The organism is Treponema bryantii (assembly GCF_036492245.1).
In the GTDB taxonomy this organism is placed as follows: domain Bacteria; phylum Spirochaetota; class Spirochaetia; order Treponematales; family Treponemataceae; genus Treponema_D; species Treponema_D bryantii_C.
Map to the genome: position 1 here is coordinate 685,309 of NZ_AP025286.1, position 57,671 is coordinate 742,979.

Consider the following 57,671-nt stretch of genomic DNA (forward strand, 5'->3'; position numbering starts at 1 on the left):
GAATGTCGCCCATGTCCATAATAACCCTCCGAGTTTATTTCAGAATAATTTATTTGATTATAATTATTTTATCTGATGTGCACCATCCGCCAGTTTCACCAACTTCAATGTAATACCACTTTCCTGTGTGTTCAAGAATACGTACACGGTTACCTCTTCCAACCTCAGAAACTGATTCAGCATTTTCCTGAGGAATAGAATAGATTTTACAGCCAGCAGAAATTCCATAGCGTTCACTACGTCTCACAGCACAGTAAAATAAAACTGCAGCGCCAAGAATTAAAAGAACTATATACATCAGCATTCTGATTTTGTGCTTTCTGCGTATTGAAATTATGATAAACACAATAGAGATTAAAATTATGATAATTGAGATATAAAGATAAATAGTCGGAAAAATTGGATTTTCAGAAATCACAATTCCACAGGACTCTTCAAAATTGATGCGGTCTCTTCGAGCCTTTGGATACAATAAAAACTCGTTGTGTTCTTTGGAATAATAATCCGCAAGCCGCATACAGTCTTCATAGCTTAATTCTGAATCAATTACTACAGAAGTTTCAGCAGTCTCCTGATAAAAGGCAGCAGAGAAAATATCTGTATCATCAGTAGCAGCTGCTGCTTCATCTGCTTCGGTAAAATCAATACAAATTTCAGGCATTAAGAGTTCGCTTCTGTAGCCGTTGTAACCAGTGGCACTTAAACGGATTGTCGGCAGTTTAATTGTTTCTGCAACGAGCCCCGTCCATTCAAAAGAAGCAACAGGAAGCAGAATGTGAGAATAAACTCTTTCCCGGTAACGGTTTTCTGTAAATTCAAATTGTTTTGTACAGGTAAAAATAGAATCCTTAGGAATTTCCCAGTTGAATTGTACAAGCTGAGTTGCGTACTGAAGGTTTACAGTAAAGCCAAGCTTTTTACCAGTTGGTACTGTAAGCAGCGGCTTTGGAAAATTCAATTCATCAGAATACACTCTTGTACCATCATCAAAAACAAGTACAATACGCGGAGTCAAGGTTGCCGGATCATCTGTGATTGAAACCGGTTCAAAATAAATCGAGCGACGGCGGTTCTGAATCATAACCGAAAGGGGAGCAAGAGAGTAATCTCCTTTATTTGCAAAGTTGTACCAGATTTCAATGAGAGTTCCCTGTTCTTCATAGTTTTCAGCCTTGCGCAAAGTTCGGAACGTTATATCATCCTTTTGATTTGCAGCAAGCACCTGAACCTGTGATGGCTGAACATACGGTATAGTGACGATAAATTTAATATCAGTTTTTGTATAAAGATTCTGACTTTCTTCCGGAACAAGTCTTAGCTGCTTAATCTTTTCAAGAGTGAGAGTCTGTGAAAAGACAGGGGCAGCAGCAAAAATCAGGAGAGCTGTGATTAGAAATCTTCTGCCAGATCTGATGAGTCTTTTGATTCGCTGTTTTTCCATTGTTTCTGATCATTCTCCTTTATATGTTCGAATACTGCTTTTTCAAGATTTTGTGGTGAAGCTTCTTCCTGAGAAGCCTGAATCTGATTACTCTGATTCTGTTTTCCCTTTGCCTCACTCTGCTGAACTGAAAGTTCAAAATTGATTTTTGCGTCTATCTTAGAACTGTCTATTTCGAGCGCCTTTCTGAAATAATCCTTTGCTTCATCAAAATCAGAATTGCGCCAGGCAAGTATACCCGCATTATAAAAAGCTGAATAGCGCACCGCATCAGGTGCATCATCTGGAATCGCCTTGAATTGTTCGAGAGCTGCAGAATCTTCTCCAATCATAATGTATGCAGTTCCAAGGTCATAAAGAGCATAACTTTGATTCTGTCGGTTTGCTTCAGCTGCTGCATTTTCAGAAGCCTGCATAAAACGGGAAACTGCATGTCTGTATTTTTTCTGATGATAAGAAACCGTTCCGTTAAGAATATCTGCAGTCTGAGAAGAACAGCCGGAAAGGAAAATTGTTATCAGAGAAACAAAAGCTGCTGCCTGTGCACGCGAAGTCTTTGCTCCAAAAAATCTTGCAAAATTAAATTCCACAGTTATATAGCTCAAAATCAAAAAAAGAGCTGCCAGCGAAAGGAAAAGCTTATAGCGTGGAACTGGCTTTACCTCATAAGAAGTAATCAGATTTTCAGTAGTACCAAAACGCAGTTGAGAAAGCAGCTGAACTGCAGAACCTTTTTCCAGAGAATTGATGTATAAAAGATTTTCATGATTATTGAAAAATCGGAAACGGTTAGAGGCATCTGCAATAGCAGCTTCAAGCCGGTCACGTCGAAGAGCACTCATAACCTGAGTTTTTCCATCTCCAGTTAAAACTGCAGATTCAGTTTCTGAACCAAAGCCAATTAAAGTAACAGGAATGCCAGCTTTCTGACATTCGAGCAAAGCAGAAGAAAGCTGGCCGTCTGTTTCTTCACCATCTGTAAATACCCAGATTTTTCCGGCAGAAGAAAAGTTTGCCGGGAAAGTTTCTTTTGCCTTTAAAATTCCTTTACCAATGCTTGAACCTGGAACAGTCATTAAAGAAGGTGACATAACTTCAAGCAGTGATTCAACCATAGCAGTATCATCAGTAATTGGAATAGCTGCAATGCCGTCTCCCTTTGCAATTACAACAGAAACAGGAACTCCCTCCATTTTAGAAAGAAGTTTCTTTGCATAGATTGAGGCTGCCTTAAGACGTGTTGTATCTCCAGGACAATCCTTTGCGAGCATACTGTTAGAGATATCAAAAACCATTGCAACAGAATGCCCGCTCTTCTGAACAGGAACAAGATAAGTTCCCCATGTAAGACCTGCATGTGCCAGCAGAAGGAAAACAAAGGAAAGTGCTAGACATGCAGAACGAATAAATAGAGTTTTTTTATATCGGAAACAGATCATTTCTTTTAGAATGATTCTGCGTATAACCCATGCAAGTACAAAAAGAATTATTGCAATGGAAATAAACTTCTGATAGAAAAGTTTGTTGACAGTTCTGTAAGTAAAAGTCTGCGAAACAGCTTCCGTTTTAGAAACAGCACTCAGAATTTCTGAAAGTTCATTTACAGTTACTGCTTCAAAATATCTTCCACCTGCAATATCAGAAATCTTCTTTAAGGAAGCCGGATTGAAGTTTGAATCAAGATATCCAGAGTAAAGCCGTTTAGTTACCGGGTCTGTGTATTCAATTGGAACCTTTCCTTTTGAACCAATTCCGACAACATAAATTGTAATGCTGTTATCTGCTGCAAGTTGAGCTGCAGTTTCCGGATGAATTTCTCCAGCATTATTTTCACCATCTGTAAGAAGAACAATACATTTTTTCTGAGCAGAAGAAGAAACAAGATGGCATACTGCAGTGCTTAAGCCATCACCAATTGCAGAACCGTTTCCAAAAGAACCCGCAGAAATCTGAGAAAGTCTTTCAGAAAAGAAAGTCAGATCACTAGTAGGTGGAACTAGAACTGCAGCATTACTTCCAAGTCCGACAAGACCATAACGGCTTCCGTCGTTTTTATTTGTAAGCAGATAGATAGCATTCTTTGCTGCATCAAGACGCTGTCCTCCGTCCATATCTTTTGCAGACATAGAAGGGCTTGTATCCAGAACAAAAACAATATCAGTTCCAAGAGAAGTATAAACCTTTTCCTGATTTGAGATTACAGGCGCTGCAAGTGCACCTACAGAAATTAAAAAGCCCGCAGTAAAGAAAATTGACGCAAGGACAGAAAGAAATTTCTGAGGATGACCTTTCCATTCAAAATGGTGACCTTCCCAATCTGCAAGAACAGCAGGAAAAGATATACGGTTAAAAATTTTAAAATGTCGTAAAATAAAAAGTGCTGGAATCAGCAGAAGAAGAAAAAAGGCTGCAGGGTTTTCAAAGTTAGTCATTATTTTCCTCCTTTACCGGAGCTTCAAATATTTCAATGCAGGAAATCAGTTTATCAATAAGCTGCTTAAGCTCTCCAGATTCAAAACTGGCATTCTTGCTGTAGCGGATAAAATCTGTGCGGATAAAGCCTGCAACAATTTCACCAAAGGCTTCTTCTTTGTTATCCGAAAGTAAACCTCCAGTTGCAGTCTGCCAGCCCTTCATCATTTCTGAAGTAACTGTATGTGTAAAAGGATAATCAAAACGCACCTCAAGATAGCGGCGCATAATATTCTGAATCTTTTCTGCATTGTCTGCCTGAAGAAGCTGTTTAAGAGTCTGTTTTTTATTTTTCTTATATTTTTTCAAAAGCTTTTTTTGATTTATATAAAATAAAAGAGTTTTTCTTTTTACAATTATTCTGATGATTATGATGATTGCAATTACAAAAGCAGCCAGAGTTCCATAAAGCTTATAGGCAGTTCCTGGAAGAAGCAGAGGAGCTGCAGAGTCATGAAGGGTAGTTGCATTAGCCGAGTCAGTAGAAATAAGTGAAACAATCTGAACCGGCTGAAATTCAAGAATGAGCTCAGTGCTTTCAATTTCCATTGGCGGTAAGTGAAGTTCTCCCGTTTTCCATGGAACAAAGGTTATAGTAAACTGATAGAAATCAACACCCGCAGGAGAGAGTGTGATTCTGCTGATTTCATAATCAGTGTGTGGTGTCGCAAAGTTTGAAGTACTCTTTTCTGAAGTACTGTTAGCAGCATTGGTGAGTTGGCTAACTAACGTTAGTTCGGCAGTACCGTTGCTTGTAAGTTGTTTTAATACCGGACTTGGATTATTAAAAGTACAGCGAAGTTCTGCTGTATCTCCAATGTAAACCTTTTTAGGAACGAGAATCTGCTGTGGTGAAATAATCTGCATATTCTTTCTCCCCGTTACCTTACTTTTGCCTTACGTGCAAAAATCTGATTCAGCACCTGAACAGGTTCTGTTTTTGTATCGAGTACCACAGGCATAATTCCGTGCTTAATGCAGAAATCCTGCCAGCGGTTCTGATTCATTTCGTTGAAACTTCGCCATTCCTTTTTAAAGGCCGGTGAAGAAGAAGGAAGCGACATCTGAAGACTGCTTTCTGTATCTTTAAAAACAACAGTACCGAGAGAAGGCAGTTCTTCGTCGCTTGCGTCGTGAATATTTATAGCAATTACATCGTTTTTCTGAGCAAGAGAAATTAAAGGCTTTTCCCAGCCGCCGCAGCGGAAGTCCGAAAGGACGAATACGAGGGTTCGTTTGCGGAGTACTTTAGCCGCTGCAGAAATTGCATTCGGGAGCACTGAGCCGGGCGTTGGAGTAGCCGGCAGTCGATCAAGGTGGTTCAGAATCTGCATTGTAGTTTCTTTACCGAGTGAAGGCTCGCACGAGAAATGAATTGCCCCGTCGAAGAATACTGCACCTGTCGGGCAGGCATTTATTTCAGCGGCAATTGCAACGAGGGCAGCGGTTTCGGCTGCAGAGGCGTATTTAGTGCGGCGGTCAGAGTTTGTTTCAAGCTGCATGGAAAGCGACGAATCTGTAATAAGGAAAAGTTGAAGTTCGCGTTCCTCTTCGAATACTTTTATGTACGGCCGCCCCATGCGTGCAGTAACGTTCCAGTCTATAGTGCGGATGTCGTCTCCGCGTATATAATCACGGACGCCTGCAAACTCAATTCCCTGGCCTCGGTAAAGAGAACGGAAATTACCGCTCTTCATACCGTCGGCAATATCTTCTGCCATCAGCCGCAGGTAGAGTGCTTTTTTTATGAGAGATTCATTATTTGCAAGGTAACGTTTTGGCATTTACGGAACCGGAATAAAATCAAGAATCCTTGTGATAATGTCATCCGCAGTAACATTGTCAGCTGCAGCTTCGTAAGAAAGTACAAGACGATGACGCAGAACATTAAGAGCCACGGCCTTAATATCTTCTGGAAGAACAAAATCACGACCAGCAAAAAGAGCCTTAACCTTAGCACACTGAAGCATAGCAATACCCGCACGAGGCGAAGCGCCAAAATGAATGTAGCGGGTAATATCGTTAGAGTTTGCTGTATTTACAAGAGTACGGCCAGCCTGCTGTTTCTTAGAGTTCTCAGGACGAGTAACAGTAAGAATAGAAACAATGTATTCAACAAGCTTTTCATCACAGGTAACAGAAGCAGCCGCCTCACGCAGAGCCTTAATATCATCAGCTTTAACAATCTGCTTTACAGGTACATACGGAGCCTGACCACAAGTCTGAACAATTTTAATTTCATTGTCAGCAGCAGGGTAAGTGATAACCAGCTTCATCAAAAAGCGGTCCAGCTCAGCCTCAGGCAGATTGTAAGTTCCTTCCTGTTCAACCGGGTTCTGAGTAGCAAGTACAAAGAACGGCTCCGGCAGCTTGTAAGTTTCTTCGCCAATAGTAATCTGGCGCTCTTCCATAGCCTCAAGCATAGCCGACTGAACCTTAGCAGGTGCACGGTTAATTTCATCCGCAAGAATCACATTTGCAAAAACCGGTCCCTTTCGTACACTGAAAGTACCCTTGTTCTGTTCATAAATAAGAGTACCGGTAACATCTGCCGGCAGCAAATCCGGAGTAAACTGAATTCGCTTAAAATCCAGCCCCAGAATCTCCGCAGTAGTTTTTATAGCAAGAGTCTTTGCAAGTCCTGGTACACCTTCAAGCAGAACATGTCCACCTGCAATAAAAGCAGTCATAATATCATCAATCAGATTTTCCTGCCCAACAAGCCTTTTAGCAGCTTCTGTACGGCAGTTCTCAAGAATTTTTACGATTTCTTTATTCATATTTATCATTATATCAAAAAAAATATAGGGAATGGAACACCTAAAACAATATTCTATATAAATGAATAAAATTGTGAGGAATTGATATATAACTTTCAAAATCTTATTGAAAGCGTGAAAAATATATTCAATTCAATGAAATTAAACAGTATAATGTTGTAAAAATTTAAATAATTAAGAAATTATGAAAAAAATATCAATCACATTATTATTTTTATCTCTATGTTTTTTATTCATTTCTTGTCCAACCATAATAAAAGGTGAAGAAGGTGTCATTATAGGAAATTATCCAGATTGGGTTGCTATACCTGGAAATGAAGGGTGCAGTTGTGCTGGAACTTCAGAGTGGATGGATTGGGAATCAGAAAATGGAAAAAAACTTCTATGTTTTATTCCAGATGAAGAAATAAATAAAACAAAATCAGGAAAGTTTAGATTAATAATATTTGACCAATATATAGCTGTTATGCTGAATGATATTGATAGTACTGTTATAAAAGCGGCCTATAATTACATTGGTGATAAAAGTGACGGCATGGGGATTATTGAGGTATATCCAGAGCAGAAAGATGCAGAAACTGCATATGAATATGATTGTTATTGTAAAAAAAATATGTCTGATCCTGTTTCTGAAGATAATAAAGCCCATGTTTTAATGACAAGAATTCGAAGCAATGGTTATGATATTGGTTTTAATTATCAGCTTACTGTTGCAGATGAACTGATTATTGATGTTGATTTAAAAAATACTAAAAACAATGAGGCGGTTGTATTAGACAAAGTATATCCATGGCTTAATTTCTCTTTAATTAAACAAGATCCATATACATGTTATGGCTTCTCTTGTGATTGTGAAAATAAAAGTGTACAGATTCCTGCATACTGGAGATTATGGGGGATAGATGTATATCCTGGAAATACTCCTGTTGATGGGAATTCAAATATTGAAAAATATATATATTATTGCTTTGAAGGCTTTTCTTTACGTTCCATAAATGAAGAAACACAGACAATTCAAATTAATTTACTTGATGCAAAAGAAAGTGATTTTGCTGATTATATGGAAGTTGTAAGAAGTGGTGATGTCGGAACTCTTACATATTATAAGTTAAATAATGGTATTTCTGTTGTCGTAAAAAAATATACTGACTTATATTGTGAAGAAAATTAATTTAAAAATATATATTCTAAACTGTATAAATATGCATTTAACTACCATTTTTCTGCATAATCATTGACTAAGCAAGTGTAAATTCGCATAATTAGGGCATTATGATTAATCCATTAGCAAAAGATTTGAATGATACCTTATCAGGTACAGTAGTAGACGCCCTCATGTCAGACATGGGCCGCCGCCTTTATTTTCCAAACGGAATTATTTCTCAGGGTGGAGAAGCTGCAAAAGACGCTCACTTCGCAAACGGTACAATCGGAATGGCAGTTGCTGCCGGAACTCCGATAGAGCTCGATTCTTACAAAAAGAATATGCCTTCACTTACACCTCGCGAAACAGTTGCTTATGCAAAAACAGCCGGTAATCCAGACCTCCGTGCTTTATGGAAAGAAAAAATCATTGCTAAAAATCCGTCACTCAAAAATAAACAGTTTTCACTTCCAATTCTTGTACCTGGACTTACTGCAGTTCTCTCTTATGTAAGCGACCTTTTTGTTGATGTAGACAAGCCGCTTCTTGCTGCAGATCCTTGCTGGGATAACTACGAACTGATTGCAGCAGCCCGCCGTGGTGCAGAGTTCCATCAGTTCAAGTGTTTCGAAAACGGAAAGTTCAACATTGCAGATCTCGAAGCAAAGATGAAGGCAGATGCAGAAAAATACGGTTCAGTTCGTGTAATTCTCAACTTCCCTCAGAATCCTTCAGGCTACAGCCCAACTGTTTCAGAAGCAAAGGAAATCGTTCGCATCGTTCGCGAACTTGCAGAAGCTGGAAAGAAGGTTCTTGTACTTTCTGATGATGCTTACTTCGGACTCAATTACGAAGATGATATCGAACCACAGTCACTTTTTGCTTACATGGCAGACCTTCACGAAAATGTACTTGCAATTAAGGCTGATGGTCCTACAAAAGAAGACTTTGCATGGGGCTTCCGTGCAGGTTTCGTAACATTCGCATCAAAAGGACTCACAGACGCTCAGTATATAGCACTTGTAACAAAGTTCATGGCTGCAATCCGTTCTTCAGTTTCTTGTTCTTCAACACCTTCACAGAGCCTTGTAATGCATGCTCTTAAGGATGAAGCTCACGAAAAGCAGAAGCTCGAATGCCGCAATATGCTTAAGCGCCGTTATGACCTTGTTCGCGCATTTGTAAATAATCATAAATCTGATGTTCTTGAACCACTTCCTTTCAACTCTGGTTACTTCATGAGTTTCCACGTGAAATCTGGAAAGGCAGAGGAAATCCGTAAGGAACTTCTTAAGTCAGAAGGAATCGGAATCATTCAGATTGACCCATATACTCTTCGCGTTGCTTTCTCAAGCATTGATGAAGATAAGATTGATTCAGTTTACACAAGCATTTATAATGTAGCTAAGAATTTTTAATTCATAAGGAATAAAATTTGAAGCATACATCTGTACTTTCTACTCTTATACTCTGCGCAGGTATGATGTTCTGCGGCTGTTCAAAAGGCAGTCCGCAGAATAGCCGAACCGTTTATCAGCAGGATAGAATTGTAATCTGGACAAGCTGCCGCGAGTTCGCGCAGTACATAGAACTTTTTAACCGTCAGCACAAGGATAATTGTGCAATTCTTGTTTACAAGGATAATCCTGCTCTTTCTTTACCACCTGCAAAAGATGAAAACCCGCCTGATATAATTGTTGGTTCCTGGCTTCGTACAGATTCTCCGCACAAAAGCTTTAAATCTCTTGATTATCTTTTTGATACCAAGAAACTCACTTCAGAAGTTTTTTATCCGCAGCTGCTCAATTCCGGAAAAAGAAAAGCTGTTCAGTATCTTCTTCCGGTGAGCTTTAATCTTCCTGCAATAATTTTTGCAACAGAAAATAAAGATCAGATTCCAGACAGTTATGTACTTTCTCTGGATCAGATTCGAAGCACAGCTTCTGCCTATAATGCAAAAAACACTAAAGAAGCGTATACAAAAATCGGTTTTACCCCACTTGGAAATGATGATTTTCTTTATCTTGTTTCAAAAATGATGGGAACTGATTTTCGGGAAGAAAAGGGTGAAATCGCCTGGGATGGTCAGGCTCTTCTGGATTCTGTTGCCTTCCTTCGCGACTGGGTTTACAAAGAAAATACTTCCCCGCAGATTGAAGAAGATTTCACTTTTAAATATCTGTTCATGCCTTATTATCGCCAGGTTTCTTCCGGACGAACGCTGTATGCCTATACTACAAGCGACAGTCTTTTCAAGATTCTAAAAGAACAGGATCTTGCTGTAGACTATCGATGGGTAGTTGAAAATAATTCAATCTACATTGAAGACTCTGTAACCATGATGGGAATTTATAAAGATGCCAGAAATCAGGTGGGCGCTACAGATTTTATTTCATGGTTCTTCCAGTCTGAAAATCAGAAACACATTCTCGAAACAAAAGAAAACATGCATCTTGAAACGGATATGTTTGGAATTGCCGGAGGATTCTCATCTCTGCGTGATGTAACTGAACATATTCTGCCGATTTATTACAATCAGCTTTTGACAAATCTTCCGCCGTCTCAAATGCTCACAGCTCCGCAGAAACTTCCTGCACGATGGGAGAGTTATCGAACTTTGGTTATTGAGCCTTATATTAAGAATGCGGTAACGGTAGGGGATGGTGAATCTGCGCAGACGCTGCATGATTATGAGAAAGAGTGGCGGAAGAAAGTCTTCGACTAATAAATCAATGACATCTTATGATATTTGAGCGCTCCCGTGGGAAAACACATCAGGCTGCGGGCGAGCCAGTTTTTTGTGTTAAAAAATAAAGAGATTTTCACAAGTGAAAATCTCTTTATTTTTTTTCGATGGCTAAGCGCCAAAACTTCTCGATGCAGCCTGATGTGTCTTCCCACTCCGCACTCAAATATCACAATATACAGTTAATATTATTATCTCTTCTTGCTTACAAATTCTCTCAACAATATGAATCCCAGAATTATCACACCACCGACGATACACTTTACCGTCGGGATCTCGTGGACAAACAGGAATACCCATACCGGGTTCATCAGTGGCTCAATCATTGTAATAAGTGATGCTGACAATGCTGTGACTTTCTTGATTCCAATTGAGTACATGATATTCGGAATGCCCATTTGTAAGAGGCCGAGTAACAGCAGGAAGGTCAGTGAACGTAAATCCGGCACTCCGCGTTCCATCAGGAAAATGAATGGAAGTCCGAACGAAGCGGTAATAATCTGTGCGAGCATGAAGGCGTCTTTTGAAGTGTTGTGAGACGGGATTTTACCAGTTTCTCGAATCTTTTCTGCAATCAGAAGCTGCTGCTTTCTCTGGAAGAGGGTAGTGGCAGCCCAGGTAACGCCTGAGAGGGCTGCGATTGTGTTTCCTAAAAGTGCAGTCTCTGCAAACTCGCCGCTCTGATTTTCCATCAGGCTGTCTGCAAAGAAAAGCACCATACCCACTGCAATTCCTGCAAAGGTGATGTAATCGATTTTTCTGTTTTTCTCGCCGAGGATAATTGCGCTGAAAAGAATTACCCAAACCGGGCTTGTGTACTGCAGAAAAATTACGTTTGCTGCATAAGTGAGCTTGTTTGATATAACGTACATTATCATTGTGGCCGCATAACTCAAAGCAGATAGCCACAGGTAAATTGTCTGAGCCCGGTCAATCTTTCCGCTGACTTCGTCTTTTACATAAAAGTGCGGCAGCTGGCGTGTAAAAACAGCCATTACTAAAAAGGCGAAAGTACTTCGCAAACCCGCAATCGCAAAAGAATTTACGTTTACATATTTTAAGAAAACACCGCCGAGACTCCAGCCCAGCGCACAGATTACAAGAGCCGATGCTCCTTCCGGCTTTTTCATTTGAAGAGCTCCAGAGCAAATCGAACTGTATCCATTGCGTCCTTGCCGTAGAAGTCTGCACCAATCTGGTCGGCATATTCCTGCGTCATAACAGCGCCGCCAACGCAGGTTTTTGCCCACGGACATTCCTTGCGCAGCAGTTTAATCGTCTCTTCCATTGCAGCAACCGTCGTAGTCATAAGAGCTGAAAGTCCAACAAGCATTACGTGATCTTTTTTGCACGCCTCAACAACTACCTCAGGCGGTACATCCTTTCCAAGGTCAATTACGTCAAAGTCATAATTTTCCAGCAGAACCTTTACAATGTTTTTTCCGATATCGTGAATATCGCCCTTTACCGTAGCGATAATAATTTTTCCTTTCGGCGCTCCCTTCTTTCCCGATTTTTCCATGTACTCGCGGATCTCACCAAACGCCGCTTTAGCCGCCTCTGCCGCCATCAAAAGTTGAGGAAGATACATCGTCTTTTTTTCAAAGCGCTTACCCACGTAGTCCAGTCCAGGAATCAGGTACTCGTTAATAATCGTGAGTGACTCCGTAGTTTTCAAAAGTTCTCGGGTAGCCGCCGCTGCATCAGTTTTGAGTCCATGGATTATTGCATTTGAAAGGGGGGAAGTCTCCCCCTCGCTCGCACTTCGTTGCTCGCTACCCCCTCCAGCGGGGGTGCCCCCCGCATCGCCCCCGGAAGTACCGGTAGCTGGCACAAGGTTTGCAAGCCTCTCGCTTTCCTTTCCGCTCCACTCAATATAATCCGTACAGTTTTCGTCGCGGCCAGAAAGCAGGTTATAACATCTCCATGCCTTAATCATTTCGCCCTGAAGTGGATTCATAATTGCCGCAGAAAGTCCTGCTCCCATACAGAGTGTAAAGAAACTTGCAGTAACATATTCGCGCAAAGGAAGTCCAAAGCTTACGTTTGAAATTCCAAGGCTGGTAAGACCGCCCATTTCGTGAATAGCACGAACTGTTTCCATAGTTGCAATGCCGGCCTTTGAGTCTGAACTTACAGCCATGGCAAGAGGGTCTATAATAATATCTGATTTTCTGATTCCGTATTTTGCAGCTTCTGCGTAAATCTTTTTTGCAATTGCTACACGGCGTGCGCTGTCTTCAGGAATACCGTCTTCATCAAGGGTAAGGGCAACAACAAGTCCACCGTATTTTTTTACGAGCGGGAACACTGTGTCCATAATTTCCTGCTTGCCGTTTACCGAGTTAATCATCGGCTTTCCGTTGTAACGGCGCAAAGCTGCTTCCATAACGTCCGGCTTAGTCGTATCAATCTGTAGTGGCAGTGTAGTTACGTTCTGAAGTTCATCGAGAACTCGGAGCATCATTTCTTTTTCATCAATTTCCGGAAGGCCTACGTTTACGTCCAGAACCTGGGCACCAGCTTCTTCCTGTTCCATTCCCTGATGAATGATGTAAGGAATGTCTCCTGCACGCAGAGCCTCTTTGAATTTTTTCTTACCTGTTGGATTTATGCGTTCGCCGATAAGTACCGGGCGGTGAGGCCCTCCGAAGTAGACTACTTTTGTATTTGAGGAAACACTGCCGATGCAAGGGGGCGTTGCGGGGGTGTCCCCCGCAGAAGGGGTAGTGGAAGACGCGCCAGCGGCTGGAGTGAGGGGAAGGCCTTCCCCTCCTAATGCTGTTGAAATGCCTTTGATATATTCCGGTGTAGTTCCACAACAGCCGCCGAGCACAGTTGGACCGAGTTCTGCGAGCTGTTTCATTGCGTCGACAAACTCGGGAGCTTCAACGTCAAAAACGGTCTTGCCGTCTACAACTTTTGGAAGGCCGGCATTTGGCTTAACGAGAACGGGAACGCTTGCTGCTTTACAGAGTCGCTCAACGGTCGGCTTCATTTCCAGAGGGCCGAGGCTGCAGTTTACACCAACCACAGAAACGCCAAGGCCTTCGAGCATTGCAACCATTGTCTCTGGCGTAGAACCGCTCAAAGTTCGGCATTCTCTGTCATAAACATTACTTACGATAATCGGGAGATCTTCGGCTGCAATTCCGAGGTCTTCCATGGTTTCTTTTGCGGCAAGAACGGCGGCTTTAGATTCATAGCCGTCGTTCATGGTCTCTATCATTACACAGTCGATTTTGTTTTCTTTTGCAAGAGGGAAGGCTGCGGCAAATGTTTTCTTAAAAAGTTTTACGCAGTCTTCAAAATCAAGGTCGCCCATCGGTTTGAGAAGTTTTCCGCAGGAACCGATGTCGAAGGCGATAAAATAATTTCCGTCCGGTTTTTCGGCACGGGCTTTGTTGCGTGCTGTATTTGCATCCTCAATGGCGGCTTTTACAAAGCGTTCCAGTTCCAGCGGAAACTTTGTGATAAAAGCGCCGAATGTATTTGTGTTAACGATATTAGAACCGGCTGCAAAATAGTTGTAGTGCAGCTGAACGATGCGGTCCGGGTGTTTTGTGTTCCAGGTTTCCGGGAGTTCTCCGGGCTTTAAGCCCATGCCCTGCAAAACTGTACCTGTGCCGCCGTCAAAAAATAAAATCTCTTTTCCTAATAAATCGTGAAGTTTAGTCATGTGCGCAATTATAGCGGATTTATAATTCTAAATCCACGACTGTTGCTTCTGTAGCGCGGATAAGGTCATCCGGCTTGATTTTTATCTGAACGCCGCGCTGTCCGCCGCTGATGCAGACTTTGTCGTGTAAAATGACTGTTTCATCTATAAAGGTTCGGAATTTCTTTTTCATTCCAAGTGGTGTACAGCCGCCGCGGATGTATCCTGTGAGTCCAAGGAGTTCTTCCGGCTTTACAGGACCGATTTCTTTACAACCTGCGGCCTGTCGGGCTTTTTTGAGATTTATTTCACTAACTGCGCTCTGGCAGAATACACAGATTTCTTTTGATTCAGTGCGCATTACAATTGTCTTAAAAACAGTTTCTGGTGCCACGCCAAGTTTCTCCGCCGTGCGGCCAGCAGCCCCGCGGGCGAGCTCGTGTTCGCCGTCATCTTCATATTCTGCGGCTTCGTATTCGATTCCGAGGCCGTCCAGAATTCTCATAGCATTTGTCTTTTTCATATTTTTATTTTATCAAAAAAGCAAAGTGGAGTCAGTATGAAATTAGTGGCTCATATCACGAAAAAACGGACTATAGCAAACTGTATGCTGTATGGGAAGGTGGGGCTGAAATTGCGGGTCCCAGCGACGGCAAAACCGAAAAAGTAATCCCCCAGGGTGCCCCAGGCTCCTCATTTTTGCTTCGCAAAAATTTGTCGCAACCCTGGGACCCCCTTTTTCGTTTTGCCTGCGTCCCACAATTTCAGCCCCACCTTCCCACAAAATCTCGTCTCATATTTCGTCCCGTTTTTTCGGGTAATCTCCGAGTTCTTATTTCCTCCCTCCCACTTAAAAATAAAAATATTAAAAAATGTAGTAGTTCCCCTAAAACATGAGATTGTGAAGTGCGGAGCAGAAAAAGACCGGAGGCTGCATTGAGCCGATACTGGGCCGCCGATTCGGCTGAGGATACGAGCGGAGCGATGAGGCTCACCGCAGCCTCCGGGCTTTTACGGCGGGAGCACTTCAGAATCTCAAGATTTCAGCAAATAAATATTTACAGAAAAATTTAAAAAAAATGCAAAAATTTTTATTTTTTTTATAAATTCCTGTTGACAACTTTTTATCAAATCTATATATTAAATCTCACCTTCGCAACACTGAGTTGCGAAACAACAAACAGTTTTTTGACATAACAGGGAAGGAAAGAATAGAACGAATGAGGTTCTAACGAAATAAGCGAGAAATCGCTAGTTTTGTTCTGATACTCAATTGACTACATTTTGTCAGTTTTTTACTAAACTGAACCAAAATCAATTTCAACTAATATATAATAGTTAGAATTGAACTGTTTATGAAGATCATTAGCCTTCGGGCTATTGAAATAATCATGGAGAGTTTGATCCTGGCTCAGAACGAACGCTGGCGGCGCGTCTTAAGCATGCAAGTCGAGCGGTAAGATTGGTGCTTGCACTAATCCTAGAGCGGCGGACTGGTGAGTAACGCGTGGGTGACGTACCTTTGTGACGGGGACAGCTCCTAGAAATAGGAGATAATACCGGATACGCTGCATGTTGTCAGAGGACATGCAGGAAAGGATCTTTTGATTCGCACGAAGAGCGGCCCGCGTACTATTAGCTAGTTGGTGAGGTAACGGCCCACCAAGGCAACGATAGTTACCCGGCCTAAGAGGGTGATCGGGCACATTGGGACTGAGATACGGCCCAGACTCCTACGGGAGGCAGCAGCTAAGAATATTCCGCAATGGACGAAAGTCTGACGGAGCGACGCCGCGTGGATGATGAAGGCCGGAAGGTTGTAAAATCCTTTTATGACTGAGGAATAAGCAGAGTGAGAGAAACGCTTTGTGGTGACTGTAGGTCATGAATAAGCAACGGCTAATTACGTGCCAGCAGCCGCGGTAACACGTAAGTTGCGAGCGTTGTTCGGAATTATTGGGCGTAAAGGGCATGTAGGCGGTTCTGCAAGTCTGGTGTGAAATGCCGGGGCTCAACCCCGGAACTGCGTTGGAAACTGCAGAACTTGAGTCGCTGAGGGGCAGCCAGAATTCCAGGTGTAGGGGTGAAATCTGTAGATATCTGGAAGAATACCAATGGCGAAGGCAGGCTGCCAGCAGATGACTGACGCTGAGGTGCGAAGGTGCGGGGAGCAAACAGGATTAGATACCCTGGTAGTCCGCACAGTCAACTATGTACACTGGGTGTCCGTTCATGAGAATGGGTGCCGAAGCAAACGCGATAAGTGTACCGCCTGGGGAGTATGCCCGCAAGGGTGAAACTCAAAGGAATTGACGGGGGCCCGCACAAGCGGTGGAGCATGTGGTTTAATTCGATGGTACGCGAGGAACCTTACCTGGGTTTGACATACACAGGAATTATTTAGAGATAAGTAAGCGCAGCAATGCGCCTGTGAACAGGTGCTGCATGGCTGTCGTCAGCTCGTGCCGTGAGGTGTTGGGTTAAGTCCCGCAACGAGCGCAACCCCTACTGCCAGTTACTAGCAGGTAAAGCTGAGGACTCTGGCGGAACTGCCGGTGACAAACCGGAGGAAGGTGGGGATGACGTCAAGTCATCATGGCCCTTATGTCCAGGGCTACACACGTGCTACAATGGCAGGTACAGAGTGAAGCGAAGCAGTGATGTGGAGCAAAACGCAGAAAGCCTGCCTCAGTCCGGATAGGAGTCTGAAACCCGACTCCTTGAAGTTGGAATCGCTAGTAATCGCACATCAGCACGGTGCGGTGAATACGTTCCCGGGCCTTGTACACACCGCCCGTCACACCATCCGAGTGGGGGGTACCCGAAGTCGTGAGTCTAACCGCAAGGAGGACCATGCCGAAGGTACGTTCCGTGAGGGGGGTGAAGTCGTAACAAGGTAGTCGTACCGGAAGGTGCGGCTGGATCACCTCCTTTTAAGAAAAGGAATATCAAGTGTATGTGTACACACTGTCAATTGATTTTATTCGTTCTTCTTTCTTTCCCTGTTCTGTCAAAGAACAACTAATAGCCATGGGGAATTAGCTCAGCTGGCTAGAGCATCGGCTTTGCAAGCCGAGGGTCAGGGGTTCGAACCCCCTATTCTCCACTCTTCTGGGACAGTAGCTCAGTTGGTTAGAGCACCGCTCTGATAAGGCGGGGGTCACAAGTTCAACTCTTGTCTGTCCCATAGGTACTGAAGGATGTGAAAGTCTGAATGTACGAAGTTTTTTGAAATTACGAAGGAAGGACGGAAGTTAATGCGGGAATATCTTCAGACGCATTAACGAGAAGAAAACGCTTGTAAGCGAGGGATTGTGTACTGCTTGGTTAGAAAATGTACACACACGAAAATCCCGGTTTAAGTTTAAGAGCGGAAAAGATGATATGGCCAAGCGAATACAGGTCTATGGCGGATGCCTGGGAGCTGTCAGGCGAAGAAGGACGTGATAAGCTGCGATAAGCCGGGGACAGGAGCACATATCCGTTTACCCCCGGATTTCCGAATGGAGTAATCCGGTATCAGCGATGATATCACCTGAATGTCTGAATATATAGGACACAGGAGCAATACTGAGTGAAGTGAACCATCTAAGTAACTCGGGAACAGAAATCAACAGAGATTCCCCAAGTAGCGGCGAGCGAACGGGGAGAAGCCCAAACCACTTAAGTGGGGTTGTAGGACCGCATACGAAGTTTAGAGAAAACTTTTTTATAGGAGAAGCTTCTGGGAAGGAGCGTCAGAGAGTGTGAAAGCCACGTATCCGAAATGAAAGAGTCTTCAGCGGTATCCTGAGTATGGCGGGGCACGTGAAACCCTGTCAGAATCCGGGTCGACCACGATCCAAGGCTAAATACTGAACAGCTACCGATAGCGGACAAGTACCGTGAGGGAAAGGCGAAAAGAACCCCGGTAAGGGGAGTGAAAGAGAACCTGAAACCATAGACTGACAAGATGTCACAGCCCGCAAGGGTAGTGGCGTGTCTTTTGTAGAATAAACCTGCGAGTTGCGTTATGCAGCGAGGCTAAAGAATAGAAGTTCTGGAGCCGGAGCGAAAGCGAGTGTGAACAGCGCGAAAAGTTGCATGACGCAGACCCGAAGCCAAGGTGATCTTGTCATGGGCAGGCTGAAGGCAGGGTGAAACCTGTTGGAGGGCCGAACAGTAATCTGTTAAAAAAGGTAGTGATGACCTGTGACACGGAGTGAAAGGCTAAACAAACCTGGAGATAGCTGGCTCTCCCCGAAATGCCTTTAGGGACAGCCTCATACAAAAATGCCGGAGGTAGAGCACTGGATGGAAAAGGGGGAGTCAAATCCTACCGATTTCAATCAAACTGCGAATGCCGGTATTCAGCGTATGGGAGTGAGACTGCGTGCGCCAAGGTTCGTAGTCGAGAGGGAAACAGCCCGGACCGGCAATTAAGGTCCCAAATTCATGCTGAGTGTGAAATGAAGTGCGGATGCACAGACAGCCAGGAGGTTGGCTTAGAAGCAGCCATTCCTTAAAAGAGTGCGTAACAGCTCACTGGTCGAGCATCCGTGCGCAGACAATGTAACGGGGCTAAGCATGAAACCGAAATTCCGGAATCATTACATAGGTAATGATTGGTAGGGGAGCATTGAATTAACTGATGAAGGAATACCTGTGAGGGGTTCTGGAGGAGATTCAAGAGAGAATGCAGGCATAAGTAACGAAAAAGCGGGTGCGATCCCCGCTCGCCGAAAACCTAAGGTTTCCAGGGTAAAGGCAATCTGCCCTGGGTAAGTCGGCCCCTAAGGCGAGGACGAAAGTCGTAGTCGATGGGAAATTGGTTTATAATCCAATACTTAATTAGTTTTTATGGAATGACGCATGAGGTGAAATCCGGCCGGGCGACGGTTGTCCCGGTCAAAGCGACGAGTTGCTGAGGAGCTGGTTAAAAGAAGCTCTGAGATGAGTCGTTACAGCGAGGAAGCAGAAAGTGCAACTGAAGCGGACGTAATCAAGGTGCCGGGAAATAATTCCTAAGTGTGGCTAATTAAACCGTACCGGAAACCGACACAGGTAGGAAGGATGAGTAATCTAAGGCGCACGAGCGAACTCGCGTTAAGGAACTCGGCAAAATGCGCACGTAACTTCGGAAGAAGTGTGGCTCACGTTAGAAATGATAGTGAGCGGCAGAAAGCAGGCCCAGGCGACTGTTTATCAAAAACACAGCCATCTGCGAACCAGCAATGGGACGTATAGGTGGTGACACCTGCCCGGTGCAGGAAGGTTAAGAGGAGATGTCAAGAGCAATCTGACGCATTGAATCGAAGCCCCTGTAAACGGCGGCCGTAACTATAACGGTCCTAAGGTAGCGAAATTCCTTGTCGGGTAAGTTCCGACCCGCACGAATGGTGTAACGATTCTGGGCACTGTCTCAACGCGAGACTCGGTGAAATTTATATTCCGGTAAAGAAGCCGGATACCCATAATTAGACGGAAAGACCCCGTGAACCTTCACCGTAACTTAATATTGGGATCCTGTTTATCATGTGTAGGATAGCTGGGAGACTGTGAGGCGTGGCCGTCAGGTTGCGCGGAGTCAATGGTGAAATACCAGCCTTGATGAACAGGATTTCTAACCTTATCCTTGAAGCAGGATTGGGGACAATGTTAGGCAGGCGGTTTGACTGGGGCGGTCGCCTCCCAAAGAGTAACGGAGGTGCGCGAAGGTCTCCTCACTCCGGTTGGAAATCGGAGCACGAGTGTAAAGGCACAAGGAGGCTTGACTGCGAGAGTGACAATTCGAGCAGGTACGAAAGTAGGTCTTAGTGATCTGATGGTGCTGAGTGGAAAGGCCATCACTTAACGGACAAAAGGTACTCCGGGGATAACAGGCTGATTTTCCCCAAGAGTTCACATCGACGGGAAAGTTTGGCACCTCGATGTCGGCTCATCACATCCTGGGGCTGGAGCAGGTCCCAAGGGTTTGGCTGTTCGCCAATTAAAGTGGTACGTGAGCTGGGTTCAGAACGTCGCGAGACAGTTCGGTCCCTATCTGTTATGGGCGATGGAAGTTTGAGAGGAGCTGCTTTTAGTACGAGAGGACCGAAGTGGACGAACCTCTGGTTTACCAGTTATCCTGCCAAGGGTAAGTGCTGGGTATCTAAGTCCGGAAGGGATAACCGCTGAAAGCATCTAAGCGGGAAGCCCACCTCAAGATTAGACTTCCCTGGAACTTTAAGTTCCCTGAAGACTCCTGGGAGACTACCAGGTTGATAGGATGCAGGTGTAAGCGTCGTGAGGCGTTCAGCCGAGCATTACTAATAAGTCGTGAGACTTGGCCATATCATCGTTTCCGTTCAAAACGAACACTTCTAAATAATCCGTCCTGTGTGCACGAGAAATCGTCCAACACTCTTCGTAACTTGGTATTGTTAATAATGCCGGTGGCCATAGTGGAGAGGTAATACCCGTTCCCATTCCGAACACGGAAGTCAAGCTCTCTTACGTCGATGATACTGGATTCGTTCCGGGAAAGTAGATAGCTGCCGGCTTTTTTTATTTAAAATAAAATTAATTAAAATAAACTGCGATTATACACCACATTTATTCTACTAAAATATAAATAATATCAATTTTTTTCTGTTACAAATGTAATAAATTTTCAAAAAGCCCTATTACATTTGTAATAAATCTTCATTCTTAGACTTAAAATTGATAAAATTTTGTTGACATATTGAAATTTATATATTTTAATTATTTATAATGAAAAAAGTAAAATTAATAATCTCAAATTTAATACAAAGAAAAACAGTATTATTTTTTCTTCTCTTCTTATTATCCATAGGATTATTTATTCTTTCCCAACCAAATCCCTTAAATTTCAAAGGAATATGGATTTTTGCATGGTTTATACTGATACCAATTTTAATTATTATTGATAGAATATCTCCAAAAAAAAGTTTTTTATATGGTTTTATATATGGAATCATTGCATGTATTTTATATTCTTTCTGGTTAGTAAATTATTATGTTCTTTCTTTAATCCTTGTTGCATTATATGAAGGTGTATTATATGGAATTGTTTTTTATCTTTTAAAAAAATCCTTTATTGTATTTAATAAATACAGTTTTATTGTGCAATGCTTGATATGGTGTAGTTTTGAGTATTTTCGAACAATTGGTTTTCTTGGTGTTAATTATGGTGTAATTGGCTATAGTCAATGGAGTAATCTTATATTATTACAGAGTGCGGACTTATTTGGTATTCAAGGGATAAACTTTATTATTATCTTTCCATCATGTTATCTGGTTTCCTTATTAAAATCTCATAATATTAAAAAATTTATAAAGATTCATAGATTAAGTTTAATAGGATATGTTAGCTCATTATTATTTCTTATTGTTTATGGAGTAGTAAAGATAAATAAAACAATACAGTTTGATATACAAAAGAAAATATGTCTTATTCAAAATAATATAGATACACATATATATTATAAAAATGAAAAAGATGAAATTCTTGATTACTATAAACAATTATTAAATACAAAATTAAAAGATGTATCAAATATTGATTTAATTGTATTTCCAGAAGAGGCTGTTCGTCCCAGAATACTTTTAAATAAAGAAGATACTGTTACACAAAAAATGTATCAGGATATAATTGATTATTTAAATTTCTTTTATTCATTAAAGGTGCCTATAGTATTTGGTTCTACATCATTGGAATATGATTCAGCCCGTAAAGGAGACTTTACTTATAGAGCATATAATATTTCCTGTTTTCTGAAAAATAAAATACAAACAATTCCTCCAGAAATTGAAGTATATAAAAAACGGCATTTGGTTCCAATAATCGAAAAAATTCCCTTTGTAAATATTTATCAAAAAAGATTTAATGCCTTTTCGGACTGTTTAAGTTCTGGAAATGATCCTGTAATTTTTAATCTGGATGAAGTTTCTTTTTGTACACCAATTTGTTTTGAAGAATCGTTTGGATATGATGTAAGAAGCTTTATGAAAAATAATCCAAGTTTTATTCTTTCTATTTCCAGTGATTTGTGGAGTAAAAGTCTTGTTTGCCAATATCAGCATTTGGCAATGGAAGTTTTCAGGGCGGTTGAAAACAGAATTCCTTTTTTAAGAAGTTCTGTTACCGGTCAAACCGTATATATAAATCCAAAAGGAATTTGTGAGCAAACTGTTGAACCTTTTACCAGTAGTGTTTTGATATGTGATGTTCCTTTATCTGTTAATCCAAGAAAAACAATTTATTCATATATAGGTGATAGCTTAGGAGTTTTATGGTTAATACTATGTGTTTTACTTTTTATTATAAAATATATAAAAAAATACAGACGAAAGGAAGTTTTATGAAAAAAATTCTATTTATCTTATTACATTTATTTATTCTGTCAAGTTTTGTTTTTTCTAGTGAATATGAAGAAGAACTAGAAATAACGGATGTTGAAATTGTCCAGAATCTGGATGGAAATTGTTTTGTAATGTATAAGACAATTGATGGTTCTGTAAAAATGTTTATTGAAAATCATTTTTATCCACAAAACAATGGGGAATTCAATTTTTTCAATAATTCTGGAAATATAAAGGCAACCTCATCTTTTTATACAAAAGAAATGAATTATAATTTAGCAGTATGCTTTACAGGTCTTGATGAGGAAGAAAGAAACAATTTGTTTATTTTTGCGGCAGGCTTAAATTTAAAGGACTATTTTTCACATAGTATATTATTTTCTGATAATGAAAAGATTAATATTAAAGATATTATTTTCTCAGATACTGATGAGATTTCTGTGTTTTTTACAAATAATGATGTCTTGTATTGTGAAAAAATAAATTTACTTTCTAACGAAGAAGTTCAAAAAGTATGTTTTTCTGGTTATACAATCGATGAATTAAAAGTAAATAAACTTGTGGAAAAAGATGGAACCAGTATTTTATATGGAGTTTTTTCTTCAAATAATAATCTTTATATATATAACATGTATGATGAAACTGAAACTTTCCAGCAGATTACTAATAATACAGATGGTTTTTATTATACATTGGATAATAAACAAGGTGTATGTTATGTTTCGGATGGAGAAATATTTACAAAAATAAATTATGGAAAATCTTATAATATAAAGTCCATGCCGGTTAATCTTAATATAAATTTTATAAAAGATATAATTGGAGTTGATAATAAAATTAATATTATAATGCGGGGGGATAATTTGATTTCTTCAATTACGCTAGATTTATTGTTAGATACAATTGAAGAACAGGGTATTACGAGTTACGAGACTGAACCATTTATTTATATAGATAAAAATCAAATTTTTGATGAATCAATTATAATGATAGTAAAAGATGATGCTATTTATAGTTTTTCAGATAATACTTGGAAATATATAAGTAGTTATAAAGATTTTGAACAGAATATTAATTCAGAATTATCAAATATTACAAAAGAAAATGAAAAAGAATTTGAGCTAAAAATTGAGCGAATAAATGATAGTTTTACATATTATGTTGCTCAAATTAACAATGTGAAATTCATTCCTTTATATAAAAATAATTATATAGAGCAATATTCTGCAATTAAAAGTACACGTGCAGTTAATAATTTATTTTATACATTTATAAAAAACAATAATAAGATAAATATTTTATCAAGGATGGAATAAAATGAGAGTAAAAAAGTTTCTTTTAGTTTTTTTCGTTTTTTTATGTGTCCAAATAGATTTAATCGCTAAAGGTGGTGGAGGTAGTTCGCCTGGGCCTACATTATTAAGATATGAACCAGAGTGGAAAACAGTTAATGATACGGAAATTAATGAGTCTGTATGTTATAAAGAACTTGATTTGTGTTTCAAAAAGATATTTGATAATGCGGGGCCTGAACCCGCAGGAAAGTACAGATTATCTTCAAAAAATGGATATATTTGGAATTGGAGTGGTCATATATTTTTTCAGGATTTAACTATAACACCAATTGAAAATCCTTGTGGAAGAATCACAATTAATTCTGAAGAAGTAAAAATTTCAAATTCATATACGGTAAAAGATAATGATGTTATTCAAGTACATTTTGATGACAGAAATCAAACTTTTTCATATCTTTTTACAAAAGATATAACAGCTCCAACAGTAACAGTACAGGATAATTTAATTGTTAGGCAAGGAGATTACTTAGAGTTTAATGTTTATGATGAACATGCTTTTCATGATTATATTTTGCAGTTAAGTCCAGAGGCACATGAAAATCGAGGAGCGGCTATTGGATATCCCGCCGATATGCAAAAATATTATTATAGTCCATTGGATCAAGATTATGAAATTATATTAAATAATAATAAAATAAAAATTACTAAAGATTATAGGGAATATAAAAAAGAATCATCTTCTTTTACATGTCCTCCTTGGTCTTCATTTTATGGTTATATTTGTTCCAATTATTATCATTGCAAATATGAGTTATCAACAAATACTTGTGAAGAAGGAATAAATGACTATTCAATTATTGTAAAGGATAGAGTTGGAAATACTACAAAGATAAACAAAACCTTTATTTTTGATAACAATCCACCTCAAATTAGCATTGAGACGAAATCCATAAAAGATTATTATTCTTCACTATCAATAAAGGCAACTGTAGAAGATGATAACTTAGATATGTATGGTAAATGTATATTTGAAAAAGATGGTATAGAAGATAATAAAAAAATTTTAATATCCAATAAAGAAATGATTGTGAACTTTACGGAGCCTGGTGAGTATAAAAATGTTCGTTTTATTGTAGAGGATAAAGCCAAAAATGTGGCAGAGCCAAAATATTTAAGTAAGGGCTTTATAATTGATAATAAAAGTCCAACTATAAGTGCTAAAATAAAAGAATTTGGTTGGACAAATAAAAAGATAAGTGTTGAAGTAGAAGTTACAGATACGGATAATAATACAACTTCTGAACAATATTCATGGAAATATAGTATTGATGGAGGAAAAACAAAAAACGCAATAACTGCTAAATATGTTGAAAATGGAAAGAAGTTTAAAATTGATTTTGATGCAAACGACTCAAATTTTAAAAGCTCAAAAGTATATGATGTAATCATTTATGTATCAGATATAGCTGGAAATGAAGGTAAATTAAATGAACCGGTTAGATTAAAATTTGATTATGAATCTCCAGAAAAACCTAACTTAACACTTAAAAATCAAAGTGGAAAAGAAGTTTCTGCAGATACCTATGTTTCTAAAGCAACCATTATAGCAAGCAGTAATAAAGAAAAAGAAGATGTTTCAGGTATAAAGGAATATCAGTTTTCTACAGATACAGGAGATAATAAGACTTGGAAAGCCTTTGATTCATATAAAATAGAACCAAAATCTAATTCTAATATAACAGTATACTGCAGGGCTGTTGATAATGCAGGAAATCTTTCTGAAGTGTCAAGTTTAACAGTAATGATTGATATAACTGTGCCATCAATTAATTACACAACATTTAATAGTAATTCATGGTATTCAAGTTATAGAACTGTGTTAACAGCAAACGGCTGTTCATCTAGAATAAATGACAGTACATGGCAATATTCTCTTGATGATGGAAAAACCTTTAATAACTGTCAAAAAGATACAAATGGTGAAATCTATCTTCTCTTAAATAAAACAGGAGAATATAACTTAGTTTTCAAGGTAAAGAGCAATACAGGTATTGAAGGCATAACTGCTTCCAAGAAAATAAAAATTGACTCAACAAAGCCTGTAATTAAGCTTAACAGTACTATACCTTCAAAATCAAACTCTCTTACAATTTCAGCTACATCATCAGATGCAAATTCTGGAATCAGAGCAACTGGATATGAAATCTCTGTAAATTCTCAAATGATTTCTGATGTGGAGAACAAGAATACCATCTCAGCAAAACTTGAGAATGAAGGTGTAAATAAACTAAAATTCTACGCAATTGATAATGCCGGAAACAAAATATACAGCGACGAATATACAATTGTAATTGATAATACAGGTCCTGAAGTTACTATTGAACCCGTTCCTGGAACCTGGGTGCAAAGTGCCGTTATAAAAGCAGCCAGCAGTTCTACTGATGTAAACTCTGATACCTGGGAATATTACTATCAGTATACAGACGGCTCTAAAAAATCTGGAAAAGGTAACGAGTTTACTCTCGACACACAACACGGTGAAGTTGAAGTATGGTTTACTGTAAAAGATTACTGTGGAAATATCGGAACTTCAGAAAAGAAAACAATCCAAATTGATAGAAAAGACCCTGTGTTTAATACAATCTTTAGCCAACAGGGAAATAAGATTACCGCTACAGCAACAGATGCAGACAGTGGCCTGAACAATAATTCTTATAAATGGTCTTCAGATGGAGTATCAGGAAACGGAAATGTCGCAACTTTAAATGATGGAACAAACCAGATTGTCTATTTTACTGTAGAAGATAATTGTGGAAATAGCGGCTCAGTAGAATATACAATTGATGTAGTAGATACAACTCCACCAGAAATGAACTTTACTCCGGACTCATACAACTATAAAGATAAACTTACATTAAAGATTATAAGTATAACAGACAATGTATCTGGAGTTAAAACAGTAGAATATTATGTTGATAATACTGTTATTCCAAGCATTCAAAAACTAGATTCTACAATCGAACTTGACGTATCGAATTTAGGATCTGGAATTCACAATGTATGGCTTAAAGCATATGATGTACAGGGAAACTCAGCTGAATCAGAAAAGCTTCCATTTACAATAGACAGAACGATTCCTTCTATTACAAAAGATAAATTCATTTATGAATCAAATGAAATAACAGATGATGATTTTATCGGAAAGAATGAATTAACAGTTGAAATTGAAGCCAGTGATGACAGCGAAATAATTAAGAATATTCATTACGGAGTATCAACAACAGAAGGTGTTGAACCTGAAAACTGGAATATTCAGACAGAATATACAATCGTTCTGAACAATACTCAGAATGCATTGCAGAATGGAATAAACTTCGTATATGTAAAAGTTGAAGATGTTGCCGGAAATTATAGTGTTCCATTAATTAAAGCAATCATTAAGGATACTATAAAGCCTGGTAAAGCAATCATTTCAAGTACAACACATAAATTTGCAAGCGATATAAAAGATGTAGAACTAAATACTACAGCTTCATTTGTTCTGAAACCGACAAGAACATCCGGAGCCGGAATTAAAGGTTACAGATATTCTCTTGAAGAAGGCGTTTCAGAAACCAATACCCGCGTGATAACTAGCGGAACCATTGAGTCAAAGTCAATGGAAATCCTGGACTTTGAGGAACTTGCAGATAATAAAGAAAATGAGTTCTATTTCCTTAAGGTATGGTGTATCGGAGGAAATGACTTAGAAAGTGATGAAACAATTTATAGCTTCAGAGTCGATACAACACCACCAGCAGGTTTATATATTTCGTTAAATCCACAGGTAAATTACGATAGCACCTATTACTATAATGATGATGTTACAAATGTAGCCTGGAACATTCCAAGAGATTTAACAGGTATTGAAAAATATGAAATTGAAATTACAGCAGAAGGAGAAAAACTTTATAGTGCTGATACAAAGAATACTTCTGCAGTAATTAATGTAAAGAATCTATGCAAAGCAAAAGCATTAAAAGCTGGTAAACTTGATGTTAAGGTAACAGCATATGATTATGCAAAGAATAGTGTAGAAGCAGTTCGTTCATTTAATTTTGATTATGAAGCTCCAGTATTTGAGAATGAAATCAATATTGAAGAAGTTGAAGACAATCCTGTTGCCAGAAAGATAATTTGGGGAAAGATTACAGATGCTCAGTCTCAATGTGAACAGGTTGTAATTGAATATACAAGACTTGATGAAGAAAATGCAAAGAGCAACAGAGTTGTAGTAAATACAGAAAATAATGAATTACCACAAGAATATACTATCTCTACATTCAGAAATGATACTGCATACTTCCTGAGTGTAACTGGTTATGATAAAGCCGGAAACACAGCAGCACTTGAAAAATGTTTTGCAGTAGGAAATGCAGTTGTTCCAGAAGTTATCAGATCTGAATATAAAGAGCTTTCAAATGGAATTATTATTACCGGTATAAAGGAAAAACGACCAGGTTCAGTAAAACTTATAAATGGTAAGTTAATCCTGCCGGAGAATATCAAGGTTTACGGAATTAAGTCAGTTAATGGAAATGCAGTAAAAGAAAGAATCAATGAACTGAACATTGCAAATGGTACATTGATTGCACAGGATAATTCAATTCCGACTGCAGAATTTGATTCTTCAACAGATATTCTAAAATATGAAACACAGTGTGGACAATTCATATTTGAAAATCAGAACTTTATTTATGAAGCAGAAAAAGGAATTGCACTTGCAGATGTAAATGTTGAAGTTCCTGTTGAAAATAAAGTTAAAGATACAGAAACAGTTCATTTTGAGAGAATTGAATTAGGATATCCAAATGCCCTATATATCAATGCAATTTCAAAAGTTTTGGATACACCAGTAACAGTAAAGACAGCCGGTTTTGATATTCAGAACGTAAATAAGGTAGAAATTGCAGGTGAATCTTTCAAATTAAATAACAGCAATAGCAGCATATTCTTTGAACCAAAGAATATCAATATTGTAACAGCCAGCCAGGATAAAGAAATTCCTCTTACAAATACATATACAGATTCGTCATTTAATTCGGTATATGGAGATATTGACGGAACAAATCTTGAACTTGTATTGAATGATGTTACATATATCGTAAAGAAAGCCGGAATAAGCGGAAACACAATTAATATTTATGAAGCAGAAGTAGAGCTTCCTGAAGGATATACTCCATCAAAGTTAAACATCAAAAACTTCTCAATTGATGATGAAAGTCTTGAAGTAACACAGGGAAAATATTTCGAAGCAGAAAGCCTGACTGTTACAGAAAATGGAATTACAGTAATTGAGAACGGAAGTGTTACAATAGGAAAAGACGGAAAGCTAGTAGTAAGCGGAATCTTAAATATTGGAACTGCATATGGTGCAGTTGAAGTTACAGATCTTGAAATAAAGAATGACGGACTTGATATTGAAAAAGGCTGTAATGTTTCCTCATACAGTTTCGTTCTTTACGGATATAATGTAAGCGTAACAAAAGCAATATATTCAAAAGACAAGCTTCTTATAAAAGAAGGTGAAATTGAAGTATACGGTTCAAAATTCAATATCGAAGATCTTGGAATCGATACATCAGTTAAAGACAGCGTATACAAGGCAGGAACTGCAAAAGGAAGCAGCTCATTTAATTCAGGATATACAGCAGAGCAGAATATAAGCGATCTTGAAATTGATTCTGAAGGTGTATTTGCAAAAGAATTAAAAGTTCCTGTATTTGGAGCTGGTGAAGCATGGAACTTAAAGCATGTTCTGTTAAGAGCTTCTGGAACAGTAAGCGTTACTACAACAGATGAATATAATACTCAAATAAACGGATATGATATTCAGACAAAGAAAACAACATTCAATGGCAAAGAAATTGTTGTAGAAAACGGAATAATCACAAATGCAAACGGCTTTAAGGATAATAAACTCAATATTGCAAATGTTACCTTAAACTCAAATGCCCTTGTTTCAGGTGGTGAAACTGCTCAGAATGAGGTTTATACTCTCGACGGCTGGAATGTAGTATTTGATAAACTTTCCCTTGCCAACAGCGGACTTACAGGTAAGGCAACCGTACAGAATGAAGATGAAGATTATGAAATCGAAATCGCATTTGAATCATTTACAGTAAAAGCTGACGGAAGCTTTGCTACAGGAAAAGTTATTGAAGAAGACTCTTATATAATCAAGAATGAATATTATTTTGAGATTTCTGATGCAAGTATAAAACAGAATGCAAATAATAATAAATACGAAATAGAATCTTCAAAACCAAAACTTGTTACAGGTGAAAATGAATCAATACAGTTATCAAAACTTTATATTGATTCAGAAGGAACTTTAAGAATTGATACATCAAAGAATAAATATACATTTACAACTTCAAACGGTTGTGAAATGGATATTGAAGAAACAAGTTTTGATGGAGAACAGTTCTATCTGAAGGGAAGCGGAAAACCTGGAGCATTTACAAACTACAGTACCGGTGATGTCACACTTACACTTTCACCTGCAATGAAGGTAAGCAGTGAATATGCAGATATCGATTATAACTATACTTACAAGGGCTGGAACATTAAGGGCCATGGAGTACAGTACAAAAAGAACTATATAGAAATCGTTTCAAACGTAGTTACATTCAATGGAACAGAAATTGAAGTAGGTGATTTACTGTTCTCAATGGATGGAACACTCCTTGGAGAAAATATTGCTCCACAGGATACATACATTTCAATGATTTCAGGTAATTCAAAAATAACAGAAACAAGATTCTCAGAAGAAGGTCTTTTTGCAACTGTAAATATTGCATTACCGGAAACTTTCAAGAACTCAATTCTGGCATATAATTCGGTATGTTTACATCCAGATGGTAGTTATGAATCTGAAACAGTAATCAGTCATGCAGAGATTCCTCTTGGAAAAGTAACATTCAATTTTGATTATGTATCACTTTCTAAGAAAGGCTTGAGCATCGGCTATGCATCTATAAAAGTCCCTGAACTTGATAATCTTTCAATTGAATTAAAAGGACTTTCAATCTCAAATAAGGGAAAGGTTGAACTTAAAGGCTGTGTAACATCACCATTCCGTTTGTGGAACATGACCTTTGCAATTTCAAAGCTTTCTATTGATGAAGATAAGATTGACTTTAAGGGAACAATCAGACTTCCTGAATCATTACCAGGAATACTTTCTGGAAGAACAGTTGGCATCAGAAACTTCTCAATCGGTCTCGATGGAAAGGTAAGGGAGTTTGATGCAAGACTTGAAGGAAAGTATACAATCCCATTCCTTGATTCATTTGCACTTACAGTAACATCTGTTGGAGTTGCATATAAGAATGAGTCTCCTTGGATTATGATGGAAAAAGCATCCCTTATACTTCCATCAACATACTGCATAGATAATATTTCTATAACAGATGTAGCATTCAATCCTGTTAAGGGAGAATTTGATTTTGATACAATAAAGGCTGATACAAGATTAAGTACAACATTAAGCGGAATTACATTTAATCTGACATCAGTTTCCATTACAAAGGCAATGACACTTGGATTTACAGGAAATGCATTCTTTGGTGGTGAAGAACTTCCGGATTTCATTAAGGGTAAATCTGTAGAATTAAAGCAGTTTGAAATCAAGTCGGATGGAAAACTTGGAAATATAGAAGTAGAGCTTTCTGGACTTGGAGGAAAGCTTTCACCGGACATTGATGTTGTAGAACTTAGGGATGGCTCTCTTGCAGTAAAGAAAGAAGACGGATCTAACAGTCTGTATCTTAGTGTATCGGGAGCTCTTGAGTTTACAGACCGTGCACCAGAATTCCTTCTTGATGCAAATGGAAAGGGCGGCGTGGCCCTACGTCTTGAAAAGTTTACGATTGACGCTTCTAAGCCTTGTATAACAGAGCTTAAGGCAGGACTTTCAAGAAAAGTAGATGGACGATGGTCAAATAATGCCGAGGAAATCAATTTTGATCCAAAACTCGGTGAAACACAGCTTAATGATGTATATGCAGCATTCAGCTATAACGGAGAAACAAAAGAAGGAAGTGTAACTCTTTCCGGAGGTCTGATACTGCCGGATTCGCTGCCGGATGGAATAAAAGGCACCGAAGTAAGGATTAATAAATTCGAGATTGGTCTTGACGGACAGGTAAAGGAGTTCGGAGCAGAATATAATATTGAAAAAACTGCAATTGGAGATGTTGAATTAAAGAAGGTACATCTGGGCGTTGATTATATCAACAGTGAGCTTGAGTATAGTGTGGGAGCAACAATGGTTCTTCCTAAAGACAAATTTATGGAAGGTATTGGAGGTCTTACTACAACAGCAAGCCTTAAGTTTACAGCGAACGAACTTAAGTATGTTAATGCAAACTTCAATATAGGAGATACAAAGATACTTAATAGCCTTGAGATAAAGGGTGCAAGCATCGGAGTTTTGAAGAACGGAAAGGATGCACTTTTATTCTCATTGGCAGGAAGAATTGTATTACCGGAAACTCTCCCAGACGGACTTAAGGGAACAGAAATTACAATAAGTAGTTTTACAATTAGCCAGTATGGAGAAATTCTAGACATTGATATTGGAGCTAGAAATATCGGAGCAACGCTGTTTGGTCAGCTCCAACTTAGCGGTGGACGTGTTACTGTTTCAAAAGGAAGCGCAAAAAATGAGCTTTTAATTGATGTCGGCGGTATGCTGTCATTCGCAAAGACAAGCAACGTACCGGATGGACTGAAGGATGCTTCATTTGCAATCAATAAGCTTCAGGTTTCAACTGCATCGGGACTTGTAGCCTTTGATGCGGGATTAGGAGAAGGTATACAGTTCCAGGTTCTCGGCGGCGTTGACGTATATGTAAACAGCCTTTCCTTTAGTGACAAGGGCTTTAATGTATCAGCCGGAGCAGGACTTTCATTCCCATCCGTAGATTTTGGCGGGGTAAGGTTTGATGTAGCTCTTGATATGTTGTGGAATGGAACAATAACAGCATTTAATGGAGGGCTTGGAGAACTTAATGTAAATATAGCAGGTTTCAAGGGTTCTATTAAACAACTTTATGTCGGCAAGTTTGACAATACGAGTGACTTTATGGTAACGCTCAAGGAATGTCGCCTGACATTACCTGACAACTTTGGATCAATGGGAGGTTCTTCCGTTGCTCTTAAGAATGCAACCTTTGATCCTAATACTGGTGACTTTAACGGCGACTTTGAACTTCCAGCTTTAACAACAGAGATTGCAGGCTTCAAACTTATACTTGACGCACCGACAATCAACTTTAAGGAATTTAAAATTGAGTTTGCAAAAGCATCTCTTGACCTTCCATCATTCTTCAATGCAGCGGGAGCTAATGTTAGCCTATATGATATTGTAATTTCTTCAAGAACAGGACTTAGTATCGGAGGGGCAGGTTTTATGCTTCCTGACTTTAAACTTGGAGAATTCGGCTTTAGAAATGTAGGTGCAGAGTTCAGAATGCAGGACGGACACTACTTTATATCAGGTCATGGAGGAATAATCCTTCCAAATGTCGGAGAAATCGAGGCTGCTCTGTGCTTTACAGAAGTAACGGAAGTATATCCTATCGGACTTAAGCATGCATACTTCAGCTTTGAAGCTGCAACGGGAATCCCTCTTGGAGCGACAGGTCTTAACTTAAGTGGAATCAGAGGTGGACTTGGCTACGGATATCCTGATGAGGTTCCTGAAGAATACAGGAATCTGTTCGGTGAGAAGGGACCTAGAGTCCAGCTTGGACTTACTGTAAAAGATACTTCGGGCGGTAATATTGTAAGGATGACAGCCGACACTTGGATTGATATTGAAGATCCAACTTGGGTACTTGAAGGAAAAGCAACAATTCTTAAGGGAACCCTTAATATATCTGCAGAGGCAGCTGCAATTATTAAGAAAGACTGTTTTGCAACAGGAATGAATGTACATCTTCTATTTATTCATGGAAGCATAGAGCTTTACATCTTTGACCAGAATGGAACACTGAAGTTTTCAGGACAAGGTAAAGCAAAATTCTTTATACCAGAAGCATATATTTATGATGGATGGATTATAAATATACCACCATTTGATGTATCACTTGGTGGACTTGGGGTAATGTTTGGAGACTTTACAAATGGAAAGAGAGGTTTCCTCGGTTACATTGATCTTGAATTCTTCTGGATAAATTGGGGAAGAATAGGAGCCTTTGTTGGAACCGGTGGTCTTGACCTTAGAGTCTCAAGTTATGATATATGCAGACCAGAAGGAATCAGTTTTGAGGAAAAGAGTAGAAGCGTCCGTTCTCCAAATGTAAATATCCTTGATAAAAATAACTCAATGATTGGAAAGAATCCTAGCGGAACAATATACAAGGTAGTAATTCCTGGTGGAAAGCGAAGCCAGAAGCCAGCGCCTTTGTATAATAAACCTGTAACAGGACTGCGTAAATCTACCGGAAATATTGGTCCACAGCTTCAAGAAATGCCAGAGCCTGATACAGAAGCTCCTGTTAAGACTTCATTTATAATCGGATATCTTGAAGGAGATCCAGAGTTTACTCTGTATTCACCATCTGGAAAGAAATATAAGGCTGGAGAAGAAGGAATTGATACTCAGTATATAGAAAATGGACTTCTTATCAATATAGATAATCCTGAGGGTGGTGAATGGACTATCAGTGTAGATAACATGGCAGAAGGTACCTATGAGCTTGCAGCCTTCGGAGTTGATAGAATTCCTGAAGTAAGTGTAGAAGAGCCTTCAGATGGCTTACTTAATGTTACGAATAGTGTATATGTAAGTGGTTCTACATCAGAAAAAGAAAAGGAAGTCTACATTTTTGCAGGAGAAGATGAAAATGCACCTGGAATAGAACTCGGTTACCTTATGAGTGATTCAGAGGGGCATTTCGCTGGCTATGTTCCTACAGACAATATAGCTGACGGAGAATACATGATTTTTGCTAGGGTGCTTACAAAAGATGGTATGTATTCACCAGCCGGAGTAGCAGGTGGAAGATATAACGTAAGCAGAAGCGGACTGAAGCTTAAGAGTCCTGAAAATGTATATGCGATAGAAAGTGAAGACAATAAAGTTAAACTTCTGTGGCAGAATACAAACGGCAGAAGAACTTCAGGCTATAAGCTTAAGAGCACAAAGAATGGAAAGGAAACTATTGATGACCTTGGAAACATTACGGAGCTTTACATTTCAAATTATCAGAGTGGAACAGAGGTGTCATTCAGCCTTTGTGCATATGATGAATACGGAAATGAAAGTGACTACACTCAGGGTATAGGCTTAACCATAGGAGAAGAAAAATCTGAGCACAACAGGGTTTATGTAAAAGATAAGACTGTTGAAGTAAAGGTAAAGAATGGAGAAACTGCAGAGTGTACAGTAGATGTTTCATATAAGAACTGGAAGGATGAAGTTTCATATGTACAGGCTTCAAAAGTTGATACTGGAAGAAAAGATTATAATGAAATGTCTGACGAAGATTTCATAGAGCTTTTAGAGAAGGGAGATGAAAACTCATATTCTTCTGAAACAGAGAATATAGATGTAAGCTTCGATAAGAATATTCAGGTATCAAAGGGTGGAAACCTGTTGAAAGTATATGTTTCTCCATCTGACATCTGTGCGGAAGGTGACTATATAGTAGAGTGTGAAGTTGCAAATGATAATAACCCTTCAAATAAAGACAACTTTACCTTAAAGATTACTGTAGAGAATCCGAGTCCAGTCATTACGGGAATTTATCCAGAAACTATTGACGGAACTCATGAGAATGAAGTTACTGTTTATGGTTCTGGTTTTGTAGCTGGAACAAGATTCTTCCTGGACGGAACAGAGCTTGTGACAGTTCCGAATGAGGCTGAAAATCTGTCTAATAAGACAGTAAAGATTCCTGTAATTAAGGAAAGAGGAGAACATATCCTAAAAATTGTTAACAGTAAAGGTGAAAGTACAGAATATGTACTTTCAGTCATGGTTCCTTCATATGATATAAACCTTTATACGACAGAAATTTCCCTTAATAAGGGTGATAAGGGATGTTTCAACCTCAGTGTTTCTCCTTTTGACGGTTATACAGAAGATGCTCAGTTCAGTGTAGAAGAATGTAGTTCGGAACTAGCTGTAACACTTCCTGTAATCAGAATGAATGGTGAAGACTGTATTGAAGTAAATACAGACCAGGCTTCAGAAGGGGATTACATCATAAGAATCAAAGCTTCTTCTGGAGTTGTATTTGAGCTTAAAGTTCATGTTATAGAAGACAAGATTTTGCCTGTAATTACATCATTCAATCCGTATAAGCTGAACAGGGGAATGGAAGCTTCTGTTATCGGATTTGGTTTTGGAAACACTGGAAAACTATATGTAAATAATGATGAAATAAAAGTTATTTCATATACAGATTCAAAGATTGACTTTGTAGTTCCGAATGATACGGAAGGAAACTCTGTTTCTATCTTTGTAGAAAATGCAAACGGAAAATCCGAAGTAATCATAAAGAATGTATATGATTATAACTTTACAGTTCATATTCCAAATGATGTATGTAGAATAAAGGCAGGTCAAAGTGAAAAAGTGAACATTGCGCTCAACGGCTATGCAGATGATATAAAGCTTAATGCATATACAGATGCAGATGCTCCATTTGAAGTAAAACTTTCAAAGACACTTGTTTCAACAAATGCCCTGGTAGAGATGCAGATTGACTGTAACGAAAAGGCATCTGCAGGTGAATATATTGTAGTATTTACTGCAGAAGGCAACAATATTAATGTTACAAAGAGTATAAAGGTTATAGTCTGCGATGATATTAAGATTGTAACGGAAACACTTCCTCAGGCAGTGCTTGGTGTAAGATACGAGAGTAGTCTTGAAGCCGAGTCTGACGGTGAAGAAATTGTATGGAAGATAAGCCGTGGTGCTCTTCCTGAGGGAATTAAACTGAATGGTACTTCTGGAAAATTGGAAGGTGTGCCTGCTGCTAGTGGTGAATATATCTTTACTGTCTGCTGTGAAACAAAGTACTATACATATTGCGAAAAACAACTTGTTCTTACTGTACAGGACGAAATCTGGCAGACAGTTGGAAAGAATGGCGGAAATACAAACAGCGTTGTAAGTGATATTCCTTCTGTGAGTCAGGAATTGTGGAATGCAGAACAGAATGATGCTATTGCACAGATTTACAGCAACGGAAGTAAGGTTGTAACTCTTACCAAGGCCGGAAGAATGTCAATTTACAGTGAGCGTGGAAAGCTTCTGTATGATTCAAAAGATATTCTGTATAAGAGAAGCTTCATAACAAACCGCTGCTTCTATGGAATTACAAAGGACGGAATTCTTGAAGCTAGAACTCTTGAGAAGGGCTTTATAATATGGAAGCGTGAGGATGTAAGGGAGATGAGCTTTAATGCATCTGTACTTCTTGTTCAGACTTCTTCAGGTACATTGAGAATTGATCCTGTAAGCGGAAGTCTTCTTGAAGAAGTAAATGCAAACCTTACAGGCTGCAGCCTTGTATGGAATAACGAAAAACTGTACGGCTACAGCGGTAACAAACTGTACGGACTTTATGGAATAGAAAGCCAGGCAGAAGTAAACGGAAGAATCCTTAAGGTAAGTGCAGATGCACAGGGCTTTGTAGTGCTCTGCGAAAACAGTCTGTGTGAGTTGACGCCAGACCTTGAACCTGTAAAGGAAAGCATAATCAGAAATGATGAGAATGCAGGTCTTGCAGTCCTGAATAATGAAATCCTTATTTCTGACACTAATGCTTCTGTGCTTTACGACCGTGAAACCCTTAAAGTTGTGAGAGTCTATGCCGGCGGAGAAAATGCAGCACTTGCAAATGAGAAACTTGTAACTGCAGGTCCTTCAAAGCTCAGTGTAAACAATATTTACAGCGGAAAGGAAATCTGGAGTGTAAACGGAATCTTTACTGCTCTTGCAATGTGTAACGGAAAACTCTATGCGGCTGATAAGAATATACTCAGAGTTTATGGTGGAAGCAGCAATGCATCGGCTCCTGAAGTAAAGGTTACATATGAGCCTGAGGTAGACGGTGTTGACGGCTGGTATAAGTGCCTGCCTTCTGCAACTATTATTGCAGAAGATAAGGAAACCTATGTAGAAAGCGTATGGTACCGTTTCAACGGCGGAGAATTCATGCAGTATACAGAGTCGTTTGATACTGTAGAAGGCGAGAATGTAATAGAAGCTTATGCATATGATTCAAAGGGCATGAAGAGTGATACCTTAACAAGTGTTATCAGAACGGATATTACAAAACCTGTAAGCCAGATTCATATATCTGCAGAAGAAAATGCATACGGCTGGTATGAAAAAGACCTTTCTGTACGCTTTACTGCAAACGACGGCGGTTCTGGAGTAAATAGAATTGTCGTAAACGGAAAAGTTTATGACAAGCCTCTTGAGTTTACGGAAGAAGGAATCTACGAGCTTAAATGGTATGCAGTAGATAATGCCGGAAATGCGGAAGAAGAAAAGAGTATTGTAATAAGACTCGATAAATTCAAGCCTACAACTGGAATTGAGATTCTGAGCGATAAGGGTATGAGTATTATAAGACTCAATGCTTCAGATTCAGCTTCTGGAGTAGACCGCATAACCTATAGAATTGATAAGGGAAGTGAAACTGTATACGACGGTGAAATAAAGCTCTATGATGCAGGACGTCATACAATCTACTATAAGGCATATGATAAGAGTGGTAAGGCTTCTAACGAAGAGTATAAGATCTTTACCATTACGAAGGAAGACGGAAAAGCAAGTCTTATGGCATTTGCTAAGCTAAATGAGACAAAGCGTAATGTCATTACTCCATTCTTCTATGACAGTATGATTTATGAAAATGATGCACCTGACTATACTAAGTGGCCGTACCATTACTGGGAGCGTGCGTACCTGCACACATTACCATATTATGTAACAGGCGGCGACTACGTACAGTATAAGGGCTCAGACATGAATATTAAGGGAAAGCGAACTGTAGAGTTCTATCTGAAAAAGGATGTAACGCTTTACATGTTTGCGGGGCCTGAAATGGCTGTAGACGGCAGCTGGACATTAGTAGAAAAGAAGTTTGGCATGCAGGGTGACTGGTACCGCGACGGCTGGAACGTCTACAAACGAAAAGCTTCTAAGGGCGAAAAGATTGTTGTAGAAGTTGGAAGTAACGTACTGGCTCTGCCGGTAATCACAGCTAAACAGGAAAATAATTAAAAATAGGAGTGCAGAAATGAAAAACATGAAAATTAAATTATTATCAGTTATGATTTCTGCTCTCCTGTGCTCACACCTGTGGGCCCAGGGGAGTGAAAGTGTAAGCTCTGAAGTTGATAGACAATTTGAAACAACATATTCCATCAAAGTTGATTCAGGTGTTAATAGTAGTATGAATGTTTATACGTTGGGATTAACATCAGAGAACGGTTCAACCAGAATAACAAATGGTTTTCAGCCTTCGGAAGGTTATTCAGCTTTTTTTGTAAGTGATGACAAAACATATTATAAATATGATTATGAGAATGGAAGTAATATTTGGAATAATTGTTCAAATACTGAAAAAGGAAAATTAGAAAAACTTTATAATAAAGTATTGAATAGAAATGTAGTTTTTACTACCGAAGGAAATGAAAACTTCCTTTCAGATACAAGTTTTATTGAAATAGATGAAAACGAACTGGAAAATATTAGTACAGCAAAAAACAAAAAATTTTTAAGATCAGATGATAGAGGTTTTTCAGATTTATATGTTTATAATAAAAGAAAAGGTGTATTTGTTTATGCAGTAAAACTTCCTGAAACATCTAAGGTTCATGTATTATGTTTCAGAGATAAAAGATCAATTGCAGAAATAATACCTGATGGTATGAACGAGACAACTTTTTATGAAAATTATAAAAAATGGCTTAAAAAAAATAATGATGAAAAACAAAAAGATATAAATGTTTCTTCATATAAAATGTTGTCAGTTTTAATATATGATACGCTCCAAAAGGCAATGAACAAATCAAATGGACACTTTCATAATTTATATGATAATGACAGTGATATGGTTATTAGAAAATACCTTCAGCTTGCCATGGACAATAAACGAAATGTTTATTTTTCAACACTTGAAAATCATTTAGTTAATCCTATTAATCCAGAACAGTATGAAATAATTACAGAAAAAGAAGGTCAGCAAATTGCACAAGAAGCTCAGCTATATCTAAATCATAGTGTTGTAGTAAAAAAATCAGTATTCAAAACTGTAATTGAAGCTATTGATGATTTAATTGCCTGGCTAACTGCTAATCCAAAAAAACAATCTGATGAATATTTTGATCAGCCACAAATTACAGGTGCACCTTTGCCTTACTTAGATAAAGGATTTGATACTCCTGAGTCATATAATAATAAACTCATTAAAAATATTGCAGTTAAAGGTGGCTGTGATGATATTGGTTTTTTGAATGGTATTTTATATAATTCAAATATAAACACTTTTGTACCAAGAAAACCTTTGAGTGAAATATATGCTGAATATAAAACTTCAATTTCTAAAGGAACAAATTTTGATTCCAGTGATAAGTTTATCAGTTTTGCGGATTTAAATAAAATAAGTCTTGTAGTAAGTGATCTAACAGAAGCTAAAGTAGGTGATATAGTTTTATTTGAAGAAATAATAAATAAGAAGGATGGAACAATAGTTTCAAATAATTTAAAAAATAAAAAAATTGGAATTATTGTTGAGCCTGTACAGTGTAATCAATCTTATGGAAGTAATCAGAAAGAAACTTTAGGTGATTTGACTGTTATATGGATGAATAAAGAAAAAGGAGCTGAAAAAGCAAAGTTATCAGAAATCTGGAAAACAGAGGATGGTTTTGAGGTTCCTAAATATACTGAAATAAGAAGAATACTTAAGAACGGAAAAAGTACAAACATTAATACAAACTGGAATGTTTACGATAATAAAGTTACTGATTCAGGTGTTGAAATTAACTGGATGAGAGAAAGTACTCAAGTTAGTAGTGAAAAGTATAGATGGATTCCTAATACAGGTGAATATCTTAGCCTGGAGAAGATTAAATTCTATGCATATAATCAATTTGGTATTCCAGTAAAAGGTAATTCTTGGAGAGTCTATTTAACAGGAGCAATAGATCGAGATTATATAGAGGGAAATACACAAGGCAATATTTACAATAATTCTAATTGTAAATTTGAAATTAAAATTGGAGATACAACAGCTATCCTTAAGAAAACTAAAGGGCGATATGATATCGAGTGGAATAACGAAAATGTAATAAAAGAATATGCATTTATAATAGGTTCTGATAATCTTTTATATTATTATGATTATAAGACAAAAAATCTTGAAAAGAAACCTGTAGAAATCCAAATAAGACCAGAAAGTGCTGCTGCAGCTCGACCAGGAGATGATTTACTTCTTGAGTTTAAATTACAAGAACTCAGTACAAATGAAAGTTTTACGGTAACTGTTCCTGCTAATAATTATATTGCAGTATATGATAAAAAAATGTTATGGCGAGCAAACTTATATTTAAATAAATCTGAAAAAGCTCTTGGAGGAGAAGACTGGAATAATGCGCATCCTTGGAATGCGCCTAATTCAGCTCCTTATGTTAGTGATATTTGGTTTGGCATAAACGATTGGAATACTTCAAATGGCGGTCAGTGTGACATAAATAGCTGGACACGCTGGAATGATGGTGAAGAAGTAACAAATAGTGTTGCATATGGCTGGGGATGCTGGGACAGTGTTAAGCAGTTCAACGATGAACTTAATAACCAAAGTACAGCAATAGAGAATTACAGAAATGAACATCCGGAAAGTAATTTTGCTGCACTCCAATGGGTTAATGCACAGACAACAGCCCCTGGGACAGGTACAGGAACACAAAGGTGGAAAAACTATGTTTTTCAAGAAAACGCTGCAACAGATAAAAATGGACAGAATAAAATTTCAGAAATTAATGCAGATGTAAGTGTACCGGGCTTGAGTACATATTGGGATGAAAAACCTCGTGAAAGTTTTTCTTCTCCAAAACATGATAAATATACAAGTGGTACGGATTGTTCAGGCCTTGTTGCAATTTCAGCCAATTATTCTGGAAATAAATATACATTGAATAATATTGACGAAACAATAGCCTGGGTATCTAAGTCCGAAGATACGACGACAGAAGCTAATAAGAGTCTGGCATTATATAGTGAAGAATGGTTTTTGAAGCCAGATAATGAATTAGATGAATTAGGAAAACAAAAAAAGAAAATTCAACAAGAGATTCTAGCTCATGCAGTTCCTGGAGATATATTGGATAAAGCAGGTAATCATGTAGTAGTCATCAACGATATAAAATTAACAGACGGAAAAGTAATAAGTTTTGATGATGTAACTGTTATTCATAGTGCCAGTGGTGTAGAAAAAGCATGGAAATCTTGGAAAGTTCATAAATCTTCATGGAGAGAAATTTATCCTACAGATGATAACAGTTATACAAAATATGGGTTATATAGATTAGGAGAAGAATAATGAAAAAAATAGTAATAATTTTATTATCGATTTTTACATTAAATAGTATCGTTCTTAGTCAAACAATAGAAAAGTTAGTAACAACAACTGATATAAAACATATTGAATATCATTCTGGACAAGGAAGTTTCCCTGAAGGATTGTATGTAGATGAATTTGAAGAATCATTTGTAGTGAATAGCCCAAAAATGGACTCATTATATTTTATTAAGATTTTATCTCCTACATTAGTAAAAATTAATATGGTTTATTGTAATACACCTCGTACTGTTAAATTAAAATTAGGAAATGATTATTGGGGCGAGAGTTTACAACCAATGTTAAATGGTGAATATTTGTCATATATAAACACTGCTAACGGCATTTCTTTCATTTTAAAAAAAGATAGCGGTTACATTGTGTATTACATAGACAAGAACGGCATACCGGGCGCAGTAGACACAACCGGTCGAATTTATTCAAGTGAAGAAGCAATGGCATATCTGAAAGAATATGACCCGGAAAAATATAGGCAAAGCGAAAAAAGGGCAGCGGAGCTGGAACTCTATAATGATTTTATTCGTAATCGAGTTCTCATTTGGGGAAAGAGATATTATAAGCCAATAGAAGGTGGTTCATTATATCAATATGATAATCAGGGAAATCGTTATGGCTGTAATTTCTTCTGGTGGGGTAATTACAAGAATGATTGGGGTACATTTTGCGAAGTAGGAACAGAATCTACTTCAAACCTATTTTGTTTTGATATAAATGAAGAAAGGTTTATATTTGATACAACATTGAATAACTATTCAACAATTCTAGGTAGTAAAGGAGATTATCAGGAAACAAGACCTGAATATTCCACCAGCTTGTACGTAGGCTTCGGTGGCAACATCTACTACTACATAGCCGGCGAAGAATATACCGAAGTCTTCCGTATCCGCCGCACATGGGGAGAGCCGGACTTTTACGCCATGGCAATAAACGGCTATACCGAAGACGACTACGGAAAATATGTAAACGAAGTTCTTCCAAAACTGAGCAAAGCAGATTTACGACTTTTAAGAAATACAATTTTCGCCCTTTACGGTGTTCATTTTAAGAGTGCAGATTTATCAAAGTATTTTGACAAACAGGTCTGGTACACAGATGAAGGAAAAACTTCTGCAGATGTAACACTTCCGGAACACAGGCAGAAACTTGTAGAAATGATTCTGGAGTTAGAAAGAAAGTAAGTTCAATATCATTTAAGGTGAGCGTTAGCGAAGGGGGAACGCGTGTTGGAATGTGATTTTGTGCTAAACAAATCTAATCCAGAACCTTTAATAATTCTTCGAAATAATATTTGTCATCGATTTTTTTGTTGCCGCAGGTGTGGCCGAGGCGGCGGTCGCTGCGGGTTTTTTCACCATGAAAATCGCTGCCGGCGGTGATTATGAAGCCGATTTTGCGGCCGAGTTCTTCGAGGCGGAGGCATTCAGTTACTCGGGCACCGGGATGGAAGGCTTCGATGCCTACGACGCCTTTTTCGTAGCAGTCGGTGAGGAAATCGGGGAGGCGGCCCCAGGAAAGATAAAGGGACATCGGATGGGCTACGATGGGAACGCCGCCGCTTTCGCGGATTGCGACTATTGCTTCATCGAGGTTTGTGCAGATTCGGGGAACGTACCACTTGCGGCCGCGTGCGAGATATTGATCAAAGGCCTGCTGGCGGGTTTTTACTACTCCGTGTTTTACGAGTTCTGCGGCAAAATGAGGGCGACCGATTACAGTGCCCGGAAAATCTGTTTCGAGTTCTTCGAGTGTCAGCGGAACTCCGTCTTCGTTCATTTTTTCTATTATCTGTTTATTGCGGTCGAAGCGGTTTTTTATTACGTTTTCTACTATTATATTAAGAGATTTCGATGGTTCTTTAAGGCCGAGGCCTAAAAGGTGGAATTCTCCGGTTGGAAAGGTTATGTTAATTTCAATTCCGCCTACTACTGTTACACCAAGCTGTTTTCCTGCTTCCCGCGCTTCTGAAAGGCCGGCTGTGGTATCGTGATCGGTTATTGCAATTACCTTTATGTTTTTTTCTGCGGCTTTCTGGATTATCTGAGCGGGTGTGTACTGTCCGTCGGATGCTGTGGTGTGAACGTGTAAATCTATCATAAGATTATAATAGCATTTTTTTTGGATGTGTGATACAATTATATAATAGTAGGAACACTATATTTAAAAGGGGTTGTATAAAAGTATGCCAAAAGCAATGCAATATACAAAAGGGTCTATCATCTATTTCGAGGGAGACCACGACGAGCGTATTTTCATCATGCAGCAGGGAGCAGTTCTCTTAACGAGCACTGATATTGAATCTGGTCAGCCGGTTGCTGAACAGGTAAAAAGTGGTGAGTTTTTTGGTGTAAAATCTGCTCTTGGTCACTTCCGCCGCGAAGAAACTGCAACTGCTCTTGTTCCTACTGTAGCTGTTGCCCTTACAATCCAGGAATTTGAAATTCTTTTCAGCAATAACAAAGCTTTGATTATGAAAATGCTCCGCGTTTTCTCTAATCAGCTGCGTCAGATTCATAAAAAGACTGAATCAATCCTCAATAATATTCAGGAAGATCAGCAGACTGGTCTTCTTGCAGTTGCTAAGAGTTTTTATGATGAGGAACAGTTCCGTTCTGCCTGCGATGTTTACATGAAGTTCATGAAAAGATATCCGAACAGTCCGCAGATTGCAGAAGTTCAGAAAAAATATAATGATGCAAAACTCCGTGCTGATAAGCTTGCTGCGGTTAGCCGCGGTATTCCTGTTGATTACGATGATGATGGCGGAAATGCATCCCTTAAACTGTTCTCACTGCCGGCCTTTGAACGATTTGCCAAGACTTACGAGCCTGGGGAAGTCATTATTGCTGAGTATGAGCCGGGAGACTGCTTCTATCTGATTCAGAGTGGTCGTGTTCAACTTGTAAAGTGTGTTAATGGAAATAAAAAGAATCTTGACGTTCTGAAGCCAGGTGAATTCTTTGGTGAAATGGCTATTCTTGATAATTCAGCGCGTTCTGCTACCTGTATGGCTGCCGGAAAGGTAAAGTGTCTCGAGTTTAATAAAGAAAACTTTGAACTCTTGATTACCGGAAATCCTCAGATGGCACTTTTGCTGCTTAAACTCTTCTGTAAGCGTATTTACGACCAGAAGCGCCGCTTTAGAATTCTTGTAATTAAGGATTTGCAGGCACGCATTGCAGATGTATTCCTTTTGCTTGATGAAATGAATCCTGTAATGAATGAGGCAGAAAAGCAGCGCCGCTTTAATGTTACTATTTCTGATGTTGCACACTGGGCTGGCCTTAGTCCTGAGGTTACACGCGATGAAATTAATAAGTATGTAGAACGCCGCAAGGTTGAAGTTTATGATAATTATATGATTGTAAATAATATCAACGAAATGCGCCGAACTTATGACACCCGCGGTGGTGCCCGTGGAACAGGTCTTAACTAAATCTCACGAAAACTTTGCCGACTTAGCTCACCGGGTAGAGCAGCGCACTCGTAACGCGCAGGTAAACAGTTCGAGTCTGTTAGTCGGCTTCAAATATCTCAAAATTTAAAAAAGGATATCTTATTATGGCTCGAAAACTTCATAATATTCTTATTACAGGTGGCGCTGGGTTTATCGGTTCTAATTTTATTCACTATCTTTTTGGAATGTCTTCTGCAGAAGGAAATCTTTTTGATGATGCAAACTTTGATGGTACTGTAGTAAATGTAGACTGCCTTACTTATGCTGGAAATCCTGAAAGTCTTAAAGATATTGAAGACAAATTCGGTGGTAAACGCTATTTCTTTGAAAAGGTAGATATCTGCGACCGCCCTCAGATAGAGCGCATTTTTAAGCAGTATGATATTGATACTGTAATTCACTTTGCGGCAGAAAGCCACGTAGACCGTTCAATCCTCGGCCCTGAAGCTTTCATGAAAACAAATGTAATGGGAACTTTTACATTGCTTGATGTTGCAAGAAACTACTGGAAGAAAGAAGACGGAAGTCTCCGCGATGACGTACTCTTCCATCATATTTCTACAGACGAAGTATACGGTTCTCTCGGTGAAACAGGCTATTTCCGTGAGGATACTCCTTATGATCCACGCAGTCCATATTCTTCATCAAAGGCAAGTTCTGATCATGTTGTAATGGCTTATTTCCATACATACGGACTTCCAATCACTCTTTCTAACTGTACAAACAACTATGGTCCATATCAGTTCCCAGAAAAACTTCTTCCTTTGATGATCAGCAATATCCGCGACGGAAAGAACCTTCCTGTTTATGGTAAGGGAGACAATATCCGCGACTGGATTTATGTAGAAGACCACAACCGCGCTGTATGGCTCATTGTAAAAAAGGGCGTTACAGGTGAAAAATACAATATCGGCGGCGAAAACGAATGGCAGAATATCAAGCTGCTTCATAAGGTAATTGAGCTTACTGCAGCTGAAACCGGTAAAAAGGTTGAAGATGTAGAAAAGACAATCACTTATGTAAAGGACCGTCCAGGTCACGACAAGCGTTATGCAATCGACTGTACAAAAATCAAAACTCAGCTTGGCTGGGAGCGCAAGATGACTTTTGAAGAGGGCTTGCAGGAAACTGTAAAGTGGTATCTTAAGAACTCAGACTGGATTAACCACATTCTCAGCGGCGATTATAAGAACTGGATCAATAAAAACTATACTGAACAGGGCCGATAAGGAGCGAACGTATGAAAGGAATTATTTTAGCTGGGGGATCTGGCACTCGTTTATATCCAATTACTAAGGCTGTTTCTAAGCAGATTCTGCCACTTTATGATAAACCAATGATTTACTATCCGCTTTCATGCCTTATGCTGTCTGGAATCCGTGAGGTATTGATTATTTCAACACCACGTGACATCACCTGCTTTAAGGAACTTTTTGGTGATGGCGTATGGCTTGGAATGAAGTTTGAATATGCAGTTCAGGATAAGCCACGTGGACTTGCTGATGCATTTATCATCGGGCGTGAGTTTATAGGTAACGACAGTGTTGCTCTCGTACTCGGTGATAATATTTTCTATGGACAAGGCTTTGTTAAAAAACTTTTGGATGCTCGAAGTAGTGTGGAACAAGAAAGTCGTAGTGTAATTTTTGGTTATTATGTAAAAAATCCTCAGGATTATGGTGTTGTTGATTTTGATGATAATGGTAAAGTTCTAGGAATTGAGGAAAAACCACTAAATCCAAAATCAAATTACGCAGTTCCTGGTTTGTATTTTTATACAAATGATGTTGTTGATATTGCAGCAAATGTAAAGCCGAGCGCGCGAGGAGAAATAGAAATTACTTCAATTAATAATGAATATTTGAGCCGAGAAAAGCTTTCTGTGGAATTGCTAGGCCGTGGTATGGCTTGGCTTGATACAGGAACTTATGATAGTTTTCTTGATGCATGTAATTATATTTCTACAATTCAGAAACGTCAGGGGTTGTATGTCAGTTGTATAGAAGAAATTGCTTTCCGTAACAATTGGATAACAAAAACACAATTACTTGAACTTGCAAAAGGTTATAAAACTGATTACGGCCGATATTTGGAATATATTTCGGAGAATAAATAATTGCCATTTCAATTCAAACCTTGTTCACTTTCTAATGGAATAAAAATAAAAGACCTCTATGAAATTCAACCAAAAATTTTTGATGATTCACGTGGATATTTTCTTGAAACCTATAGTGAACGCGAATTTTTTGCAGCAGGTCTTACCATGAGATTTGTTCAGGATAATCAGTCTAAATCGACCAAAGGAGTTCTACGTGGACTTCATTTTCAGACTGAATATCCACAGGGTAAACTGATAAGAACAATTTCTGGAAGAGTTTATGATGTTGTGGTAGATTTACGAAAAGGTTCTCAAACCTTTGGAAAGTATTTTGGTGTTATTTTAGATTCAGAAAAACAGAATATGCTCTATATTCCACAGGGATTTGCTCATGGCTTTCTTGTTCTTTCTGATTTTGCTATTTCAAATTATAAATGTACAGACTTTTATAATCCAAAAAGTGAGGGCGGACTTATGTGGAATGACCCTGCAATTGGAATCGACTGGAAATCTGTTGCACCGGATATTGAACCTCTGCTGTCTGAAAAAGATGGAAAACATCCAGCTTTTAATCTGACTGGAAATTATTTTGATATTAATGGAAAATGGCTCGGTAATTAAGAAATTATAAAAAACTGTTATAAACCTAATTCTTATTGAATATAGGGGATTTCTATTATAAAATACGAGCGGGTTAGGGGATAAAAAAACGTATTTTAATAAATGGAGAGAGCTATGAATCACAAAGGCGTGTTAAAGTTGCTCGCAACCCTTTTCTGTTTTGGAATTGGTTTTTCTGTTCTTTCAATTTTTGCAAACTTTCTAGTAAATCCAGAAAATTATTTTATTCTCTTTTTTGCAGTTCTTGTAGTGGTATGCATTTTCTTTTTTAAAAGGGAAGATTATCTTAATTCTAAGAACAAAAAAACAGGATTTTTAAAGGTTCATGATCAGGAATTGATTATAGGTAAGGAATCTGACTTAAAAAAAGGAAAGAGTTTTTTCTTAAAGGTTAGTATTATTGCATTTTTAAACAAGTAATTCTGATTTTTTTTATAAAAAAATCAGAAAAATAATGTTTTCATACTTGACATAAATGCATATAAACTATAATATAACAACACTTAATGGAGCGATACCAAAGCGGTCGTACTGGGGCGGTCTTGAAAACCGTTGATCTTCACGGGTCCGGGGGTTCGAATCCCTCTCGCTCCGCTAAAATGGAAGCGTGGTAGAGCGGTAATACAACGGATTGCTAATCCGTCACTTCCGTAAGGGGTGGGCAGGTTCAACTCCTGTCGCTTCCGAGAAAGCAGTTCTACTGCACAACATGATGAATGAGATTGTAGCTCAGCTGGATTAGAGCATCACCCTGCGGAGGTGAGGGTCGCACGTTCGAATCGTGTCAGTCTCATACTAAAGCTCGTCAATTGGACGAGCTTTTTTATTTAACCAGTACAAATTTTAAATTGCTAATTAGAATCATAGTCAGCACTTGTTGCATATAAATCTAAAGCCTAAATGTGCATTTGAGATTAACTTAATAGTCATTACATTAGTTAATATCTTTGTATTAATTCTGTATATGTTGTATAGTTTTCTTTGAAGGAAAAAAATGTACGACTTTACAAAATCTCCAATAAGAATTCTGGATGAGAAGGTATTAGAATGTTTTGATCATTTGAACAACGATGTTTGCAAATTTCATGAAGAAAGAATGATAAAAAATGGCAATAACCCTTTACAGTGGAATATAGAAAGGCAACTTTTCAGCATGCCTAAAACAAATGGCAGTGAAATATATTGTTCTTATGCCTCATTGGATTATTTGTGGTGTTTTTGTTATACAATGTTTGCATATCAAGAATTAGCTAATGAGTATTTAGCTATTCATCCAGAAGGTGGAATGTTACCAATTGATTTTAAGCCCTATGGGTCTCATATTTTTTCGATGATGATACAATGTAATAAAATACTAAGTTATCAGTCAAAAAAGGTTGAGGATTTTTCTGAGATAGATTGGCCGAAAGATATGGTTAATCCATCTAATTTCACTTTTGATTTTGAAACAAATAAAATAATTGGACATGTAAATTCAATGTATGTGAGGGCTGCTACATTCTGGTTTTTACATGAAGCAGCTCATATTTATTTTGATCATGGGAAAACAATAGATATAACTCATAAGAAATTCAGAAATGATGAAGAAGAACGTTTATATATTGAAGAACAGCAGAATCTCCAAATTATAAATGAAGAAAAAGAAGCTGATACTTTAGCCATGGATTTAATGTTTAGAAGTCAAGATGTAGATAATTTCTTTCTACTGAATAATTTATATGGAGCTCTTCTTGCAGTTCTTTCATCCGCATTTGTTTGTAAGATTTCTGAAAATATAAAAGATCCAAAGCATCCTCTTTTACCAGACAGAGCTAGACTTCTTATTGAGAATGCCGTTTCTAAAGGGCTCCCTGAGAGTGATGCAGAATGTTTTTATCATTTATGTTCACAGGCATTTGCTATGTTTTTAAGTCAGAAAAATAGAGTTCTTGATTCATATGACGCAAAAGATTCTTCCAGGAATTATTTCAATAGGATGGAAGATATTCTTGATGAATATATAACAAAATAAAACATTTGAAATAATAGCAATTAGAGAAGAGAAAAAAGATAAATTTTATTAAATAATTGTATAATCCTGTAATTCAAAACTCTGAAAAATTTCAAAATCTTTTGGATTTGCTGTGATTATTGATGTGATGTTATTAGAAAGATAGCAGGAAGCCACTTGTAAAATCCTCTTTCCATGAATCATCCAAAAGAAAATCCTGAGCCCCGGCTTTTAGAGTTACTGTTCTGGAAAAATCAATGTCGTTCATGCTGTTTTTTTGTTTTAAAATGTTCATCTGCATAATCCTGCATTGCATTATGAATAAGTTCTGCAGTTTTACGCCCCTGCTTCTGCGCCTGAAGCTGATATTTTTCATATAATTGTGCTGCAACATATAAAGTTACAGGTTTAAGATTATATTGAGCATTCATATGTTTAAAATATGTATAAAATATATGTATGTCAAGAAAAATAATAATCCTATAGAACCAGTTAAATAGTAACTTTATGGTTGTTATTATTTTTGTTTAAATGACAGTAACTTGAAATATACTTATTGATAAGGTAATATATAGAAGATTGTGGAATGCTATTGCATAATGGTGAAAACCGGTAGCGAGGAAAAGTTCAGGGACTCTGCAACCCAATTGCTTTCAAAAGAGGGCGAAGGTTCGAAGTTCTTTTTTTTTTAAAAAGAGATGAAAGCTCGAAACGGAGCAACTTTTACAGAAGCTCTTTTTCCTGGCTATGTATTTATGGAAACCCAGACTCTTGAGCGCGCAACACTCGAGACCCTCAAGAAAGTAAATGGTTTCTATCATTTTCTGGCAGACAATTCAGCACCACATAAATTACAAGGCAGCGACCTTGCTTATTATTCCACCTTCAGAAGCAATGGTGAAGTAATGGGAATCTCCCGTGCCCGTTTTGATGAAAATCAGCGGATAAAAATTGTAGAAGGTCCTTTACTGGGCTTCGAAGGAAAAATCATACGAGTGAACAAACGCTGTCAGCGAGTCACCGTAGAAATAGATATTTTGGGAGGCAGCAAACGGGTAGACTTGTGCTACACAGATGCTCAATCTCTTTAATATCACCCACATCAACCACAAGCAGCTGTCAATGCCTGATAGAGGTGCAGCCATCCTTGCGGTTCGTATTCCCGTGCGCAGCGTTTTCTGTGAGGGGTATCTGCTGATTTTTTTTATTCAGTAAGCATGCCAATGGGGGTGGTGGGTAGATTTTTGAAATATTAGATTTACGGAGATTTACCGAGTGATAATAACCAGGCCTGAAAATCAGGATGTTGAACTCAAACAGAACTGGCAGGATGAATATCTCAAATGGATTTGCGCCTTTGCAAATACAAAGGGTGGCGTTCTGTATATTGGTGTTCATGATAAAGGCGAAGTTCTGGGGCTTAGTAATTATCATCAACTCAGTGAGGCAATACCACTCAAGATTCGTCAGACAATGGGGCTTCTTGTTGATATTCAGATCCTTTCGGCTGATGACGATGCTGCAAAAAAGTATCTTAAAATCTCTGTAGAAAAATATCCTTTTCCGGTAAGTTATCACGGAAAATATTATAAACGGGTAGGTTCAATAACTCTGGAAGTGATTGGTCTTGAACTGGATAAAATGATTCTTTCTGTGCAGGGAAGAACCTGGGATAGTGTACCGGTTCCGCATGTAAAGATTTCAGACCTTGATGAGCGTGCTTTTCAGATTTTTAAGAAGAGAGCCCTTTTTACTCACAGACTTACAGAAGAACAGCTTAATGTAAGCAATAAAGATTTAATCCATAATCTTCATGGCTTTGAAAATGATTATCTTACAAGAGCTGCAGTTCTGTCTTTTCATCCAGATCCAGAACAGTGGTTTACCGGGGCTTATGTAAAAATTGCCTATTTTCTGGATGAAGCAAATATTTTGTATCAGGATGAAGTTCACGGTTCCTTGCTTGAACAGGTTGAACGAACTATGGAAATCATCTACACAAAGTATATGAAGGCTCTGATTGATTATGACGGCATTGCAAGACGGGAAACTTACTTCTTTCCTCACGATGCATTCCGAGAGCTTTTGCTTAATGCCTTGATTCACAGAGATTACATGAATCCAACTCCTATCCAGATACAGATTTTTAAAGATAAAATTGATATCTGGAATATTGGCAAAATGCCTGATGATATAAAACTGGAAGACTTGTTTACAAAACACCGCTCTGAGCCGCGTAATCCGAATATTGCGAATGTTTTTTTCAGGTGCGGTTATATAGAAAGCTGGGGACGCGGATATTTTAAGATTCAGGAATTGTGTAAACAGGTAAATGCAAAGCTGCCGGTGCCGGAGAATCTTAGCGGGGGCATTTCGGTCGTCTGCAATGCAAGTGAACAGTATTTGAAGTTGGCGGAACAACTTGATGAGGGTGTTGGTGATGAACTGAGAACTAGGAAGAAAAGTTCACAGAAAACTAGGGAGAAAACTAGGGAGAAAACTAGGGAGAAAACTAGGGAGAAAACTAGGGAGAAAATTGTTCAAATTATAATCAATAATCCGAATGTAACTACATCAGAACTTGCCGAGCAATTGGAATTAACAGTTAAAGGTATAGAATGGCAGTTAAAACAACTTAAAGAACATAATATAATCCGTCGTGTCGGAGCAGACAAAGGCGGGTATTGGGAAATAATAAAATGAAAATCAACCCGATTAGAGGAAATATATGAAAATCAACAAAATTGCCGTAGCCGGTACTGGTTACGTAGGTCTTTCATTAGCAACATTACTTGCACAGCATAATGATGTTGTGGCTGTAGATGTTGTTCCAGAAAAAGTAGACCTTATAAACAATAAAAAGTCTCCAATTCAAGATAAAGAAATAGAAGACTTTCTTGCTACAAAACCTCTTAAACTTGTAGCAACAACTGATGGTCGTGCGGCTTACAAAGATGCAGATCTTGTCATCATTGCAACTCCAACAAATTACGACCCAAAATTAAATTTTTTCGATACAAAATATGTTGAGCAGGTAATCGAACTGGTGCTGGAAGTAAATCCAGATGCAATAATGATTATCAAATCAACAATTCCGGTTGGCTACACAAAATCAGTGCGTCAGAAATACAATACAAAGAATATTATTTTTGCACCGGAGTTCCTGCGCGAAAGCAAGGCACTTTACGATAATCTTTATCCAAGTCGTATAGTTGTAGGAACAGACTTGCAAGACCCACGTCTGGTAGATGCCGCACATACCTTTGCAGAGCTTTTACAGCAGGGCGCAATCAAACAGGATATTCCAACCCTATATATGGGCTTTACAGAAGCCGAAGCCGTAAAACTTTTTGCAAATACATATCTGGCCTTGCGTGTAAGCTATTTTAATGAACTCGACACTTATGCAGAAATTAAAGGCCTTGATACAGGCAGCATTATCAAGGGCGTTTCTCTGGACCCTCGTATAGGGGACTTTTATAATAACCCAAGCTTTGGTTATGGCGGATACTGCCTTCCAAAAGATACAAAGCAACTTCTTGCAAACTATAATGATGTACCACAGAATCTTATCAGTGCAATCGTTCAGTCAAATACAACTCGTAAAGATCACATTGCACAAATGATTATAGACAGAGAGCCAAAGAAAGTTGGTATTTACCGCCTTACAATGAAGTCAAACAGCGACAACTTCCGTGCCAGTGCAATCCAGGGCGTTATGAAGCGCATTAAAGCAAAGGGAATTGAAGTTGTGGTTTATGAACCAACGTTGCATGAAGATAATTTCTTTAATTCACGAGTCGAAAAAGATTTACAGAAGTTTAAGTCAGAATGCGATGTTATTATTGCAAATAGAAATGCTGAAGAATTAGCTGATGTGGCTGAGAAGATTTATACCCGTGATTTGATGGGTAGGGATTAATTTCAGAAGGTTTTATATGAATAAATCTGTAATAAAGAGGATGTTTCCCGATTGGCTTTTAAAATTTATCATTTATAAACCATGGATGAATGATGAAAAGTATTTAAAATACAAATTTAAAAAAACATTAGGCAGAGAATTAAATCTTGACTCTCCAAAATCATTTAATGAAAAGATACAGTGGTTAAAGATACATGATAGAAATCCTGATTATACAAGAATGGTTGATAAATATGAAGCTAAAAAGTATGTAGCTTCAATAATTGGTGAAGAATATATAATTCCAAATTATGGAGTATGGAATAAATTTGAGGATATTGATTTTAATTCTTTACCTGAGCAATTCGTATTAAAAACGACACATGACAGTGGTGGGGTTTCAATTTGCAGAGATAAAACATCTTTCGATTATAATAAAGCAAAAATACATTTGAAAAAATCATTAAAGAATAACTTTTATTATATGGGGAGAGAATGGCCTTATAAAGATGTAAAGCCAAGAATTTTAGCTGAAAAATATATGGAAGATTCTTCCTCTAAAGAATTAGTAGATTATAAGTTTTATTGTTTTGATGGAATTCCCAAATTTTTATATATATCAAAAGGACTTGAATATCATCCCACCGCTAGTATTAGTTTTGTAAATCTTAATTGGACTTTTGCTCCATATGAAAGAAGTGATTATAAAACTTTTGATGCATTGCCTGAGAGACCTTCGAAATTTGATGAAATGATTGAAATATGTAAAAAACTTTCAACTAATCATAAGTTCTTGAGAGTTGATTTGTATCAAATTAATAATCATATTTACTTTTCAGAGTTAACTTTTTCTCCTTGTAGTGGAATGATGCCTTTTAAAACATTAGAACAAGATTTAGAAATGGGTGACTTATTAAAAATATAAGAAAGGAATGTGAAAAATGGTGCATAGATCTTGGCTAGAAATAGATTTAAATCAAATAAAGAAAAACTATCAAATATATAAAACTCAACTCCCAACGAATACAAAAGTAATGGCAGTTGTAAAAGCTGATGCTTATGGACATGGAGATGTCAATATTGCTGAATGCATGCAACAATGTGGTATAGATTTATTTGCTGTTTCAAATATAGAGGAAGCTATACGACTTAGGCTAAATAATATCAAAGGAGAAATCCTTATTTTAGGATATACTCCAATATCATGTATAAATGATTTAATGAAGTATGATATTACCCAAGCCATTTTGTCAAATGAGTATTTTGAAGAAATTTTAAATTCAAATTTAGATATTACACACCTAAAATGTCAGTATGCAATTGATACAGGTATGAATCGTATTGGCTTGGATGCAGATGATTTATTAAATACAGAACAATCTATTCGATTTGTTGCTAAAAATTTAAATCTTACAGGTTTGTTTACACATTTATGTGTTGCAGATACTGATAATGAAAAATGTATTGCTTTTACAAAAGAGCAGATAAAGAAATTCGAAATAGTTGCCGATTCTGTTGCGGATTTAAAGTTGAAATATATTCATTGTCTTAATTCTGCAGGTGGTCTTTCTTATAATAATTGTAAATATAATTCGATAGTTAGATTAGGAATAATCTTATATGGATTAAAACCTGATTATTCAAATGTTTTACCAGATGGAATACACTCTGCATTATCATGGAAGTCTGTAATCTCAATGATAAAAGATGTTCATAAAGGTGAAACAATTGGTTATGGAAGAACCTTTATTGCGGAACAAGATATGAAAGTCGCAACAGTTCCTACTGGTTATGCAGATGGTTATAATAGATTACTTTCTAATAAAGGGCATGTTATTATAAATGGTAAAAATGCACCAATTTTAGGAAGAATTTGTATGGATCAATTTATGATTGATGTCTCGAATATTGAGAACTTGAAAATAGGAGATGAAATTGATTTATTAAATACAAATTATAATGCTGATGATATGGCACAAGAATTAAATACAATTGGTTATGAGATAATTTGTGATATTGGTAGAAGAGTCAGCAGGTTGTATAAGTAAGTAAGGTTTGTTTAAGGATAGGAAACAATGCGAGGACGAGATAGATTTAAAAAATATTCAAGTTTAATTTATTTTTTATGTTCTATAACTAGGCTTTTATCTAAAAAGACAAGACTGAGGATGTTTTTCAAATCAAGAAATATAACAGGTACACGAGGAATTGTAAAACGATATATTTTACTAAAAACTATTGCGAAAAATTGTGGCGATAATGTATGTATCATGGAAGGTGTATATTTACTGCATCCAGAAAATTTAAGTATAGGAAACAATGTAAGTATACATCCAATGTGTTATCTTGATGCTCAAGGTTCAATTAATATAGGTAATGATGTTTCAATTGCTGAAGGTTCAAGTTTGATATCATTTGAACATAATTATTCAGATAATACGATTCCCATAAAAGATCAGGACTTGTCTTTAGGTCCTATTTCAATAAGTTCTAATGTATGGATAGGGGCAAAAGCAACAGTACTATCAAATGTTACAGTTGGGAATGGTTCAATTATTGGGGCTGGTGCTGTTGTGACTAAGAACGTTGATGAAAATATAATTGTTGGTGGTGTTCCCGCTAAGAAAATAAAGGAAAGAATATGAAATTATTATTTGTTCATGATCATAAGTTCAGAAAGATTAATAACTCATTTTATTCGACTGGTGGTTTGAACGACGAAGTTCTTTCTAGATATACAAATATTTTTGATGAAGTAATAGTCTTTTCACGCGTAATAGAAGAGCAAAATGAAAGTAATAAATATTCAAAAATTACAAATAGCAAAGTTACTATAATAAACAGTCTAACAGCAACAAAGGATTTGATAAAAGAACTTGTAAAAAAAACTGATAAGGTAATAGTTCGAATGCCATGTTTTAATGGTATAAAATTTCTGCCGCTATGCAGAAAGCTTAATAGAAATTATTTGATTGAATTAGTTGCATGTCCTTGGGATTCATTCTGGAATTACGATTGGAGAGGAAAAGTAATTGCTCCGTTTATATATTTATTCAATAAAATAGAAGT

General features: G+C 37.8%; 33 protein-coding genes, 6 tRNA genes and 3 rRNA genes (2 of these 42 only partly in view). 30 read left to right on the plus strand and 12 right to left on the minus strand.

Annotated elements, in window-relative coordinates; translation table 11 throughout:
- The 6 genes in view from AABJ44_RS03425 to AABJ44_RS03450 are tightly spaced (at most 30 nt apart) and all read right to left on the minus strand, a layout consistent with a single transcriptional unit that may run on beyond the window.
- Positions 1-19: the beginning of a Smr/MutS family protein gene (locus AABJ44_RS03425; protein WP_338370464.1), read on the minus strand. The gene continues 545 nt to the left of window position 1, outside the view; only the first 19 of its 564 coding nucleotides appear in the window; the start codon lies at positions 17-19; its stop codon lies off the left edge, out of view.
- Between the two features lie 30 nt (positions 20-49).
- Positions 50-1,441: a hypothetical protein gene (locus tag AABJ44_RS03430; protein WP_338370466.1), complete on the minus strand. Its 1,392-nt coding sequence runs from the start codon at positions 1,439-1,441 to the stop codon at positions 50-52.
- On the minus strand, positions 1,390-3,873 hold the full coding sequence (locus AABJ44_RS03435; protein WP_338370467.1) for a VWA domain-containing protein: 2,484 nt from the start codon (positions 3,871-3,873) through the stop codon (positions 1,390-1,392). The genes AABJ44_RS03430 and AABJ44_RS03435 overlap by 52 nt, the downstream gene beginning before the upstream one ends.
- A complete protein-coding gene (locus AABJ44_RS03440) occupies positions 3,866-4,780 on the minus strand; it encodes a hypothetical protein (RefSeq protein WP_338370468.1) in 915 nt (304 codons plus the stop codon). The genes AABJ44_RS03435 and AABJ44_RS03440 overlap by 8 nt, the downstream gene beginning before the upstream one ends.
- A gap of 14 nt (positions 4,781-4,794) precedes the next feature.
- Positions 4,795-5,697 (minus strand): DUF58 domain-containing protein, encoded by a 903-nt coding sequence (locus tag AABJ44_RS03445; protein WP_338370469.1) that lies wholly within the window; start codon positions 5,695-5,697, stop codon positions 4,795-4,797.
- Positions 5,698-6,693 carry an AAA family ATPase gene (locus AABJ44_RS03450; protein WP_338370470.1) on the minus strand — a complete coding sequence of 332 codons (996 nt, stop codon included), beginning with the start codon at positions 6,691-6,693 and terminating at the stop codon, positions 5,698-5,700.
- A gap of 184 nt (positions 6,694-6,877) precedes the next feature.
- On the opposite strand from AABJ44_RS03450, the gene AABJ44_RS03455 reads away from it, so the two are divergent.
- The 3 genes from AABJ44_RS03455 to AABJ44_RS03465 all read left to right on the plus strand — a co-directional run bounded on the left by AABJ44_RS03455 (position 6,878) and on the right by AABJ44_RS03465 (position 10,562).
- Positions 6,878-7,864: a hypothetical protein gene (locus AABJ44_RS03455; RefSeq protein WP_338370471.1), complete on the plus strand. Its 987-nt coding sequence runs from the start codon at positions 6,878-6,880 to the stop codon at positions 7,862-7,864.
- A 101-nt stretch (positions 7,865-7,965) separates the two neighbouring features.
- Positions 7,966-9,255 carry an aminotransferase class I/II-fold pyridoxal phosphate-dependent enzyme gene (locus tag AABJ44_RS03460; RefSeq protein ID WP_338370472.1) on the plus strand — a complete coding sequence of 430 codons (1,290 nt, stop codon included), beginning with the start codon at positions 7,966-7,968 and terminating at the stop codon, positions 9,253-9,255.
- A 17-nt stretch (positions 9,256-9,272) separates the two neighbouring features.
- The gene (locus tag AABJ44_RS03465) at positions 9,273-10,562 is read left to right on the plus strand and encodes a hypothetical protein (protein WP_338370473.1); all 1,290 of its coding nucleotides are present in this window, start codon (positions 9,273-9,275) and stop codon (positions 10,560-10,562) included.
- Between the two features lie 212 nt (positions 10,563-10,774).
- Here AABJ44_RS03465 and AABJ44_RS03470 read toward each other — a convergent pair whose 3' ends face one another.
- Genes AABJ44_RS03470 through ybaK form a run of 3 tightly spaced genes read right to left on the minus strand, consistent with a single transcriptional unit; the run spans position 10,775 to position 14,764 of the window.
- The gene (locus AABJ44_RS03470; RefSeq protein WP_338370474.1) at positions 10,775-11,713 is read right to left on the minus strand and encodes a DMT family transporter; all 939 of its coding nucleotides are present in this window, start codon (positions 11,711-11,713) and stop codon (positions 10,775-10,777) included.
- The gene (locus AABJ44_RS03475) at positions 11,710-14,262 is read right to left on the minus strand and encodes a homocysteine S-methyltransferase family protein (protein WP_338370475.1); all 2,553 of its coding nucleotides are present in this window, start codon (positions 14,260-14,262) and stop codon (positions 11,710-11,712) included. Before AABJ44_RS03475 ends, AABJ44_RS03470 begins: the two co-directional genes overlap by 4 nt.
- A 19-nt stretch (positions 14,263-14,281) precedes the next feature.
- A complete protein-coding gene (gene ybaK / locus AABJ44_RS03480) occupies positions 14,282-14,764 on the minus strand; it encodes a Cys-tRNA(Pro) deacylase (protein WP_338370477.1) in 483 nt (160 codons plus the stop codon).
- 865 nt (positions 14,765-15,629) lie between these two features.
- Here ybaK and AABJ44_RS03485 point away from each other — a divergent pair.
- The 10 genes from AABJ44_RS03485 to AABJ44_RS03530 all read left to right on the plus strand — a co-directional run bounded on the left by AABJ44_RS03485 (position 15,630) and on the right by AABJ44_RS03530 (position 43,716).
- A 16S ribosomal RNA gene (locus AABJ44_RS03485) occupies positions 15,630-17,175 on the plus strand.
- 98 nt (positions 17,176-17,273) lie between these two features.
- A tRNA-Ala gene (locus AABJ44_RS03490) sits at positions 17,274-17,347 on the plus strand.
- Positions 17,348-17,354: 7 nt separating this feature from the next.
- Positions 17,355-17,428 (plus strand) — tRNA-Ile (locus tag AABJ44_RS03495).
- Between the two features lie 199 nt (positions 17,429-17,627).
- A 23S ribosomal RNA gene (locus tag AABJ44_RS03500) occupies positions 17,628-20,553 on the plus strand.
- A gap of 97 nt (positions 20,554-20,650) precedes the next feature.
- Positions 20,651-20,762 (plus strand): 5S ribosomal RNA (gene rrf, locus AABJ44_RS03505).
- The 16S, 23S and 5S rRNA genes sit together here with 2 tRNA genes alongside, the layout of an rRNA operon.
- 211 nt (positions 20,763-20,973) lie before the next feature.
- Positions 20,974-22,587 (plus strand): apolipoprotein N-acyltransferase, encoded by a 1,614-nt coding sequence (gene lnt, locus AABJ44_RS03510; protein WP_338370478.1) that lies wholly within the window; start codon positions 20,974-20,976, stop codon positions 22,585-22,587.
- Positions 22,584-23,900, plus strand: coding sequence for a hypothetical protein (locus AABJ44_RS03515; protein WP_338370479.1), 1,317 nt, complete (start codon positions 22,584-22,586; stop codon positions 23,898-23,900). Before lnt ends, AABJ44_RS03515 begins: the two co-directional genes overlap by 4 nt.
- 1 nt (position 23,901) lies before the next feature.
- The gene (locus AABJ44_RS03520; protein WP_338370480.1) at positions 23,902-39,177 is read left to right on the plus strand and encodes an OmpL47-type beta-barrel domain-containing protein; all 15,276 of its coding nucleotides are present in this window, start codon (positions 23,902-23,904) and stop codon (positions 39,175-39,177) included.
- A gap of 16 nt (positions 39,178-39,193) precedes the next feature.
- On the plus strand, positions 39,194-42,499 hold the full coding sequence (locus tag AABJ44_RS03525) for a nucleotide exchange factor GrpE (RefSeq protein WP_338370481.1): 3,306 nt from the start codon (positions 39,194-39,196) through the stop codon (positions 42,497-42,499).
- Entirely contained in the window at positions 42,499-43,716 is a 1,218-nt protein-coding gene (locus AABJ44_RS03530; protein WP_338370483.1) for a YARHG domain-containing protein, read from the plus strand. Before AABJ44_RS03525 ends, AABJ44_RS03530 begins: the two co-directional genes overlap by 1 nt.
- Before the next feature lie 73 nt (positions 43,717-43,789).
- On the opposite strand, the gene AABJ44_RS03535 is transcribed toward AABJ44_RS03530, so the two are convergent.
- The gene (locus tag AABJ44_RS03535) at positions 43,790-44,632 is read right to left on the minus strand and encodes a PHP domain-containing protein (RefSeq protein ID WP_338370484.1); all 843 of its coding nucleotides are present in this window, start codon (positions 44,630-44,632) and stop codon (positions 43,790-43,792) included.
- Between the two features lie 85 nt (positions 44,633-44,717).
- Here AABJ44_RS03535 and AABJ44_RS03540 point away from each other — a divergent pair, with 85 nt between their 5' ends.
- From AABJ44_RS03540 to AABJ44_RS03585, 10 genes are all read left to right on the plus strand, one after another.
- Positions 44,718-45,971 (plus strand): Crp/Fnr family transcriptional regulator, encoded by a 1,254-nt coding sequence (locus tag AABJ44_RS03540; protein ID WP_338370486.1) that lies wholly within the window; start codon positions 44,718-44,720, stop codon positions 45,969-45,971.
- A 16-nt stretch (positions 45,972-45,987) separates the two neighbouring features.
- A tRNA-Thr gene (locus tag AABJ44_RS03545) sits at positions 45,988-46,060 on the plus strand.
- A 36-nt stretch (positions 46,061-46,096) separates the two neighbouring features.
- A complete protein-coding gene (rfbB, locus tag AABJ44_RS03550; RefSeq protein ID WP_338370488.1) occupies positions 46,097-47,221 on the plus strand; it encodes a dTDP-glucose 4,6-dehydratase in 1,125 nt (374 codons plus the stop codon).
- A gap of 11 nt (positions 47,222-47,232) precedes the next feature.
- The gene (gene rfbA / locus AABJ44_RS03555) at positions 47,233-48,108 is read left to right on the plus strand and encodes a glucose-1-phosphate thymidylyltransferase RfbA (RefSeq protein WP_338370489.1); all 876 of its coding nucleotides are present in this window, start codon (positions 47,233-47,235) and stop codon (positions 48,106-48,108) included.
- Complete coding sequence (gene rfbC / locus AABJ44_RS03560) at positions 48,109-48,711, plus strand: dTDP-4-dehydrorhamnose 3,5-epimerase (RefSeq protein WP_338370491.1); 603 nt, start codon at positions 48,109-48,111, stop codon at positions 48,709-48,711. It abuts the gene before it with no gap.
- A gap of 114 nt (positions 48,712-48,825) precedes the next feature.
- A complete protein-coding gene (locus AABJ44_RS03565; protein ID WP_338370492.1) occupies positions 48,826-49,131 on the plus strand; it encodes a hypothetical protein in 306 nt (101 codons plus the stop codon).
- Positions 49,132-49,219: 88 nt separating this feature from the next.
- Positions 49,220-49,305 (plus strand) — tRNA-Ser (locus AABJ44_RS03570).
- Between the two features lie 7 nt (positions 49,306-49,312).
- A tRNA-Ser gene (locus AABJ44_RS03575) sits at positions 49,313-49,397 on the plus strand.
- Positions 49,398-49,429: 32 nt separating this feature from the next.
- Positions 49,430-49,504 (plus strand) — tRNA-Arg (locus tag AABJ44_RS03580).
- A gap of 201 nt (positions 49,505-49,705) precedes the next feature.
- Complete coding sequence (locus AABJ44_RS03585) at positions 49,706-50,722, plus strand: hypothetical protein (RefSeq protein ID WP_338370494.1); 1,017 nt, start codon at positions 49,706-49,708, stop codon at positions 50,720-50,722.
- 48 nt (positions 50,723-50,770) lie between these two features.
- Here AABJ44_RS03585 and AABJ44_RS03590 read toward each other — a convergent pair whose 3' ends face one another.
- Together AABJ44_RS03590 and AABJ44_RS03595 are read right to left on the minus strand one after the other, a co-directional pair.
- Positions 50,771-50,905: a hypothetical protein gene (locus AABJ44_RS03590; protein ID WP_338370495.1), complete on the minus strand. Its 135-nt coding sequence runs from the start codon at positions 50,903-50,905 to the stop codon at positions 50,771-50,773.
- 50 nt (positions 50,906-50,955) lie between these two features.
- Entirely contained in the window at positions 50,956-51,132 is a 177-nt protein-coding gene (locus tag AABJ44_RS03595) for a hypothetical protein (protein ID WP_338370497.1), read from the minus strand.
- 267 nt (positions 51,133-51,399) lie between these two features.
- On the opposite strand from AABJ44_RS03595, the gene AABJ44_RS03600 reads away from it, so the two are divergent.
- From AABJ44_RS03600 to AABJ44_RS03630, 7 genes are all read left to right on the plus strand, one after another.
- Positions 51,400-51,792, plus strand: a complete 393-nt coding sequence (locus tag AABJ44_RS03600; protein WP_338370498.1) for a transcription termination/antitermination NusG family protein — start codon at positions 51,400-51,402, stop codon at positions 51,790-51,792.
- Positions 51,793-51,976: 184 nt separating this feature from the next.
- Complete coding sequence (locus AABJ44_RS03605) at positions 51,977-53,404, plus strand: ATP-binding protein (protein ID WP_338370499.1); 1,428 nt, start codon at positions 51,977-51,979, stop codon at positions 53,402-53,404.
- A gap of 25 nt (positions 53,405-53,429) precedes the next feature.
- Positions 53,430-54,623 (plus strand): nucleotide sugar dehydrogenase, encoded by a 1,194-nt coding sequence (locus tag AABJ44_RS03610; protein ID WP_338370501.1) that lies wholly within the window; start codon positions 53,430-53,432, stop codon positions 54,621-54,623.
- A 16-nt stretch (positions 54,624-54,639) separates the two neighbouring features.
- Positions 54,640-55,527: an ATP-grasp fold amidoligase family protein gene (locus AABJ44_RS03615; protein ID WP_338370502.1), complete on the plus strand. Its 888-nt coding sequence runs from the start codon at positions 54,640-54,642 to the stop codon at positions 55,525-55,527.
- 16 nt (positions 55,528-55,543) lie between these two features.
- Entirely contained in the window at positions 55,544-56,650 is a 1,107-nt protein-coding gene (alr, locus tag AABJ44_RS03620; RefSeq protein ID WP_338370504.1) for an alanine racemase, read from the plus strand.
- Between the two features lie 27 nt (positions 56,651-56,677).
- A complete protein-coding gene (locus AABJ44_RS03625) occupies positions 56,678-57,247 on the plus strand; it encodes an acyltransferase (RefSeq protein ID WP_338370505.1) in 570 nt (189 codons plus the stop codon).
- Positions 57,244-57,671, plus strand: the start of a protein-coding gene (locus AABJ44_RS03630) for a glycosyltransferase (protein ID WP_338370507.1). It continues 718 nt past the right edge of the window; 428 of the gene's 1,146 nt are visible here — the first part of the coding sequence; its start codon is at positions 57,244-57,246; its stop codon lies off the right edge, out of view. Before AABJ44_RS03625 ends, AABJ44_RS03630 begins: the two co-directional genes overlap by 4 nt.

Bases quoted from the DNA above. Each gene is read 5' to 3' on its own strand.
- AABJ44_RS03540 (WP_338370486.1), top strand. From the start codon at position 44,718: ATGCCAAAAGCAATGCAATATACAAAAGGGTCTATCATCTATTTCGAG.
- AABJ44_RS03470 (WP_338370474.1), bottom strand. From the start codon at position 11,713: ATGAAAAAGCCGGAAGGAGCATCGGCTCTTGTAATCTGTGCGCTGGGC.
- AABJ44_RS03590 (WP_338370495.1), bottom strand. From the start codon at position 50,905: ATGATTCATGGAAAGAGGATTTTACAAGTGGCTTCCTGCTATCTTTCT.
- AABJ44_RS03625 (WP_338370505.1), top strand. From the start codon at position 56,678: ATGCGAGGACGAGATAGATTTAAAAAATATTCAAGTTTAATTTATTTT.
- AABJ44_RS03530 (WP_338370483.1), top strand. From the start codon at position 42,499: ATGAAAAAAATAGTAATAATTTTATTATCGATTTTTACATTAAATAGT.
- alr (WP_338370504.1), top strand. From the start codon at position 55,544: ATGGTGCATAGATCTTGGCTAGAAATAGATTTAAATCAAATAAAGAAA.
- AABJ44_RS03535 (WP_338370484.1), bottom strand. From the start codon at position 44,632: ATGATAGATTTACACGTTCACACCACAGCATCCGACGGACAGTACACA.
- rfbA (WP_338370489.1), top strand. From the start codon at position 47,233: ATGAAAGGAATTATTTTAGCTGGGGGATCTGGCACTCGTTTATATCCA.
- AABJ44_RS03460 (WP_338370472.1), top strand. From the start codon at position 7,966: ATGATTAATCCATTAGCAAAAGATTTGAATGATACCTTATCAGGTACA.
- AABJ44_RS03525 (WP_338370481.1), top strand. From the start codon at position 39,194: ATGAAAAACATGAAAATTAAATTATTATCAGTTATGATTTCTGCTCTC.
- AABJ44_RS03440 (WP_338370468.1), bottom strand. From the start codon at position 4,780: ATGCAGATTATTTCACCACAGCAGATTCTCGTTCCTAAAAAGGTTTAC.
- AABJ44_RS03455 (WP_338370471.1), top strand. From the start codon at position 6,878: ATGAAAAAAATATCAATCACATTATTATTTTTATCTCTATGTTTTTTA.
- lnt (WP_338370478.1), top strand. From the start codon at position 20,974: ATGAAAAAAGTAAAATTAATAATCTCAAATTTAATACAAAGAAAAACA.
- AABJ44_RS03430 (WP_338370466.1), bottom strand. From the start codon at position 1,441: ATGGAAAAACAGCGAATCAAAAGACTCATCAGATCTGGCAGAAGATTT.
- AABJ44_RS03565 (WP_338370492.1), top strand. From the start codon at position 48,826: ATGAATCACAAAGGCGTGTTAAAGTTGCTCGCAACCCTTTTCTGTTTT.
- AABJ44_RS03585 (WP_338370494.1), top strand. From the start codon at position 49,706: ATGTACGACTTTACAAAATCTCCAATAAGAATTCTGGATGAGAAGGTA.
- AABJ44_RS03600 (WP_338370498.1), top strand. From the start codon at position 51,400: ATGAAAGCTCGAAACGGAGCAACTTTTACAGAAGCTCTTTTTCCTGGC.
- AABJ44_RS03515 (WP_338370479.1), top strand. From the start codon at position 22,584: ATGAAAAAAATTCTATTTATCTTATTACATTTATTTATTCTGTCAAGT.
- AABJ44_RS03520 (WP_338370480.1), top strand. From the start codon at position 23,902: ATGAGAGTAAAAAAGTTTCTTTTAGTTTTTTTCGTTTTTTTATGTGTC.
- AABJ44_RS03610 (WP_338370501.1), top strand. From the start codon at position 53,430: ATGAAAATCAACAAAATTGCCGTAGCCGGTACTGGTTACGTAGGTCTT.
- ybaK (WP_338370477.1), bottom strand. From the start codon at position 14,764: ATGAAAAAGACAAATGCTATGAGAATTCTGGACGGCCTCGGAATCGAA.
- AABJ44_RS03450 (WP_338370470.1), bottom strand. From the start codon at position 6,693: ATGAATAAAGAAATCGTAAAAATTCTTGAGAACTGCCGTACAGAAGCT.
- AABJ44_RS03435 (WP_338370467.1), bottom strand. From the start codon at position 3,873: ATGACTAACTTTGAAAACCCTGCAGCCTTTTTTCTTCTTCTGCTGATT.
- AABJ44_RS03595 (WP_338370497.1), bottom strand. From the start codon at position 51,132: ATGAATGCTCAATATAATCTTAAACCTGTAACTTTATATGTTGCAGCA.
- AABJ44_RS03475 (WP_338370475.1), bottom strand. From the start codon at position 14,262: ATGACTAAACTTCACGATTTATTAGGAAAAGAGATTTTATTTTTTGAC.
- AABJ44_RS03615 (WP_338370502.1), top strand. From the start codon at position 54,640: ATGAATAAATCTGTAATAAAGAGGATGTTTCCCGATTGGCTTTTAAAA.
- rfbB (WP_338370488.1), top strand. From the start codon at position 46,097: ATGGCTCGAAAACTTCATAATATTCTTATTACAGGTGGCGCTGGGTTT.
- AABJ44_RS03445 (WP_338370469.1), bottom strand. From the start codon at position 5,697: ATGCCAAAACGTTACCTTGCAAATAATGAATCTCTCATAAAAAAAGCA.